General features: G+C 69.6%; 50 protein-coding genes, 1 tRNA gene and 1 pseudogene. 25 read left to right on the top strand and 27 right to left on the bottom strand.

Going from position 1 to position 55,725, the window contains the following annotated elements:
* Nucleotides 1–335 (top strand): HNH endonuclease signature motif containing protein (locus tag QM595_RS14155; protein ID WP_415172212.1); only part of this gene is annotated, 335 nt, incomplete at its 5' end.
* A 480-nt stretch (nt 336–815) separates the two neighbouring features.
* On the opposite strand, the gene QM595_RS14150 is transcribed toward QM595_RS14155, so the two are convergent.
* Together QM595_RS14150 and QM595_RS14145 are read right to left on the bottom strand one after the other, a co-directional pair.
* Nucleotides 816–3,407, bottom strand: coding sequence for a LuxR C-terminal-related transcriptional regulator (locus QM595_RS14150; protein WP_415172211.1), 2,592 nt, complete (start codon nt 3,405–3,407; stop codon nt 816–818).
* Nucleotides 3,408–4,377: 970 nt separating this feature from the next.
* Nucleotides 4,378–5,127, bottom strand: a complete 750-nt coding sequence (locus QM595_RS14145) for an SDR family NAD(P)-dependent oxidoreductase (RefSeq protein WP_415172210.1) — start codon at nt 5,125–5,127, stop codon at nt 4,378–4,380.
* Nucleotides 5,128–5,360: 233 nt separating this feature from the next.
* On the opposite strand from QM595_RS14145, the gene QM595_RS14140 reads away from it, so the two are divergent.
* Nucleotides 5,361–6,248 carry a sulfite exporter TauE/SafE family protein gene (locus QM595_RS14140; protein ID WP_415172209.1) on the top strand — a complete coding sequence of 296 codons (888 nt, stop codon included), beginning with the start codon at nt 5,361–5,363 and terminating at the stop codon, nt 6,246–6,248.
* 588 nt (nt 6,249–6,836) lie between these two features.
* On the top strand, nt 6,837–8,606 hold the full coding sequence (locus QM595_RS14135) for an ATP-binding protein (RefSeq protein WP_415172208.1): 1,770 nt from the start codon (nt 6,837–6,839) through the stop codon (nt 8,604–8,606).
* A gap of 195 nt (nt 8,607–8,801) precedes the next feature.
* On the opposite strand, the gene QM595_RS14130 is transcribed toward QM595_RS14135, so the two are convergent.
* Nucleotides 8,802–9,191, bottom strand: a complete 390-nt coding sequence (locus tag QM595_RS14130; RefSeq protein WP_415172207.1) for a hypothetical protein — start codon at nt 9,189–9,191, stop codon at nt 8,802–8,804.
* A 719-nt stretch (nt 9,192–9,910) separates the two neighbouring features.
* Between QM595_RS14130 and QM595_RS14125 the strand changes: the two are divergent.
* Nucleotides 9,911–10,360: pseudogene (locus QM595_RS14125) on the top strand (recombinase family protein); the annotation flags it as partial.
* A 138-nt stretch (nt 10,361–10,498) separates the two neighbouring features.
* On the opposite strand, the gene QM595_RS14120 reads toward QM595_RS14125, so the two are convergent.
* Nucleotides 10,499–10,732: a hypothetical protein gene (locus QM595_RS14120; RefSeq protein WP_415172206.1), complete on the bottom strand. Its 234-nt coding sequence runs from the start codon at nt 10,730–10,732 to the stop codon at nt 10,499–10,501.
* A gap of 235 nt (nt 10,733–10,967) precedes the next feature.
* Nucleotides 10,968–11,054 (bottom strand) — tRNA-Leu (locus tag QM595_RS14115).
* Nucleotides 11,055–11,260: 206 nt separating this feature from the next.
* Between QM595_RS14115 and QM595_RS14110 the strand changes: the two genes are divergently transcribed.
* The 7 genes from QM595_RS14110 to pknB are packed head-to-tail and all read left to right on the top strand — an operon-like array spanning nt 11,261 to nt 19,982.
* The gene (locus QM595_RS14110) at nt 11,261–11,968 is read left to right on the top strand and encodes an FhaA domain-containing protein (RefSeq protein WP_415172205.1); all 708 of its coding nucleotides are present in this window, start codon (nt 11,261–11,263) and stop codon (nt 11,966–11,968) included.
* Nucleotides 11,961–12,422 carry an FHA domain-containing protein gene (locus QM595_RS14105; RefSeq protein WP_415172204.1) on the top strand — a complete coding sequence of 154 codons (462 nt, stop codon included), beginning with the start codon at nt 11,961–11,963 and terminating at the stop codon, nt 12,420–12,422. Before QM595_RS14110 ends, QM595_RS14105 begins: the two co-directional genes overlap by 8 nt.
* The gene (locus QM595_RS14100; RefSeq protein ID WP_415172203.1) at nt 12,419–13,666 is read left to right on the top strand and encodes a PP2C family protein-serine/threonine phosphatase; all 1,248 of its coding nucleotides are present in this window, start codon (nt 12,419–12,421) and stop codon (nt 13,664–13,666) included. Before QM595_RS14105 ends, QM595_RS14100 begins: the two co-directional genes overlap by 4 nt.
* 2 nt (nt 13,667–13,668) lie before the next feature.
* The gene (locus QM595_RS14095; protein ID WP_415172202.1) at nt 13,669–15,066 is read left to right on the top strand and encodes an FtsW/RodA/SpoVE family cell cycle protein; all 1,398 of its coding nucleotides are present in this window, start codon (nt 13,669–13,671) and stop codon (nt 15,064–15,066) included.
* Nucleotides 15,063–16,553, top strand: coding sequence for a peptidoglycan D,D-transpeptidase FtsI family protein (locus QM595_RS14090; RefSeq protein ID WP_415172201.1), 1,491 nt, complete (start codon nt 15,063–15,065; stop codon nt 16,551–16,553). The genes QM595_RS14095 and QM595_RS14090 overlap by 4 nt, the downstream gene beginning before the upstream one ends.
* Nucleotides 16,550–18,139 carry a protein kinase domain-containing protein gene (locus tag QM595_RS14085; protein ID WP_415172200.1) on the top strand — a complete coding sequence of 530 codons (1,590 nt, stop codon included), beginning with the start codon at nt 16,550–16,552 and terminating at the stop codon, nt 18,137–18,139. The genes QM595_RS14090 and QM595_RS14085 overlap by 4 nt, the downstream gene beginning before the upstream one ends.
* Nucleotides 18,132–19,982, top strand: coding sequence for a Stk1 family PASTA domain-containing Ser/Thr kinase (gene pknB, locus QM595_RS14080; protein ID WP_415172199.1), 1,851 nt, complete (start codon nt 18,132–18,134; stop codon nt 19,980–19,982). The genes QM595_RS14085 and pknB overlap by 8 nt, the downstream gene beginning before the upstream one ends.
* Before the next feature lie 59 nt (nt 19,983–20,041).
* Here the strand turns inward: pknB and QM595_RS14075 are convergent, their stop codons facing one another.
* Nucleotides 20,042–20,791, bottom strand: coding sequence for a DUF881 domain-containing protein (locus QM595_RS14075; protein WP_415172198.1), 750 nt, complete (start codon nt 20,789–20,791; stop codon nt 20,042–20,044).
* Nucleotides 20,792–20,843: 52 nt separating this feature from the next.
* Between QM595_RS14075 and QM595_RS14070 the strand changes: the two genes are divergently transcribed.
* The gene (locus QM595_RS14070) at nt 20,844–21,293 is read left to right on the top strand and encodes a cell division protein CrgA (protein WP_415172197.1); all 450 of its coding nucleotides are present in this window, start codon (nt 20,844–20,846) and stop codon (nt 21,291–21,293) included.
* Between the two features lie 304 nt (nt 21,294–21,597).
* Here the strand turns inward: QM595_RS14070 and QM595_RS14065 are convergent, their stop codons facing one another.
* From QM595_RS14065 to QM595_RS14050, 4 genes are read right to left on the bottom strand one after another with little or no spacing between them, the layout of a single operon-like run.
* Complete coding sequence (locus tag QM595_RS14065; protein WP_415172196.1) at nt 21,598–22,521, bottom strand: rhomboid family intramembrane serine protease; 924 nt, start codon at nt 22,519–22,521, stop codon at nt 21,598–21,600.
* The gene (locus tag QM595_RS14060; RefSeq protein WP_415172195.1) at nt 22,518–23,030 is read right to left on the bottom strand and encodes a peptidylprolyl isomerase; all 513 of its coding nucleotides are present in this window, start codon (nt 23,028–23,030) and stop codon (nt 22,518–22,520) included. Before QM595_RS14060 ends, QM595_RS14065 begins: the two co-directional genes overlap by 4 nt.
* Before the next feature lie 39 nt (nt 23,031–23,069).
* Nucleotides 23,070–23,405 (bottom strand): DUF3817 domain-containing protein, encoded by a 336-nt coding sequence (locus tag QM595_RS14055; protein ID WP_415172194.1) that lies wholly within the window; start codon nt 23,403–23,405, stop codon nt 23,070–23,072.
* Complete coding sequence (locus QM595_RS14050; RefSeq protein ID WP_415172193.1) at nt 23,402–24,130, bottom strand: SURF1 family protein; 729 nt, start codon at nt 24,128–24,130, stop codon at nt 23,402–23,404. Before QM595_RS14050 ends, QM595_RS14055 begins: the two co-directional genes overlap by 4 nt.
* 87 nt (nt 24,131–24,217) lie before the next feature.
* Here QM595_RS14050 and QM595_RS14045 point away from each other — a divergent pair, with 87 nt between their 5' ends.
* Nucleotides 24,218–24,988 (top strand): dienelactone hydrolase family protein, encoded by a 771-nt coding sequence (locus QM595_RS14045; RefSeq protein WP_415172192.1) that lies wholly within the window; start codon nt 24,218–24,220, stop codon nt 24,986–24,988.
* Nucleotides 24,988–25,248 (top strand): DUF6295 family protein, encoded by a 261-nt coding sequence (locus QM595_RS14040; RefSeq protein ID WP_415172191.1) that lies wholly within the window; start codon nt 24,988–24,990, stop codon nt 25,246–25,248. The genes QM595_RS14045 and QM595_RS14040 overlap by 1 nt, the downstream gene beginning before the upstream one ends.
* 86 nt (nt 25,249–25,334) lie before the next feature.
* Here the strand turns inward: QM595_RS14040 and QM595_RS14035 are convergent, their stop codons facing one another.
* The 5 genes from QM595_RS14035 to QM595_RS14015 all read right to left on the bottom strand — a co-directional run bounded on the left by QM595_RS14035 (nt 25,335) and on the right by QM595_RS14015 (nt 31,898).
* Complete coding sequence (locus QM595_RS14035; RefSeq protein ID WP_415172190.1) at nt 25,335–26,606, bottom strand: ATP-binding protein; 1,272 nt, start codon at nt 26,604–26,606, stop codon at nt 25,335–25,337.
* Nucleotides 26,607–26,822: 216 nt separating this feature from the next.
* A complete protein-coding gene (locus QM595_RS14030; RefSeq protein ID WP_415172189.1) occupies nt 26,823–27,548 on the bottom strand; it encodes a hypothetical protein in 726 nt (241 codons plus the stop codon).
* Nucleotides 27,545–29,101, bottom strand: coding sequence for a long-chain-fatty-acid--CoA ligase (locus tag QM595_RS14025; protein WP_415172188.1), 1,557 nt, complete (start codon nt 29,099–29,101; stop codon nt 27,545–27,547). The genes QM595_RS14030 and QM595_RS14025 overlap by 4 nt, the downstream gene beginning before the upstream one ends.
* A gap of 3 nt (nt 29,102–29,104) precedes the next feature.
* Nucleotides 29,105–30,619 (bottom strand): carotenoid oxygenase family protein, encoded by a 1,515-nt coding sequence (locus QM595_RS14020; protein WP_415172187.1) that lies wholly within the window; start codon nt 30,617–30,619, stop codon nt 29,105–29,107.
* 52 nt (nt 30,620–30,671) lie between these two features.
* On the bottom strand, nt 30,672–31,898 hold the full coding sequence (locus QM595_RS14015; RefSeq protein WP_415172186.1) for an acetyl-CoA acetyltransferase: 1,227 nt from the start codon (nt 31,896–31,898) through the stop codon (nt 30,672–30,674).
* Between the two features lie 123 nt (nt 31,899–32,021).
* On the opposite strand from QM595_RS14015, the gene QM595_RS14010 reads away from it, so the two are divergent.
* From QM595_RS14010 to QM595_RS14000, 3 genes are read left to right on the top strand one after another with little or no spacing between them, the layout of a single operon-like run.
* Nucleotides 32,022–32,933: an SDR family NAD(P)-dependent oxidoreductase gene (locus QM595_RS14010; RefSeq protein WP_415172185.1), complete on the top strand. Its 912-nt coding sequence runs from the start codon at nt 32,022–32,024 to the stop codon at nt 32,931–32,933.
* A 56-nt stretch (nt 32,934–32,989) separates the two neighbouring features.
* Nucleotides 32,990–33,808 (top strand): DUF1295 domain-containing protein, encoded by an 819-nt coding sequence (locus tag QM595_RS14005; protein ID WP_415172184.1) that lies wholly within the window; start codon nt 32,990–32,992, stop codon nt 33,806–33,808.
* A 2-nt stretch (nt 33,809–33,810) separates the two neighbouring features.
* Complete coding sequence (locus QM595_RS14000) at nt 33,811–34,689, top strand: acyl-CoA thioesterase (RefSeq protein WP_415172183.1); 879 nt, start codon at nt 33,811–33,813, stop codon at nt 34,687–34,689.
* A 21-nt stretch (nt 34,690–34,710) separates the two neighbouring features.
* Here the strand turns inward: QM595_RS14000 and QM595_RS13995 are convergent, their stop codons facing one another.
* Entirely contained in the window at nt 34,711–35,634 is a 924-nt protein-coding gene (locus QM595_RS13995) for an SDR family NAD(P)-dependent oxidoreductase (protein ID WP_415172182.1), read from the bottom strand.
* Nucleotides 35,631–37,199 carry an acyl-CoA synthetase gene (locus QM595_RS13990; protein ID WP_415172181.1) on the bottom strand — a complete coding sequence of 523 codons (1,569 nt, stop codon included), beginning with the start codon at nt 37,197–37,199 and terminating at the stop codon, nt 35,631–35,633. The genes QM595_RS13995 and QM595_RS13990 overlap by 4 nt, the downstream gene beginning before the upstream one ends.
* Nucleotides 37,200–37,339: 140 nt before the next feature.
* On the opposite strand from QM595_RS13990, the gene QM595_RS13985 reads away from it, so the two are divergent.
* Nucleotides 37,340–38,515, top strand: coding sequence for an acyl-CoA dehydrogenase family protein (locus tag QM595_RS13985; RefSeq protein WP_415172180.1), 1,176 nt, complete (start codon nt 37,340–37,342; stop codon nt 38,513–38,515).
* Nucleotides 38,516–38,529: 14 nt separating this feature from the next.
* Nucleotides 38,530–39,636 carry an acyl-CoA dehydrogenase family protein gene (locus QM595_RS13980; protein ID WP_415172179.1) on the top strand — a complete coding sequence of 369 codons (1,107 nt, stop codon included), beginning with the start codon at nt 38,530–38,532 and terminating at the stop codon, nt 39,634–39,636.
* 228 nt (nt 39,637–39,864) lie between these two features.
* Here the strand turns inward: QM595_RS13980 and QM595_RS13975 are convergent, their stop codons facing one another.
* Genes QM595_RS13975 through QM595_RS13955 form a run of 5 tightly spaced genes read right to left on the bottom strand, consistent with a single transcriptional unit; the run spans nt 39,865 to nt 44,696 of the window.
* On the bottom strand, nt 39,865–41,184 hold the full coding sequence (locus QM595_RS13975; protein WP_415172178.1) for an ABC transporter substrate-binding protein: 1,320 nt from the start codon (nt 41,182–41,184) through the stop codon (nt 39,865–39,867).
* Entirely contained in the window at nt 41,181–42,290 is a 1,110-nt protein-coding gene (locus tag QM595_RS13970; protein WP_415172177.1) for a branched-chain amino acid ABC transporter permease, read from the bottom strand. Before QM595_RS13970 ends, QM595_RS13975 begins: the two co-directional genes overlap by 4 nt.
* The gene (locus tag QM595_RS13965) at nt 42,287–43,186 is read right to left on the bottom strand and encodes a branched-chain amino acid ABC transporter permease (RefSeq protein WP_415172176.1); all 900 of its coding nucleotides are present in this window, start codon (nt 43,184–43,186) and stop codon (nt 42,287–42,289) included. Before QM595_RS13965 ends, QM595_RS13970 begins: the two co-directional genes overlap by 4 nt.
* Nucleotides 43,187–43,200: 14 nt before the next feature.
* Complete coding sequence (locus tag QM595_RS13960) at nt 43,201–43,941, bottom strand: ABC transporter ATP-binding protein (protein WP_415172175.1); 741 nt, start codon at nt 43,939–43,941, stop codon at nt 43,201–43,203.
* Nucleotides 43,938–44,696, bottom strand: coding sequence for an ABC transporter ATP-binding protein (locus tag QM595_RS13955; RefSeq protein ID WP_415172174.1), 759 nt, complete (start codon nt 44,694–44,696; stop codon nt 43,938–43,940). The genes QM595_RS13960 and QM595_RS13955 overlap by 4 nt, the downstream gene beginning before the upstream one ends.
* A gap of 285 nt (nt 44,697–44,981) precedes the next feature.
* Here QM595_RS13955 and QM595_RS13950 point away from each other — a divergent pair, with 285 nt between their 5' ends.
* On the top strand, nt 44,982–45,905 hold the full coding sequence (locus tag QM595_RS13950; protein WP_415172173.1) for a winged helix-turn-helix transcriptional regulator: 924 nt from the start codon (nt 44,982–44,984) through the stop codon (nt 45,903–45,905).
* A 76-nt stretch (nt 45,906–45,981) separates the two neighbouring features.
* Here QM595_RS13950 and QM595_RS13945 read toward each other — a convergent pair whose 3' ends face one another.
* Genes QM595_RS13945 through QM595_RS13935 form a run of 3 tightly spaced genes read right to left on the bottom strand, consistent with a single transcriptional unit; the run spans nt 45,982 to nt 49,172 of the window.
* Entirely contained in the window at nt 45,982–46,764 is a 783-nt protein-coding gene (locus QM595_RS13945; RefSeq protein ID WP_415172172.1) for an enoyl-CoA hydratase/isomerase family protein, read from the bottom strand.
* Nucleotides 46,765–46,767: 3 nt separating this feature from the next.
* A complete protein-coding gene (locus QM595_RS13940) occupies nt 46,768–47,466 on the bottom strand; it encodes a hypothetical protein (RefSeq protein WP_415172171.1) in 699 nt (232 codons plus the stop codon).
* Nucleotides 47,466–49,172, bottom strand: a complete 1,707-nt coding sequence (locus tag QM595_RS13935) for a class I adenylate-forming enzyme family protein (protein ID WP_415172170.1) — start codon at nt 49,170–49,172, stop codon at nt 47,466–47,468. Before QM595_RS13935 ends, QM595_RS13940 begins: the two co-directional genes overlap by 1 nt.
* A 146-nt stretch (nt 49,173–49,318) precedes the next feature.
* Here QM595_RS13935 and QM595_RS13930 point away from each other — a divergent pair, with 146 nt between their 5' ends.
* From QM595_RS13930 to QM595_RS13920, 3 genes are read left to right on the top strand one after another with little or no spacing between them, the layout of a single operon-like run.
* The gene (locus QM595_RS13930) at nt 49,319–50,107 is read left to right on the top strand and encodes an enoyl-CoA hydratase-related protein (protein WP_415172169.1); all 789 of its coding nucleotides are present in this window, start codon (nt 49,319–49,321) and stop codon (nt 50,105–50,107) included.
* Between the two features lies 1 nt (nt 50,108).
* Nucleotides 50,109–51,053: an NAD(P)H-dependent flavin oxidoreductase gene (locus QM595_RS13925; protein WP_415172168.1), complete on the top strand. Its 945-nt coding sequence runs from the start codon at nt 50,109–50,111 to the stop codon at nt 51,051–51,053.
* A gap of 37 nt (nt 51,054–51,090) precedes the next feature.
* Nucleotides 51,091–51,360, top strand: coding sequence for a ribbon-helix-helix domain-containing protein (locus tag QM595_RS13920; RefSeq protein ID WP_415172167.1), 270 nt, complete (start codon nt 51,091–51,093; stop codon nt 51,358–51,360).
* Between the two features lie 56 nt (nt 51,361–51,416).
* On the opposite strand, the gene QM595_RS13915 is transcribed toward QM595_RS13920, so the two are convergent.
* Complete coding sequence (locus QM595_RS13915) at nt 51,417–52,412, bottom strand: SDR family NAD(P)-dependent oxidoreductase (protein ID WP_415172166.1); 996 nt, start codon at nt 52,410–52,412, stop codon at nt 51,417–51,419.
* Nucleotides 52,409–54,127 (bottom strand): AMP-binding protein, encoded by a 1,719-nt coding sequence (locus QM595_RS13910; protein ID WP_415172165.1) that lies wholly within the window; start codon nt 54,125–54,127, stop codon nt 52,409–52,411. The genes QM595_RS13915 and QM595_RS13910 overlap by 4 nt, the downstream gene beginning before the upstream one ends.
* A gap of 107 nt (nt 54,128–54,234) precedes the next feature.
* Between QM595_RS13910 and QM595_RS13905 the strand changes: the two genes are divergently transcribed.
* A complete protein-coding gene (locus tag QM595_RS13905) occupies nt 54,235–54,807 on the top strand; it encodes a nuclear transport factor 2 family protein (RefSeq protein ID WP_415172164.1) in 573 nt (190 codons plus the stop codon).
* On the top strand, nt 54,804–55,574 hold the full coding sequence (locus QM595_RS13900) for an SDR family oxidoreductase (protein WP_415172163.1): 771 nt from the start codon (nt 54,804–54,806) through the stop codon (nt 55,572–55,574). The genes QM595_RS13905 and QM595_RS13900 overlap by 4 nt, the downstream gene beginning before the upstream one ends.
* Nucleotides 55,575–55,725 lie beyond the last annotated feature (151 nt).

The raw sequence follows: 55,725 nt of genomic DNA, 5'->3' as shown, positions 1-55,725 counted from the left end.
TCGTGCACTCCCTGACCGGCCAGCACCTGGGCATGGTCACCATCGACCGCCTCCACACCTGGTGCACCCACAGCCAGGTCACGGTCCGGCCCGTCCTCGACCTGACCGCCGAGGCAGTCACAGCAGGCAGGTTCGCCACCGACACCCTCCGGGAGCAGGTGGTCGAGACCGCCCGCACCTGCGTCTTCCCCTACTGCGAGCGTCCCGCCGAGGCCTGCGACCTGGACCACGCCAAGAAATGGCAAGAACACGGCCCACCCGACCAAACCAGGACCGGCAATATCGCCCCGCTATGCCGACATCACCACCGCGTGAAAACCCACAGCGCCGGGTGAATATCTGTGGACCAGCCCCCACGGCTACCGATTCCACGTCACCAAAGATGGCACCACCCAACACGACCCCGGCTGAGTGACGCCGCTGGCACACGGTCAGCGTTTGATGGTGATTTTGACGGTCTTGGAGGTGGCCGGCAGGTAGCCGCTGTCGCCGGGGTAGAACACCCGTAGCCACACGACTCCGGTCTGGACCTGGAGCTGCGCCTTCCCGGTCGCCGCCGGGGTGATCGCGCCGGTGACCTTGACCAGGCCACCGGCCCCGACCTACTCAGGTCGGGCAATGGGCACCTCGCCGACTACGACGAGTTGGAGCGAGACGACATCCTCGCCGTCTTGGAGTTCGCCGCGCTCGACGCCGCGGCTGGCCTCCGGCCGGGCGGTCGTCGTACGCCAAATGCAAGGGCGCGATCAGAGACCTCTCGCGGGGCAATCAGCGACCTCTCGGCGGGATCTCGGAGGAGTTGGCGACGCTGCGGCTCAGTGGCCGTCGAGCAGGTGGTACTCGAAGGCCGTCCTGACCGCAGCCTCCCGGCTGGTAACGCCGAGCTTGCGATAGATGCTGCGCAGTTGGGTCTTGACGGTGTTCGGCGAGACGGTCAGCACCTTGGCGATCTCCTCGCGGGAGGCGTGGTCGACCAGCGCCGCGAGCACGACCAACTCCCGCTTGCTCAGCCGCACCAGCCGGGGCAGGCCGCCGAGCGAGACCACATCGGGTACGCCGTCCAAGAGGTAGGCCGCCAGGTCCGGCTCGCCCTCCTCCCGGGCGAGCTCCGCCAACTGCCGGCGGTGCTCGGCAGGCGCCAGCAGCACCTGGGCACGCACCCCCTTCGCCAGGTACAGGTCGTAGGCCCGCCGGGCCAGCGCGGTGGCGAGCTTCTCGTCACCGTGCTCCAGCACGGCCGCGGCGCCCAGCAGCAGCGTGGCTGCCTTGGTCCGGTTGGTGTGGCCCGGCAGCCTCAGCCAGCCGGCCAGCTGCTCGGGAGCCTGGTCGGCGCGGCCGGTGAGGATGAGCTCCAACAGCCGGGCGGGCACGATCTCCGGCGCCCGTGGCGACTCGGTGGCGAGCAGCGGCTCGGCCTGTGAGGGCCGCCCGGCCAGCAGCCAGGCCATCGCGTGGAGATTGGTCAGGTAGCGGGTGGCGGTGTTGTCGCCGATCCCCGGTGGCGGCGGGGTGTCCGCCAGCCGCATCTCCAGCCAGCGTGCCGCCGACAGTGCCTCGCCCTGGCCGATCCGGGCGTGCAACTCGACCGCGGCGACGAACGGCCAGAACTCCGAGATCGGGCTGTGGCGCCGCACCCGGGCGACCCGGTCCAGCGCCGCCTCGAAGTCGAACTCGTCGAGCCTGGTGAAACCCTCCCCGGCCAACGTCATCACGTTGAGATAGGACTGCTCGTGCTCACGCGGCCAGGCGGCGGGGTCGATCGCCTGGCCGGCGTCCTCGGTCGCCTCGCGGTCGCCGAGGTAGCCGTTGGCGCCCACCAGGTAGGAGAAGGCGTAGTTGCGCGTCGCGGCCACCTTCGTCATCCCGGCCGAGCGCGCCATGGCGGTCAGGGCGGCGGGGAACCGGGAGCCCTGCAGCAGCGAGAAGCTCAGCTGGCGCAGGATCATCGCGACGAACTCCACCGACGCGTCGTCGAACTCCCCCGGCAGCGAGTCGAGCTCGGCGATCGCCTCCACCGACACCCGGGCCGACTCCTGGAAACGACCGCACAGGCGCAGGGCCACCGCCCTGACGCTGGTCAGCAGGAAGCGGTCGATCGGTCCGCCCAGCACCTCGACGCCCTCGGGGTGCTGGCGCGCCGCCATGGCGTAGGCCTCGGCCGCGGTGCCGCGCAGCACCGGGTTGAATCCCCGGACCAGCCCCAGGCCCAGTGCCAGCACCGGGTAGCGGGTCAGCACGCTGGTCGGCAGCGCGTCGAGCCGGCCGAGGAGCCGGCCGGTGAAGTAGATCTCGGGGTAGGCGCAAACCAGGTCGACGTAGACCCGTGAGGCCAGCGTGTAGTCCTCGGCCTCGACCGCGAGCTGGAAGGCCATCTCGTAGTCGCCGTACTCGAAGAGCCATCGGGCCGACTCGCGCACCGAGCCCCGGTAGCCGGTCGGGTCGTGGCGGCGCAACCGGTGGAGGAAGGCGTCGCGGACCGAGTCGACGTACTGGAAGACGGCGTGCCGGCGGGCGTAGGGAACCCAGCGGCCGAAGCCCTCGCGCTCGAGGACGGCCAGCACGGCATCGACGTCCCCGCGCCCGGAGATGGCTCCGGCCAGCTCCGCGTCGAAGTACGGCGGCGCGCTGGTCAGCAGCACGAAGCGAGCCATCGACTCGTCGGCCAGCTCCGAGGACAGGTCGGTCGCGACGAGGTCGTTCCACTCCTGGCTGCCGTCGACCGGGACGTTGCCCCGTCGTGAGAGCCCCAGCACCAGCGCCCGGACGCCGAGCGCGTAGCCGCTGGTCTCCCGGGCGGCCGCCCGGGCCAGCCCGGAGTCGTCGCTGCCCAGGTGCAGCCGGAGCAGCTCGGCGATCTCCGACTCGGTCAGCGCCAGGTCGCGGTCGTCGATGAGCCTGGTCCGGCCGCGGAGCAGCAGCTTCTCGTCGCAGAGCCGGGTACGGCCCCGCGTACCGATCACGACACGCACGCTCGGCAGTCGCTCGACCAGCCGCTGGAGGTCGTCGTCGACCTCGGCGGCGGCGTCGCCGAGCTTCTCGTAGGCGTCGAGGACGAAGGTGACCTGGTCGCGATCGCGCAGCGCGTCGATGACGACGTCGAGGACGTCGTCCACCAGTGCGATCCGGCCGACCAGTCTGGCCGCGACGTCGGCGCTCAGCTCGCCGACCCGCCTCGCGGCCTCGGCGACCTGGGCCCAGAAGGCCCGCGAGGAGTCGGCCTCGCCGCTGATGCTCAGCCACAGCACCGGGTGGCCGGCCGCCGCCTGCCCGGCCGCCCAGCCGCGCAGCAATGTCGTCTTTCCCGATCCGCTGGGCGCCTTCACCACGCAGATCTGGGCCGTCGTGGTGTCGAGGATCTGGCGCAGCCGCGGCCGATCGACCACGCCGTCGAAGAAGGTTGGCGTCATGACTCGCCTTCCGGGGAGCAGGGACCCGCGCCCCGAACGCCGGCCACAAACTTGAGTCACAGGAACTGTACGGGACGATGGTCCCACTTCTCTCGGAACCCTCGGGCTGGCACGGCCGAGCGCGACCGTGCATGAGGCGTCCCCAGATGCGGAGGTCGATGAGGACCAGGTGTGGACACTGACGGTCGTGTCCGAACTCGGTTACTACGTCGTGCTGAGCCGAGACTGCGACATCGTCCGTTCCGTCGACATCGAACCGTGCCTCTTGGTGTGCCCGGTCGAGGCCGTCAGCTCCGACCGATGGGAAGAGCTGCGACGTGGCCCGTACTCGCCACGCGAATTTCCCGTCCCAGAGTCGCAGTCAGGGAGCGCTTCGCGACGTGGCTGGCACGTCGCGCGGCCAGAGCCCCGCATTCAGATGCCCTTGAGACAGACGTTCTTGCGGAGGCCGGGGACCGGGTTCGACAGCTGGCCAAGAAGGCAGCGCGAGCACGCGCCAACGGGGGCGGCGGGCTGTCACCAGCACAGCTGCTGGTCAGCGCTACGGAGGAGTGGTTCCTAGCTCCCGGCGAGCAACTCGTGCCGATGCAGCTGATTGTCAGCGCTGCGAGCGCGAAGGCCGCCGGACTATGGGACGACAACGCGAACGCGTTCAACGTCGCTGCTGTCGACCGGGGACGTGAGCAACTCCAAACCGATCTGACGAAGCGGTGCACACCGGGGTTGGGATACGCGGTCAGGGTCGAGGTGCACTCCCTGGACACGGTGCCGGCATCGAGATACCGGTCATGGTCAGAGTGGACGTGGGACCACGAGCCCGCATGGACGGCAGGCGACCTAACCACATAAGCCTGACGCCGAACCGAAGGACCCTCTCCAGACCCGCACCGTCGGCCTGGTGACCCTGCTCCGCGCCCCTACCCAGCTTCCCGTCCCCGAGGAGCCGGGCCGGGGCCTCGGCAGAACCCGATCAGCGCGGCGTCATCCGGAGGGCGCCGTCCATCCGGATGGTCTCGCCGTTGAGGTAGTCGTGGCCGATGATCATCCGCACCAGCTGGGCGTACTCCTCGGGGCGGCACAGCCGCTGCGGGAACGGGACACCGGCGGCGAGCGCGGCGCGGAACTCCTCGCTCACGGTGGCCAGCATCGGGGTGTCGACGATGCCCGGGGCGATGGTGTTGACCCGGATGCCGTACTGCGCCAGATCACGAGCGGCGGGCAGGGTCAGACCCACCACACCGCCCTTGGAGGAGGCGTACGCCGCCTGCCCGATCTGACCCTCGAAGGCGGCCACCGAGGCGGTGTTGACCACGACGCCCCGCTGCCCGTCCTCGAGCGGCTCGGTCTGGGAAATCGCCTCGGCGCCGAGCGCGAGCACGGTGAAGGTGCCGACCAGGTTGATCTGGACGACCTTGGCGTACAGGCCGAGGTCGTGGACGCCGTTGCGTCCCAGAATCCGGGCCGAGGGACCGATGCCCGCGCAGTTGACGACGACACGCAGCGGGCCCGCCTCGGCGGCGAGCGCGACCGCGCGCCGTACCTGCTCCTCGTCGGTGACGTCGGTGGAGACATAGGTGACCCCGTCGACGACGGGCGCTCCCTCGACGTTGAGATCGAGGCCGAAGACGCGAGCGCCCTCGGCGGCAAGCCTGGCCGCAGTGGCAGCGCCGAGCCCGGAGGCGGCGCCGGTAACGATGGCGGCGGTGTCGGCGATCTGCATGGTTCTCCTGTGGTCTCGTGACGGTGGCTTCGGTGGGGCCACTGTCTCACCCGGCCAGCCGGGCCAGCGCGGCGGCGTCCTGGCTGCCCGGCTCGGCCGACCGCCCAGGCGCCTCCGGCCGGGCACCGGTACGCCGTCCCGATGGTGACGGCGGTGCCTAACCGCGGGGAATCTAAGTCAAGTTAACAACTCGTGTTAATCTTCTTCTCTTCCATCCTCGAGAGGACCCCGGCATGGACAAGTTCCTGATCTTCATCTTCGTTGGCCTGGCAGCCCAGGCCGTCGACGGCTCGTTAGGCATGGCCTACGGCGTCACGTCCAACACCTTGCTGGTCAGCACGGGGGTCTCCGTCGCGGTCGCGTCCGCCTCGGTCCACTTCGCCGAGGTCGGGACCACACTCGTCTCGGGGACGTCGCACTGGCGGTTCGGCAATGTCGACTGGACGGTCGTCGCCAAGCTCGCGATCCCCGGCGGCATCGGCGCGTTCCTGGGCGCCACCGCACTCTCGAACCTGTCCACCGAGGTCGCCAGGCCGTGGGTCGCCGGCCTGCTCATCCTCCTCGGCGTCTACATCATCGCGCGCTTCGTCTTCGGCCAGCCGCCCGTCCCGGGTGCCGGCCGGAGGCCCGGCCTGGGACTGCTCGCTCCGCTGGGCATCATCGGCGGCTTCATCGACTCCACGGGCGGCGGCGGCTGGGGACCGGTCACGACGCCGACGCTCATCTCCACCGGCACCCTCCACCCGCGTAAGGTCATCGGATCGGTCTCCACCTCCGAGTTCGTGGTAGCGGTGTCGGCCAGTATCGGCTTCCTTGTCGGGCTCGCCGACGAGGCGATCGACTGGCGCATCGTCGGCGGTCTGCTGGTCGGTGGCGTGATCGCCGCGCCCTTCGCCGCCTACCTCGTCAAGCACCTGTCGCTGCCTGTCCTGGGGGCGCTCGTCGGCAGCCTGATCCTGGTCACCAACTACCGCACGCTCATCCGCGACTGGAACGTGGAGTCCCTCCCCGCCTATGTGCCTGTGATCGTGGTCGCTGCCGTCGTACTGGTCGTCGCCGTCCGCAAAGTTGGCGGGCGCATCACCGACGCCGCGCCGGAGCCGGAGACCACCGGAGTCTGACTTGCCGGTCCCACGGTGGGCGCTGACCAGACGATCCGGTCCTCCCTCGGCCACTTCCTCGCCTATCCCCCGTGCTCGCGGATCACGACCCTGGTCGCTTTCGCATCGGCCCGTTCCAGCGTGTCTTCCGCACAACGACGATCGGGAAGGCCCCCTGTTCGCCAGGGGTGATCAGTTCCTCCAAGTGCTCGACGCGGAAGCGCCCGAAATAGATTCGGGCCCCAACTAGCGTTTCCGCTGGTCAGGGCCACAATCCTCAACGTGCGCGAGGGGGAGTTGAACCGGCGGGCATCCACGCTCAGAACAGCGTCACCCGCTCCCTGAGCGTGGATTTCAGGTCCCGTTGGCTCCCGTTACCTACGGTTGAGCCAAGTCCGTGCTACCCGGGGCAGCACCAGCGATGTTGAGTTGTGGCCGGCGGCCGATCCACCGGCACCTCGAGAGTACTCCGACCTAACGGCTCATACTGTCGGCGTTGGGAGCGTCGCGCCCAAGGCAACATCCAAGCCTTTCCTACATCCTAAACGGTAGGATCTCATCCTAATGATTGTGCTAACCTCCTAACTACCGAGAGTTGGGAGGAGGCACGTGAGCAACGGCACAGAGCTGGTCGCCGCACTCAGGAAGTTCGGTGCTGAAGCGACCGGCGTAGAAGCGAAGCGGTCAGAGAAGAAGCTGCCCCGAGACGTGCTCGAGACGCTGTCCAGCTTCTCGAACACGCCCGGAGGTGGTTCGCTCATCCTTGGTCTCGCCGAGCCCGGGAACTTCACCGCGATCGGCGTCGTCGACCCGAAGAAGATCATGGCGGACCTCGCCTCCTGGTGCAGGGACGAGGTCGTGCCTCCCCTCCAACCTGAGATCGAGATCGTCGAGGTCGACGGCAAGAAACTCGTCATCGCCGAGGTCCCAGAGCTCCCGCGGAGTCAGAAGCCCTGCTACGTCAAGTCGCTGGGCATGAACCGGGGCTCGTACCTTCGCGTTGGCGAGAGCGACCGTCGGCTGACCTCGGAGGAGGTCCACCAGCTCGTGGCAGACCGTGGCCAGCCGCAGTTCGATCACGAGCCGGTGATCGATTCCACAATCGATGACCTGGACCCATCGGCCGTCGATTCCTACGTCCGTCGTATCCGAGGCGGCAACAACGCCCGGATCTTCCGGGACGAGCCCGACGATGTGATCTTGAGGATGACCAAGGCGGTCGCGAAGGGGTCCGACGGAGTCGAGCACCCGACGCTCGCCGGACTGCTCGCGCTGGGCCGATACCCACAGCAGTTCTTCCCGCAGCTCAACATCACCTTCGTCTACTACCCCACCCCCACGGGCGAGAGCACCAAAGCAGGCATCCGGTTTCTCGACAACGCCAGCATCGACGGCCCGATCCCCCTCATGGCGGCTGAGGCGCTCGCCGCCGTCCAACGAAACATGAAGAAACGGGCGCTGATAACCGGGGAAGGCCGGCGTGACATGTGGGAGTACCCGCCGGAAGCGCTACGCGAAGCAATCGTCAACGCGCTCGTCCACCGCGACCTGAGCCCAGGCTCCCGCGGCAACCAGGTTCAGATCGAGATGTACCCGGACCGACTCCGCGTCATGAACCCCGGCGGGCTCTTCGGTGCCGTCGACATCGAACACCTCGGAGAGGAAGGCCGATCGTCGGCACGAAACGGCTCGCTGCTGAAGATCCTCGAAGATGTGGTCATCCCCGGCGAGGACCGCGTCGTCTGCGAGAACCGCGGGTCCGGCATCCGAGCAATGCTGAGTGCACTGCGCGACGCCGGCATGAGTCCACCACTGTTCAAAGACCGCACCACGTCCTTCGAAGTGGTCTTCCCGAACCACTCACTCCTCGATGACGAAACCCTCGAGTGGCTTCAGCACCTTGGGCGCGAGGGCCTCACCGATGCCCAGTGCGTCGCGCTCGCGCTCATGCGTAGGGGCCAGGTCATGGACAACACGCGGTACCGCGCTGCCAGCGGGATCACCGACAGCCGGGTTGCCACCACCGAGCTCCAGGACCTTGTCGCCAGGGAACTGGTCGCACAGACCGGCACCAAGCGCGGGGCTCGATACTCGCTCTCCAACTACGCGACAAGCGTCGGCGCAGGCGAGAAGCGACCCCGCCCCAACCGACGACGCCAGATCCTTCGCCTCCTCGCAGTCCACGCCGACCTCTCCAAAGCCGAGATCAGCGAGATCCTCGACCTCAATCCGAAGACAGCCGAGCATTGGCTCAGAGCACTCAAGGGAGAGGGATTCGTCGAACCGAACACCCCAGGTCGCGGCAGCCGGAACACGCGCTACCGCCTGACTGCTGCCGCACTCCAAGGCTCCCTCCTCGACGACGACACCCTGTCCTGACCTTCACCTCCTAACTCTCCTCCTAACTGCCACGACTTAGGAGGACAGCCCGCGTCTCCCTCGCTGGAGCTCGCCCTGACCGGGTGGATCGTGCCGCGGTAGCTGGACTCTCAGCAGGAAGCCAAGGGGCGCGAGCGCTCGACAGAAGGGGGCTCGATCCGCCACGTCCGTGCCGGTGCTTCAACGAGCGCGAGATCAGCCACCGGCGACGTATGCGCGCGCGGCGGCCATGACAGACCGAGTGGCGCCAGCGTCTTGCGCCAAGACCTCGGCCGGCGAGTTGTCGTCGAGCTGGGGGTTCATACCCATGAACCAGGCACGAGCGACCTGCGGGGTGTCAACTGTGGTGATCACGTCAAAGACCTGGGCAACATCGCGCAGCAGCTTCTCGGTAGCAGCAGACGGTGTGCTCTCTCCCGAGATCCACCGCGCGATAGTCCGGGGCTGTGCGTTCACGATCACTGCAAGCAACGCCTGCCCCAGATGACTCTGCAGAGTCTTGGTCACCGTCGCGACATCAGTGCCGATCGCTCGACGGTGTGAATCCGTACGACGCTCACGAACCGCGTGGATCTGGCCCATCATCACTCCTCTCAACTTCTGTCAGTCTATCTGTCAGGTGATCTGTCATCAACTTCGGTAGACGGGGCTACGAGCTCCACGACCTGGTGAGCACGCTGCCTCACCGGCCACGCCCGATTCCAAGCGACCAAGTTCGGGCCGAAGCACGACGCTCTCGTAGATCCGCTGCACTTCGCGAACCAGTTGCTCCAAGTTCGCAATGCCCGCCAACGGCCCGGCATGGCCGCGGCCGCCCTTCGGATCGTCGATGTATACCGCGGACAACCTAGCCGCGACCATGAGCCGAAAGCCCACGCACGTAACCAAGCTCAGAAGGCACAGTGGGAGCGGGACCCGCGCGTCACCGTGACGCTGCGCCCACTCAAGTACCGATACATACGCGACTCGTTGGGCGCGGCTGTGTGCGATCCGATGACGGGCATCAAGATCCCGAGTGGGCCACCGTCCGAGAAAGGCGTCGACGTCATGTGCGCATTGGCACTCGTACGCCACGCACTTCGCCCGGACATCGACCTCGTGATCCTTGCCTCGCTCGACAGCGACTTGGTCCCGGCACTCGACGAGGTCCTGACACTGGGCACCGCGAAGGTCGAGACCTTCTCATGGTGGGTACCCGGAGAGAGTGCGTATGAGTTGCGGCCAAGCGCGGGGGAACCAACGGCGTCGCCCCGCTCGGCTACCTCAACGAGACCAAGCGAATCGAGGGCATCGAAGTCCGCACCGTGGTCATCGACCACGAGCGAGCAGGACACGTCCAGTGGGGGTTCGAGCAGTACGCCAGCGGCGACTGGTCGATCTCATCACTACGAGACGAGCTGGAGGAGCGAGGCTTCAAGAGCCGCACCACAAGGAAGATCGTCGGGAAACCGCTCAACGGCTCCCAAGTCCACCGGATGCTGACCAACCCGTACTACAAAGGCCAGATCCTGTTCAAAGGGGTGATCTACCCGGGAGCACACGAACCGCTGGTCGATGAGGTGCTCTGGCAGCGCGCCCAAGACGTCCTCGCCAGCCGACGCATCGCCGGAGACCGCTCCTGGCGGCACACGCACTACCTCAAAGGCAGTCTGAAGTGTGGCCGTTGTGGCGCCGGACTCGGCTACATGACCGCAGCAGGCAACGGCGGAACGTATGAATATTTCTACTGCCTCGCCCAGTACGGGAGGCGCAACGACTGCGACCTCCCGCACCTGCCGGTGCATGAGGTCGAGGAAGTAATCGAGGGGGAGTGGAAGGCTGTTCGCTTCACCGACGAGCAGATCACGGAGTTCAGCCAGAGAGCACGAGATGACCTGCACCGCAGTGCCGAGTCAGGGAGTCGGCTCATCGCCGACCAACGCCGGCGTCTGGCTGAACTTGAACGACAGCGTCAGAAGCTGCTCGATGCCTACATGGCGGACGCCCTGCCCGTGGAGGTACTCAAGGAACGCCAAGATGGCCTTGCTGCCGAGATCGCCAACGCGAAGCGGCTCATGCAGAACGCCCAAACGGCCAATGACGAGGTCTTCGCCCGGCTGGAGCAAGTCATCTCGCTCCTGACCCACGCCGAACGGCTCTACGCCACCGTGGGCGACGAAGCCCGGCAGATCCTGAACAGCGCTGTGTTCGAGCCGTTCGTGCTCGACAGGCGTGAGGATGATGGCTTCACCGCAGTCGTCACAGAAGCATCGCTCAGCCCGCTCGCAGGAGCCGTACTGGCTCCTGCGGAGCCGACAGGGAGCGGCATGAAAAGAACCCTCACCGGGGTTAAACCCGGCGAGGGTTCCATTCTGAATCAGATGGTGCGCGAGGGGGGAGTTGAACCCCCACGCCCTTTCGGGCACACGGACCTGAACCGTGCGCGTCTGCCTATTCCGCCACTCGCGCCCTGCTCTGACTGCGTTTCAGGGCAGGTGAAGACTAGCCGAGCGGCCGGGTCAGCCCCAAACCGGCGGGCACCGGAGCGGGGCGGGCGGTCCGACACGCCCTGCCGGGGACTCGCGTCGGGGCCGTGGGATGTGGAGCCACCGATACGATCGAGCGAGCCCGGCGCCGGCCCGGGTGTCGTGGTGCGCGCCAGAGAGGAGGGTCGCGTGGGTGTCCTGCAGCGGTTCGAGCAGCGGCTGGAGTCATTGGTCTCCGGCATCTTCGCGCGCGCCTTCAGGAGCGCGGTGCAGCCGGTGGAGATCGCCGCCGCGCTGCAGCGGGAGTGCGACAACAACGCCCAGGTGCTGAGCAGGCAGCGGCGGCTGGTGCCCAACGACTTCCACGTGGAGCTGAGCGACAGCGACCTGGACCGGCTCAAGCCCTACGACTCGGCGCTGGTCGACGATCTCACCAAGCAATTGAAGGAGCACGCCGAGGCGCAGGGCTATGTCTTCCCCGGGCCGATCAGCATCGACGTCGAGCCGGCCGGCGACCTGACCACCGGTCGGTTCCGGATCAGGAGCGACGCGAAGGCGCAGGTCGAGGGCCATGCCACCCACACCCAGCTCACCCGCGCCAAGGCAGTGCTGGAGGTCAACGGCACGTTGCACCCGCTCGACGCCGACGTGGTCGTCGGCCGGGGCACCGACGCCGACCTGCGCATCAACGACCCCGGGGTGAGCCGACGGCACGTGGAGTTCCGGGTGCGCCACGACGGCGCCATCCCCACCATCGAGGTGCGCGACCTCGGCTCCACCAACGGCATCCTCGTCAACGGCCAGCGGATGGCCAGCGCGATCGCCGACGACGGCACCGAGGTGAAGATCGGGCATACGACCATGACCGTGCGTATCACGGAGGAGCCGGGTGTCTGAGCTCACCCTCTTCCTGATCCGGATCGCCTACCTGGCCATCCTCTGGATCTTCGTCCTCAGCGCCGTCTCGGTGATCCGCTCCGACATGTTCGGCGCCCGGGCTCCCGAGTCGGGCAAGGAGCGCAAGCCCCGCAAGCAGCCGAAGATCCGATCGCCCAAGAGCCAGCCGACCCATGTGGTGGTGGTCGAGGGCACCAACACCGGCGCCCGCGCCGAGCTCGCCGACGCGCCGCTCCTCATCGGCCGGGGCAGCGACGCCGCCATCCGGCTCGACGACGACTACGCCTCGACACGGCACGCCCGGATCGCTGCCAGCGGCGACCAGTGGTTCGTCGAGGACCTCGGCTCCACCAACGGCACCTATGTCGGCGCCGTCCGGCTCACCCAGCCGACCACGCTGACCGTCGGGTCCCGCATCCGCATCGGCAAGACGATCCTGGAGCTGCGCAAGTGAAGCTCCAGTTCGCCGCCATCTCCGACGTGGGCCGGGTCCGCAAGGACAACCAGGACAGCGGGTACGCCGGCCCGTGGCTGCTCACCGTCTGCGACGGTGTCGGCGGCGCGGCCCGGGGCGACCTCGCCTCCAGCACCGCGGTGCAGCAGCTGCGCAATCTCGACAGCGAGCCGGCCGCGGAGGCCACCGAGGAGGAGCTGCTGGCGCTCGTCGACGGCGCCCTGGACCAGGCCCACGACAAGATCGCCGACCTGGTCGCCCACGACCCGGCGTTGAGCAGCACCAGCACCACCGCCACCGTCGGCCTCTTCGACGGCGAGCGGCTCGCGATCGGCCACGTCGGCGACAGCCGCGCCTATCTCTTCCGCGGTCAGGGCCTCACCCAGCTCACCCATGACCACACCTTCGTGCAGACCCTCATCGACGAGGGCCGGATCACCGAGGAGGAGGCGCGTTACCACCCGCACCGCAACCTGATCCTGCGGGCCATCGACGGGCAGCGTGACGCCGAGGCCGACCTGTTCGTGGTGCCGCTGCAGGTCGGCGACCGGCTGATGATGTGCAGCGACGGCGTCTGCGGCGTCCTCGACGCCGGTCGGATCGCCGACGTGCTCTCCGGCGGCTCCGCGGACTTCGCGGCGGTGGAGCTGGTCCGGGCCAGTCTGGAGGCCGGCAGCAGCGACAACGTCACCTGCATCGTCGCCGACGTGGTCGAGCACCTCGACGACCAGCACGACGACGAGCCACAGCTGGTCGGCGCCGCCGCCGAGCTCAGGCGTCGTACCCGCCTCTTCCGGGGCCACCGCGGCGGCGACACCGGCGAGCTCGAGCCGGTCCCCGCCGACGACGAGGAGCTGCCCGCCGGCGCGATCCTCGACGACCCCATCGACACCGAGGCGCTCCGCTACGCCCCTCGTCCCCCGCGCCGCTTCACCTGGCTGCGACGGCTGCTCGCTCTGGCCATCGTCGCCGGGGTGCTGTGGGCCGGCGGTGCCGCGGCGTGGGCGTGGAGCCAGCGGCAGTTCTACGTCGGCGTCGACAACGGCAATGTCACCATCTTCCGCGGCATCAACACCTCCTTCGCCGGCTTCGACCTGTCCTCGCCCTACGAGAGCACCGACCTCGACATCGACACCCTCGCCAGCTACGACGCGCGGCAGGTCACCGGCGGCGTCACCCAGAACAACCTGACCGCTGCCCACCGCTATATCGAGCAGCTCGCGACCCGCGTCGGGACCGAGTAGCCATGTCGACCCCCCTGTCATCCGGCCAGGCCTTCGTCCACCGCAGCCGCCGCGGCGCCGAGCTCGTCCTGGTGGTGCTCGCGCTGGCCGTCGGCATCGGCGCGTACGCCGCCGTCGGCCTCGGCGTCGAGGGCGCGGTCCCGACCGACATCTACTCCTACGGCGGCTGGCTGGCCGGCCTCGCCCTGGCCACCCACGTCACGATCCGGCTGGTGGCGCCGTACGCCGACCCGGTGCTGCTCCCCGTCGTGATGGCGCTCAACGGCCTCGGCCTGGCGGTGATCAAGCGGCTCGACCTGGCCCACGAGACCTCGCTGGCCCAGAAGCAGCTGTTCTGGATGACCGTCGGCGTGGGCCTGTTCGTCGCCACCCTGGTGCTGCTCGGCGACCACCGGGTCCTGCAACGGTTCACCTACACCGCCGGGCTGGCCGCGGTGATCCTGCTGCTGCTGCCGCTGGCCCCCGGCCTGGGCTCGGCCAAGGGCGGCGCCCGCATCTGGATCCAGGTCGGTGGGCTGTCCTTCCAGCCCGGCGAGGTCGCCAAGGTGCTGCTGGTGCTCTCGTTCGCGGGCTACCTGGTGCTCCACCGCGACGCGCTGGCGCTGGCCGGCCGCCGGGTCGCCGGACTCGACCTGCCCCGGGGCCGCGACCTCGGCCCGATCCTGGTGATGTGGCTGATCAGCCTGCTGGTGCTGGTGGCACAGCGCGACCTGGGCTCCGGGCTGCTCTTCTTCGGCCTGTTCATCGTGATGCTCTTCGTGGCGACCGAACGGCCGGGCTGGCTGGTGGTCGGCGGGCTGCTCTTCCTCGGCGGCGTGGCCGCGACGTACGTCCTCTCCGGCCGGATCGGCTTCCTGGCCCACGTCCGCAACCGGTTCGACATCTGGCTCGACCCGATGGCCTACTACGACCGCTCGCCCGGCAGCGGGCAGCTCGTCGAGGGGCTGTTCGGGATGAGCTGGGGCGGGCTGATCGGCCGCGGCTTCGGCGAAGGCCGCCCGGAGCGGATCCCGATCGCCTCCTCCGACTTCATCATGGCCGCGATCGGCGAGGAGCTCGGCCTGACCGCCGTAATGGCGATCATCGTGCTCTACGGCCTGATCGTGGAGCGCGGCCTGCGCACCGCGCTGATCTCCCGTGACGACTTCGGCAAGCTGATGGCGGTCGGTCTCGCCGCGCTGGTCGCGCTGCAGGTGTTCATCGTCGTCGGCGGCGTCACCCGGCTGATCCCGCTGACCGGCCTCACCACGCCGTTCCTGTCCTATGGCGGCTCCAGCCTGGTCGCCAACTGGGTGATCGTCGCGCTGCTGCTGCGCATCTCCGACCACTCCCGCCAGCCGTTACCGGACCTGTCGGCCGACAACGCCGACGACGTCCAGACTCAGGTCGTCAAGATATGAACCGCCCCATCCGCGTCGTCTCCATCGGCTGCCTGCTGCTCTTCGCGGCGCTGCTGCTCAACGCCACCTATCTGCAGTACTACGCGGCCAGCGGCTACAACGACGACGCCCGCAACCGCCGGGTCGTCGACGCCGAATACTCCCGTGAGCGCGGCGCGCTGCTGGTCGGCCGCACCCCGATCGCCGAGAGCGTCCCCTCCGACGACCTCTACAAGTTCCAGCGCACCTATCCCGACGCCAAGCTGTACGCCGGCATCACCGGCTACTTCGGCTATGGCGGCACCATCACCGGCCTGGAGAAGTCGCAGAACGACGTGCTCTCCGGCGACGACTCGCGGCTGTTCGTCGACCGGCTCAGCGACCTGCTCGGCGATGCCGGCACCCGGGGCGGCGACGTCGAGCTGACCATCAGCGCCGCCGCCCAGCAGGCCGCCTACGACGGCCTCACCGCGCTGCCGGGTGACGTCCAGGGCGCCGTCGTCGCGCTCGAGCCGCGCACCGGCAAGATCCTGGCGATGGTGACCACGCCGACGTTCGACCCGAACAAGCTCGCCTCCCACGACTTCGGCGCCAACCAGAAGGCCTACGAGGCGCTGGAGGCCAACGCCTCGCAGCCGCTGCTCAACCGCGCCGTGCAGACCGCGCTGCCGCCGGGCTCGACCTTCAAGCTGGTGACCGCCGCAGCAGCCATCGAGTCCGGGAAGTACGACGCCTCCTCGATGGTGCCGGGCGGGGCGACGTACCAGCTGCCGCAGACCTCCGGCGAGTCCGGCCTGATCGACAACGAGGGCCGCGACTGCGGCACCGACACGGTCGCCTTCACCCAGGCGATGGAGAACTCCTGCAACACCGTGTTCGCCCAGCTCGCGGTCGAGGTCGGCGGCCAGGCGCTGCGCAAGCAGGCCGAGGCGTTCGGCTTCAACTCCTCCTGGTTCGACGAGCTGCAGGGCACCAACGGCCGCTCCACGCTGGCGACCTCGACCTTCCCCGAGGACCCCAACCCGCCGCAGACCGGGCAGAGCGGCATCGGCCAGTTCGAGGTGCGCGCCACCCCGCTGCAGATGGCGATGGTGGCCGCCGGCATCGCCAACCAGGGCAAGGTGATGAAGCCCTATCTGGTCGACGAGGTGCAGTCGGCCGACGCCGACATCGTCGACACCACCAAGCCCGAGCAGCTCTCGCAGGCGGTCTCCGCGCACACCGCCGACGAGCTGACCGAGCTGCTGGTCGCCACCGTCAACGACGGCACCGCCTCCCCGGCGGCGATCACCGGCATCCAGGTCGCCGGCAAGACCGGCACCGCACAGAGCGGCCAGTCCGACGTGCCGCCGTACGCCTGGTTCGTGTCGTTCGCGCCGGCCGACGACGCCAAGGTCGCGGTCGCGGTGATGATCCAGAGCGCCGACATCGACCGCGACGAGATCGCCGGCGGCACCTACGGCGGCCCGATCGCCAAGAAGGTCATGGAGGCGGTGTTGAAGCAATGACGCCAAGCGAGTACGTCGACGACGCCAACCGCTATCAGCTCGAGGAGCTCATCGCCACCGGCGGCATGGGCGAGGTGTGGCGCGGCCGCGACACCACGCTGGGCCGGGAGGTGGCCATCAAGGTGCTTCGGCCGGAGTACGCCGGCGACCCGGTCTTCCGCACCCGTTTCGAGACCGAGGCCCGCAACGCCGCGCTGCTGCACCACCCGGGCATCGCCGCGGTCTTCGACGTCGGGGAGTCGATCCGCCCCGACGGCTCGCTGCGGCCCTTCCTCGTCATGGAGCTGGTCGGGGGCCAGCCGCTCTCGGCGCTGCTGCGGCCGGGCACCGGGATGGATCCGGGGGTGGTGCGCGACCTGCTGGCGCAGACCGGCGACGCGCTCGGCGCGGCTCACGCGGCGGGCATCGTGCACCGTGACATCAAGCCGGCCAACCTCATCATCACCGGCAACCGGAACGTCAAGATCACCGACTTCGGGATCTCCCGGGCACTCTCCGGGGCGGCCATCACCGGCACCGGCGCGGTGATGGGCACCCCGCAGTACCTCTCCCCCGAGCAGGCCCGTGGCGACGCCGTCACGCCGGCCTCCGACGTCTACGGTCTCGGGGTGGTGGCCTTCGAGTGCCTGGCCGGCCGGCGCCCGTTCGAGAAGGAGACGCCGGTCGCGACGGCGCTGGCGCACCTGCACGACCCGGTGCCGGGGCTGCCCGCGACGGTCCCGGCCGACCTCGCCGCCGTGGTCACCCGGGCGCTGGCCAAGAAGCCCGCCGACCGCTACCCCGACGGGGCCGCCTTCGCCGCCGCGCTGCGCGGCCTGCCCACCAGCTCCGGTCCGGTCGTCGAACCGGACCCGGTCCCGACCCCGCTGCCGAGCTCGCTCGATGACGGCACCCGGCTGCTGCCCGGCGTCGTACCCGCTGCCGTGGCACCGCCGACCGGCCCCACTACCGGGGTCACCGAGACCGCCGAGGACGAGGAGGAGCGGCGCGTCAACGGCTGGGTGATCGCGCTGGTCACCGCCGTAGTGCTCGCCATCGTGGTGGTCGGCTGGCTGCTGCTGCGCAGCGGGGACGACGACACCTCCACGACCACCACGCCGACGATCTCCAGCACACCGACGACCAGCACCCCGACCGCGACCACCTCGACGCCGACGGCGACAGCGACGCCGTTCGACCTCGACCCCGACGACTATGTCGGTCGCGACGTCGACGACGTCAAGGCCGAGCTGGAGGCGAAGGACCTCGTCGCAGTGGTGCACGTCGTCGACAATCCCGGTGACGAGGAGCCCGACGCGGTCGTCAAGCTCACCCCGACCAAGGACCTGCTGCCCGGCGACACCGTCGACGTCTCCTACTACGGGCCGCTGGAGCAGACCACCTCGGCCGCGCCGACCACGGCGACCACGAGCACGACGCCGACCAGCAGCACGCCCACCACCACCAGCAGCACGCCCACCACCACCTCGGCGACCCCGACGACCGAGACGGCGACCTCCTCGCCGGCCACGTCGGATACTTCGACTGCATCACCCGCGGGAGCGCAGGAAGCGCCCGCAGCCCGGAAGGACAACGCAGATGGCTGACCACCAGCCGACGATCGTCGGTGGCCGCTACGAGCTCGGCGAGCTGCTCGGCCGCGGCGGCATGGCAGAGGTGCGCAAGGGCACCGACACCCGGCTCGGCCGAGTCGTCGCCGTCAAGCGGCTGCGCACCGACCTCGCCTCGGACGCCACCTTCCAGGCCCGGTTCCGCCGCGAGGCGCAGTCCTCGGCCTCGCTGAACCATCCCGCGATCGTCGCGGTCTACGACACCGGCGAGGAGGTCGTCGACGACGGCGGCACCGTGGTCCGGCAGCCCTACATCGTGATGGAGTACGTCGCCGGGCGCACCCTGCGCGACATCCTCCGGGAGGGCCGCAAGATCCTCCCCGAGCGGGCCTTGGAGATCACCTCCGGCGTGCTGTCGGCGCTCGACTACAGCCACCGGGCCGGGATCATCCACCGCGACATCAAGCCCGGCAACGTCATGCTCACCCCGTCCGGCGACGTGAAGGTGATGGACTTCGGCATCGCCCGGGCGATCTCCGACGCCTCCTCGACGATGACCCAGACGGCCGCCGTGGTCGGCACCGCGCAGTACCTCTCCCCCGAGCAGGCGCGCGGCGAGACCGTCGACTCCCGCTCCGACGTCTACTCCGCCGGCTGCCTGCTCTACGAGCTGCTCACCGGCCGGCCGCCGTTCGTCGGCGACTCCCCGGTCGCGGTCGCCTACCAGCACGTCCGCGAACAGCCGCAGCCGCCGAGCGACTTCGACGCCGACCTGCCGCCGGAGGTCGACGCGATCGTGCTCAAGGCGCTGGCCAAGCGGGTCGAGGACCGCTACCAGTCCGCCGCCGCGATGCGCAACGACATCGAGCGCTACCTGGACGGCCGGCCGATCTCGGTGGTGGCGCCGTCACCGGCGGTGCCGACGGCCACCGCCGCGGCACAGCCGATTGCCGTCGTACCTTCCACGACAGAGGCGTCCGGCCCGATCGCGCTGGAGGAGGAGTACGACGACTACGAGCGCGGCTCGCGGATGGGCTGGATCATCGGCACCGGCGTCATCGTCATCGCGCTGATCGCGGTCGGCATCTGGGGCTGGGGCAAGCTCTTCCCCGGCGCGCCCGAGCAGGTGCAGGTGCCGTCGCTGACCAAGCTGACCGAGGACCAGGCCCGCGAGACCCTCACCCAGCTCGGGCTGGTGACACACGTCTCCAGCTGGGAGGCGAGCGAGGACGTCGACCAGGGCGCGGTGATCAGCCAGACCCCCGACCCCGACTCCTATGTCGACCCGGGCAGCACCGTCGAGCTGGTGCTGTCCTCCGGCAAGCCGCAGGTGGAGCTGACCGACCTGACCAGGATGCAGTTCAAGGAGGCCAAGACCTGGCTCCAGAACAACAACCTATTGGTCAAGCGGGAGGACCAGGAGAGCGACGAGCAGAAGGGGCTCGTCCTCGAGATGAACCCGACTGCGGGCACCTCGGTCGCGGAGAACACCACGGTCACGCTCTACGTCTCGCTGGGCCCGAAGACCGTTCCCGACGTCCTGGGCATGTCCCAGGCGGACGCCGAGGCGGCCATTCGCAATGCCGGCTTCACTCCGGAGCGGCGCGACGAGCCGAACACCACCGAGGATGCCGGCACCGTGGTCGACCAGTTCCCGGCAGCGGACACGCCACAGGACAAGGGCACGACGGTGCTGATCTTCGTCTCGACCTACGAGCCGCCGGTGTGTGAGTACGACTCCTCGATCCTGGCCAGCGACCCGGACTGTGTCGCACCGCCGACCGCCTGCGTCACTCCCACGCCCGGCACACCGTTCGACTCGACCGACCCGACGATCTGCGCCGGCTACGACCCGAACACCGGAAACCCGCTGAGCTGACCGGCAACGTCATCCGAGCTGGTCGCTCCGGCAGCCGGCTCGGATGACGTCCCGCCAGCTCACTCGAGGGGCTTGGCGTAGCTGAAGTCGCGCAGGCCGTCGTAGGCCGGCGCCTCGATGTGGGACGAGGTCTCCAGCGACCAGCCGAGCTGGTAGTCGGGGTCGTCGGCATAGTCGCGGTAGTTGCTGACCCAGCGATCGGTCTCGATCGAGGTCACCAGGTCGGGTACGTCGCCGACAGCCTCGATCACGAACGGCTGCGGGTAGGGCACGCCCTGGAGCTGGATGGTGCTGCCGGAGCACTTGATGCCCGTCGTGCTGACGACCCGCTGACCCTGGATGGTGACCGCGCTGGCGCCGCCGGCCCAGAGCGCGTTGACCACGGCCTGGACGTCTTGCTGGTGGACGATATAGGGCTGCAGCTTGTCGGTGTCGACGCCGTCGGTGATCGACGTCGGCGCGTCGCTGAGGGTGATGGTGACGCCCGGGCCGGTGCGCGGCGTCAGCCCCGCCGGTTCGCGCAGCTGGTCGGCCTCCCGCTGCAGCTTCCTGACGGTGGTGTCGTTGACCTGCTTGCCGAGCGTGTCGACCTCGTCGGTCAGGTCGGCGACGCGTGCCTGGAGCCGCTGCAGCCGGGCCGCGTCCTCGCTCGCCAGCGACGCCAGATCGGTGTAGCGGCCGGGTCGCAGATCGGTGCCCTGACTGCTCATCGCGCTCACCACGAACAGCACCCCGCTCGCCAGCGCGACCAACGGCGTACCGACGCGCCACCCCAAGTGATGGGCGCCTTTGTGCGTCGGCGAGGTCATGCCTCTAGGCTACGGGCGGTTTGTTTTGTTGACAGGGAGCAGGAGCAGGACCGTGGCCAAGCTGAAGTTGCGATCGCTGGATCTCGGGGATCGCGAGCCCATCTTCACGATCCGCTTCCTCCTCAGCCTGTTGCTGATGGCGGTGGGCATCGCCTGGATCGTCTACTACTACACGGGTGTCCGCACCGGGCTCCACCTCGCCGCCAAGGGCCCCAGCTTCCTGCAGGACCTGGTCGGCTGGAACTACCTCATCGGCTTCGTGGTGTTCTTCCTCGGCCTGATCCTCGCCGCCCACCCCTCGACCCCGCTGGGCCGCGGCCGCGGCGTCGTGGTCGGGATGCTCGGCTGCTTCCTGCTCGGCCTGGCCTGGATCTGCGTCTTCTACATCTTCTCCGACGACCTCTCCCCCATCTGGGTCTTCAACGACCTCGGCCAGAAGAACCTCCTGGTCGGCATCGCCTTCATGGCGGTGGGGTTCGTCTACGCCACCCGCTGGGAGTAGGCCGAGAGGTCCCTGATTGCCCCTCGAGAGGTCTCTATCTGCCCCTCGAGAAGTCCCTGACTGACCGCTCGGCGGCAGCATCGACCGTCGTCTCGCGCGCCGAGGCGGCGGTTCTTCACATCTGGGGATAGCCCTGTGGACGAATCACATCGATGTGATTAACCACAGGAATGTCCACAGCTTGTGGACGCGATGCCTTGTCGTACGACGAGGAGAGCGCCTGTCGCGAGGCGAAACGGGACGCTTCGAGGGGCCATGAGGGACCTCTCGAGGGGCAGATAGGGACCTCTCGGCGAGCTCTGGGTCAGGTGAGCGCCAGGGTTCGGAGTACGGCGACCACGGCGACCACCGCGAACAGCAGCCCGAGGCCGGCGGACTGGACCGCGGTGCGGCTGCGCGGTGGCGCGTAGGCCAGGACCCCGGTAGCCAGCAGGCCCCCGACGAAGCCGCCGACGTGGCCCTGCCAGGAGATGCCCGGGACGAGGATCGTGATGACGGCGTTGAGCACGACCAGCACCAGGATCGGGCGCAGCGGCGCGTTGATCCGCCGGCTGATCACCAATGCCGCGCCCATCAGGCCGAAGATCGCCCCCGAGGCGCCGACCGTGGACGAGGCGGGATCGGCGGCGACGTAGACGAAGGCCGAGCCAGCGAGCGCGGAGAGCAGATAGACCGCCAGGAACCGGACCCGGCCCAGGATCGGCTCCAGCATCGGGCCGAGGATCCACAGCGCGTACATGTTGGTGAGGATGTGCCAGATCTCGACATGCGTGAATGCGCTGGTCAGCAGCTGCCAGTAGGAGCCGTCGGCGACGCCGGGGACCCAGGTGGTGGTGCCCACGGTGTCGCACACCTGCTCGGCGCCGACCTGCGGGTAGTAGGACCCGTCGGACAGCTGACAGCGACCCAGTGGCGTCAGCGCGAGCAGGTCGACCAGCTTGCTGGTGCTGCGGCCGGTGACGTTGATCAGCAGCCAGACGACCGCGTTGATCGCGATCAGCACGAACGACGTCGCGGTCGCGCTGGACACCCGGGCGCCGCCGTACGCCGCCTGCGGGCTGCGCGTCGTACGCCGCCCCTCCGCCACGCACTCGGGGCACTGGAACCCCACAGCCGCGGTGGTCATGCAGTCGGGGCAGATGGTGCGCCCGCACCGCTGGCACTTGATGTGTGCCTCCCGGCCGGGGTGCCGGTAGCAGACCGGCACCCCGGGGTCGGGCGAACTCACCCGACGATCTCCACCGAGTCGATGACCACGTCGTCGACCGGCCGATCCCCCGGCCGGGTCGGCAGGGTGGCGATCTCGTCGACGACCTGGCGGGAGCGGCCGTCGTCGACGACCTCACCGAAGATGGTGTGCTTGAAGTTGAGCCAGGTGGTCGGGCCTACGGTGATGAAGAACTGCGAGCCGTTGGTGCCGGAGCCGTCGAACTTCTTGCCGGCGTTGGCCATGGCGAGCAGGTAGGGACGGTCGAAGACCTTCTCGGGGTGGGGCTCGTCGTCGAAGGTGTAGCCCGGGCCGCCGCGGCCGGTGCCCTCCGGGTCGCCGCCCTGGATCATGAAGCCCTCGATGACGCGGTGGAAGATGACGCCGTCGTAGAACGGACCCTTCTTCACGTCCTGGCCGAGCTCGCCCTGGGCGAGGCCGATGAAGTTCTGGACCGTCTTCGGGGCGTAGTCCGGGAAGAGGTCGATGGTGATGTCACCACGGTTGGTGTGCAGGATCGCCTGAACCATGTCAGTTCCGTTCGTTGCTCGGTGAATGCCGAGACGATCCTACGAGAGAGCCAGCTCCGGGTTCTCCGCGCGCAGTCGCGCGGCGGCGCGGCGCTCCACCCAGAAGATCAGGCCGGGGATCAGTCCGGCGATCAGCAGCAGCAGAAACTGCGGGATCGTCCACTTCGCCTGCTGCGTGAGCACGAAGGCCACCACCACGTAGACGATGTAGACCCAGCCGTGGGCCAGCCAGATCGGGGTGAGGTCGTCACCGAGGCGCTGCAGGTCCGAGCCTTCGGAGAGGGCGTACTTGAGGATGAAGCCGACGCTGCCGATCAGCAGCAGCGTGCCGACGATATAGGCCAGAATCCGGTAGGCGCCGAAGAGCTTCTTCACACAGGCGAGGGTACGTCGTCCTCCTCGGCGTCCTGTGCGGGGGCCGAACGCAGCTCCTGGACGTAGCGCCACCACAGGAAGATCGCGAAGCCGCCGAAGACCCACCACTCCAGGCCGTAGAGGAAGTTGCGCAGCCCGGTGAAGCTGCCCGCCTTCGGCAGCTGCGCCAGGGTGGCCGGCTCGAGGCCCGACTCGGGCTGCTGGCTGATCACGTAGCCGCCGTACAGGTCCTGGTCCACGTGCTGGATCACGTCGGCGATGCGCAGTTGCGGCAACACGTCGTCGCTGGGATCGGGGTCTGCCTCGCGGGTGCCCTCGCCGGGCTGCAGCCAGCCGGTCAGGGTGACCTCGCCCTGCGGGACCGCCGCCGACGGGGCGGTGGCGGTGCCGCGTACGACCGGGATCGCCGGCTCCCCCGGCCCGCCCACCGCGAGCGGCGTGACGACCCAGTAGCCGCTCTCCCGAGCGACGTACACAGTGCCCTCCGGCACCCAGCTGCCGGTCACCGTGACGGGCCGGCCGACGTCGAGGCCGGGGAACGGGTCGTCGGGGCCGAACACGTCCTGCAGCGGCACCGGCGCGGCGTTGGTGATGTCGCGCGCCCGGGCGGCGCGATGGTCCTGCCAGGTCTGGAACTGCCACACGCCCAGCCCGACCGCCGCCAGCGCCAGCAGCAATCCGACGGCGTGCGCTCCCCACAGGCGAGGGGACCACAGCGGCAGCACCCGACCAGCGTACGGCGGCGGCCCGGCGCCTCGCCGTGCGGCCGGCTCCCGTTGCAGAAGCGACTCGCGTTCCGATAGGACAAAGGCATGTGGAACTCGCACTCGACGGCCGGGCCGCTGTCACTCACCGCCCAGATCCAGACCTATCCCGGCGGCGGCGGTGACGAGATCGGCGGCTACGTCGCGCGGCCCGGCGGCGACGGCCCGCGACCCGGCCTGGTGCTGGTGATCCACATGCCCGGCTTCGACGAGTTCTACTTCGAGTTCGCCGAGCGCCTGGCCCGGCACGGGTACGACGTCATCTGCCCCGACCTCTACTCCCGGTTTGGTCACGGCCTGCCCGACGACGTCTTCGCCAAGGTCCGCGCCGAGGGCCACGTCCACGACGACTCGGCGGTCGCCGACCTGGCCGCGGCCCGCGAGTGGCTGCTCGCGCTGCCGACCTCCAACGGCAAGGTCGGCATCCTGGGCAGCTGCTCCGGCGGCCGGCACGCGCTGCTCACCGCCTCGCTGGTGCCCGGCTTCGACGCCGTCGTCGACCTGTGGGGCGGCGGCGTGGTGGCCGCCCCCGAGGACGCCACGCCGGCGCGTCCGGTCGCCCCGATCGACTACACCGAGCGGCTCGACGCGCCGCTGCTGGGGCTGTTCGGCAACGAGGACCAGAGCCCCACGCCTGCGCAGGTCGACCTCCACGAGGCCCGGCTGAAGGCGGCCGGCAAGGACTACGAGTTCCACCGCTACGACGGCGCCGGCCACGGCTTCACCTACTACCACACCCCGCTCTACCGGCAGGAGCAGGCGATGGACGCCTGGGAGAAGATGTTCGCCTTCCTTTCCGAGAAGCTGGGAGCGCGCTGATGTGCACGATGATCACCCGCACCGAGCCGGTGCGCGGCATGGCCAAGGGGGCCGACGGCTGGTTCCCGGTCACCGCCGCCACCGTCGGCTACGACCACACCACCCACAGCGCCGAGGAGCACGCGCTGCTGCTCGACTTCACCAACTACGCCATCGGTCTGGACGCCCGGGTCGCCCTGGAGCTCGACCTCGACTCCGGCCGGGCGCTCCTCGCCCAGCTCACTGAGGCCATCGAGCAGGCCGAGCGCAGCGGGGTCTGAGACCCAGAACGGCCTCCTCGCTGCGGCCCAGCGCGCGAACCCGGCCGCAAGCAAGCGGCCCCGCTTGACGGCAGCCGATACGCGGATCACGGACCTAGCAACGCCAGCGGCACCACCGCGACGCCGTCGGGCCGCCGGTAGGCCTGAGGTCCGGTGGTGATGACTATCTTGTCCGCAAGGCGGTCGCCGAGCTCACGGTCGAGCCAGTTGAGATGGCGTACATCGCGGTCGCTGACGGTGCCGGCGAGCTTCACCTCGATGCCAACCACCCGGAGTCCGCGGTCTTCGACGATCAAGTCGACCTCGCGGCTGGTGTCGGCCGACCGCAAATGGCCCACATCGGCATCGGCGGCGGCCGCATAGACCCTAACGGATTGAGTCGCCAGCGACTCGAAGAGCGCTCCAAGCCAGGTACCCGTCGAGGCTCCGACTCGGGTTCCCAGGCCACGCAGAAGACCCTCGGCATCGACCCCGGCCAGTCGCGCAGCGATCGCAGGATCCACAAGATGGTGCTTGGGAGTCTTGGTCAGCCGCCGCAATGGCGCGAACGCCGGAGTCCATGCCTGCACGGGATCGAGCACGAAGATGCGCTGCAGGTGCTCGCGATACCCGTCGACCGTCTGCCGCGCCGGCTTGTCGTCGTCACCGGCTGTCGCCGCATCGACGATCCTGCTATACGCGGCGTCGGTGGCGGTTGCCGCACCGTACGCCGCCAGCCATGCCCGCAGCGCCCGCGGTCGGCGGATCGTCATACCGTTCTCGGGCAGCTCATGCTCCACGATCCGATCGACGTAGCTGTCGATCTGGAGCCCCCGCACGCGCCCGCTCATGCCGCGGATGCCAGGGAACCCCGATCGGACGATCTCTTCGACGTAGTCCGGCACGGTGAGTGGAGAGCTGCCGCCGATCTCCGGCCGACCGCCGGCCAGGAGTTCCCGCAGCGAGACGGTCGGCTCGACCAAGCTCCTCTCGCTCATCGCCAGCGGACGCATCACCATGCGGACGATCCGGCCAGCACCCGAGTGGACGCGTGCGCCGGGGGCGACGCGGGCGGAGCCGGCGAGCAGGAACCGCGCCCGGTCTGGAGCAGCATCGACGGCGCGGCGGATCCGGTCCCATACCGGAGGATGGAGCTGCCACTCATCAACGAACACCGGAGGCTCCACTTGAACAACGAGGTCAAGATTGGCTGCTAGGGCTTCGAGCTGGAGCGGATCGTCCAGCGCGAGCACCGTGGTCACCCGCTGGCTCGCCGTGGCCGTCTTTCCGACACCCTTCGCGCCTTCGAGTGCGATGGCAGGCAGGCCCGGGAAGACCTCGTCGAGGACCCCGTCAATCACCCGCCGCTGATACGCCACAGGTGCGAACCTAACAGATACTGGGATTTCTATCAGGCATTTCTAGGTCAGTCTAACTGGCGAATCTAGGCCCACTTGGCCTCCGGTGGTCGAGCAGCTGGTCGACGATCCCGGCTAACGTCTCGGCCGCGTCCGACCAGGTAGCCAACGGCCTCATCGCGACGGTGCTCGGGCTGGGAGTCGCCGTGCTCCTGCTCGCGAGCACCGCGGCCTGGACTAGAGGACCCGGAACTCGACGCCGCCGATGGTGGTCGTCATGGGCTCGCCGGCCGGGGTGGCGGCCAGGTCGACGGCGCTGAGCATCCGGCGCGGGCCCTCGACGAACCGGACGACCCGGGAGCCGATCCGCATCTCGGGGCCGGCGGAGCCGGCCTGGAGCGGGAAGCCCCACACCGTCGACCACAGCTCGGCCTGGGCGTGGGGGTCGGGCGAGGCGATCTCGACGGCGAGCACGTCGTCGACGAGCGGGTGGTCCGGCTCGGCGGTGACGACGTCGTCCCAGAACCAGACGTCGGGGTCGGGGATCTCGTCGAACTCGACGAGCAGGCCCATGTCGCCGGGCTTGAGCTGGATGACGTGGCGTCCCATCGCCATCACGTCGGCCGCCAGGCCGACACCGGCTGCCTCGGCGGCAGCGATGCGCGCGGCGACGTCGGGCACCTGAACCGAGAGGCAGTAGCCACCCGGGCCGCCGCCGCGCTCGATCCAGCGCTGCAGCGAGACGTCGGGCCGCAACGGCGAGACCACCTCCAGGTGGGCCTGCCGGCCGACCCGGATGGTCTCGTCGGCGAGCCCGATGTCGGCGAGCTCCGGGTCGGGGAAGCCGTCCGGGAGACCGAAGGTCTCGCAGAGCTCCTTGGCCGTCGCGGCGCCGTCCTCGGCCCCGATGACGACCTGGCGAATGATCGCCCAGTGCTGGTTCGAACCCTGCTCGCCGCTCATCCCACGCTCCTGTCTCGACCCTCCCAGTAGGGCTTGCGCAGCTCACGCTTGAGCACCTTGCCCGACGGGTTGCGGGGCAGCAGCTCGAGCACCTCGACCTGGGTCGGGCACTTGTAGTGGGCCAGCCGCTCCCGGGTGTAGGCGATCAGCTCGGCGGCGTCGATCGAGGCGCCCGGCTTGGCGACTACGATCGCCAGCGGCGTCTCGCCCCACTTCTCGTGCGGTACGCCGATCACGGCGACCTCGAGGACGCCGGGGAAGCCCATGATGACGTTCTCGACCTCGGCGGGATAGACGTTCTCGCCGCCGGTGACCAGCAGGTCCTTGATCCGGTCCTTGATGAAGACGTAACCGTCCTCGTCCTGGTAGCCGGCGTCGCCGGTGCGGAACCAGCCGCCTGGCCAGAACGCCTCCTCGGTCTCCTTCGGGCGACGCCAGTAGCCCTGGGTCACCGAGGGCGCGCGTACGACGATCTCTCCCACCACGCCGGGCTCGACGTCGGCACCGGTCTCCGGGTCGACGATCTTCACCTCGACGCCGGGCACCGCCCGGCCGGCGGAGCGCAGCTTGCTGTCGGGCCCGACGACGTGGTCCTCGGGTCGCAGGATGGTGGTGGTGCCGATGGTCTCGGTCAGGCCGTAGCTCTGCGAGAGCTCGGCGCCGAAGACCCGCTGGGCGCCCACCATCACGGTCTCGGAGATGGGCGAGCCGCCGTAGACGACGTACTTCACGCTGGAGTAGTCCGCCGAGGACGCCTCCGGGCTGTTGATGAACATCTGCATCAGCGTCGGCACCATGATCACGTGGGTGGCGCGGTGCTCGACCATCAGCTCGAGCATGTTCTGCGGCGTGACCTCCTGGAACTGGATGATCCGGCCGCCGGCGTTGAGGGCCAGCAGCGACCAGCCCCCGGCCGTGACGTGGTAGTACGGCGTGGGCACCAGGCTCACGGACTCCTCGGTGGTGTCGAACTGGCTGCCGAACGCCTCGACCGACCACAGCATCGAGCCCACCGTCGTGGTGACGCCCTTGGGGCGGCCGGTGGTGCCGGAGGAGTACATGATCGACAGCAGCCCGTCGCCCTCGACCTCGCGATGCGGGTCCTGCGGCGGCTGCTCGGCCAGCCAGTCCTCGTAGCTGGTCCAACCCTCGCGCGGGGCCGGCGGCTCGCCGGAGAGCGAGATCAGCAGCCGCCGGCCCGGGTAGCTGTCCGGCACCAGGTCGGCGAGCTGGTCCTCGACCGCGACGACCGCCGGATCGGCGTCGCCGAGGATCCAGCCGATCTCGTCGGCGGAGAGCCGGAAGTTGAGCGGCACGATGGCCAGTCCGGCCTTGGTGGCGCCGAAGAGCAGCTCCCAGTACTCGGTGCCGTTGCGGGACAGGTAGGCGACCCGGTCGCCCTGCTCCAGGCCCCACGACACCAGCCCGGCGGCGACTCGGCTGGACCGCTCGTCCAGCTCTCCGAAGGTGGCCTCCCGGCCCTCGCCGACCACGGCGAGGGCGTCGGGACGGACCTTGGCGTTGCGGCGGATGATCTCCGCGACGGACCCCACGTCCTAGAGTCCGATCGCGCTGGCGGCGGAGTCCTCGGTGTGCCAGCGGCGCAGCTCCGAGCCGTCGACCCAGGTGGAGTGGGTGCCGGAGGAGATCCGTTCGGGCAGCCGCAGCTTGCAGACCGGGCCGTCGCCGAGGCGGGCGGCGTCGAAGACCAGGCAGTAGGACTCGTCGGCGTTCATATCGCTGGTGAAGGTGACCAGGTAGCCGTCGTCCTCCGAGGTGCTGCCGACCCGTGGGGCCATCGCGGTCTCGCTGCCGTAGACGCCGTCACCGAAGTCGAAGTGCTCCTCGGCGCCGGTCTTCATGTCATGGCGGGTGAGGCCGTTGAAGAGGAACCAGTTCGGTTTGCCGGTGGCCGCGTAGGCGTAGCGGTAGTCACGACCCGTGTAGCTGCCGTTCATCATGCCGAACTCGGTGATGGTGTCGGTGAGCGACTCCTCCGTGGCCTGGCCGGTGACCAGGTTGAGCCGCCAGCGGTGCAGCCGCGACTTGATGTTGTCCAGGGCCAAGAAGCGGAAGGCCCGCTCCCAGCGGTTGCCGCCCACGTCCTTCGGCTCCGGGTCGTGCTGGTAGAAGCCGTCGAGCACGATCTCGTCGCCGTCCTCGTAGGCGTTGACGAAGTGGAGCACATAGGTCGGCGAGGCCTCGAACCACTTGATGTCCGCGGTCGTGCCGCGGCGCGGGATGACGCCGAAGCGCGAGGGGATGTCGCGGTGGAACGTGGGCTTGTGCACGCCCTCCTTGAGGAGCTCGGCGTCCCAGAAGAGCGGGAAGTCGTTCATGATGGCGTAGTTCTCGGTGAACGCCATGTCGTGCGGCAGCCGCGGCCCGGGCAGCGGCACGTCGATGTAGTGCACCAGGTCGTTGTTCTCGTCCACGACGCCGTACTTCATGTACGGCGCGTCCTTGCTGTAGTTGAAGAACAGCAGCTCGCCGGTGTGCTCGTCGACCTTCGGGTGCGCGGAGACGCCCCAGTCGAAGGGGAACTTGCCCTTCCAGGTCTCCTTGCCGAGGGTGTCGGCGGTGTAGGGGTCGAGCTTGTAGAGGTCACCGCACTGGTAGAAGCTGGTCAGCGCGTAGCCGCGGTGCACGACCACGTCGGTGCTGGAGGCGTCCTTGAGCTGGCGCCGGGCGCCCCAGCCGTCCTCGCGCAGCGACCAGTCGGGCATCTCCGAGATGCCGGCCCACAGGCTGCGGCCCGCCTCGACCTCGGCAGCCAGGCCGTCGGTCTTGACGAAGCGGTTGCGGTAGAAGGCCTTGCCGTCGCGGAAGCCGATCAGGTGGATCATGCCGTCGCCGTCGAACGGGTGGTAGGCCTTCAGCGCCGGGTGGAGCGGGTTCTCCGTGTTGCGCAGGTAGATACCGTCGAGGTCCGTCGGCACCTCGCCCGCGACGACCTCGACGTCGTCGACGTTGCGCTCGACGGTCTGCGGCCGCCACGGACCCGTGCGGTAGGGGTGGTCGTCGTCCTCGGGGAGCGTCGACAGCATCCGGCCAACGATCTCAACGTCCATGTTCTTCGCTGCTTTCTCGAAAAGTGCGGGCTGAGGGTGGGATGAGCGGCGCTCAGCTGTCGGCGGCACCGACCACGAAGCTGACCGCGGTGGCGGTGCTGCCCCCGAAGTTCAAGGTGGCGAAGGTGCGGGCGCCCTCGACCTGGTAGTCACCGGCGGTGCCGCTGACCTGCTTGGCCGCGTCGAGGACCATCCGGACGCCGCTGGCGCCGACCGGGTGGCCACCGCCGATGAGGCCGCCGGAGGGGTTGATCGGCAGCGAGCCGCCGAGCTCGATGTCACCGTTCTCGATGGCCTTCCACGACTCGCCCGGGCCGGTCAGGCCGAGGTGGTCGATGGCGACGTACTCGCTCATGGTGAAGCAGTCGTGGGTCTCCAGGCCGTCGAGACCGTCGAGGGTGATCTTGGCCCGGCCGAAGGCGTCGTCGATGGTCTGCTTCAGGTGCGGCAGGACGTACGGCGAGTCGGCGGCCCGGCGCAGCTTCTGCTCCAGTCCCAGGCCGACCGCGCGGTGGCCCCAGCCGAGCAGCCGCGCCTTCGGACGGGCGGTGGGGTGCTCGCGCAGCCAGCCGTCGGTGACGATCACGACGCCGGCGCCACCGTCGGTGACCTGGCTGCAGTCGAAGCGGCGGGTGCGGCCGTCGATGACCGGGTTGACACTGTCGTCGCTGCCGAAGGCCACCAGGTCGGGGACGTCCCAGCCGCGGGTCTGCGCGTTGGGGTTGCGGCGGCCGTTGCCGAAGTTGACCTGGGCGATGCGGTGGAGGTTGACCTCGTCGAGGCCGTAGCGACGGTCGTACTCCTCGGCGATCTCGCTGAACATGAACGGCCACATGAACGTCGCCGTCTCGCCCTCGTGCCCGATCCAGGCGGCCGCGCCGAGGTAGCCGGCGGCCTGGTCGCCCGAGACGGTCTTCTCCAGCTCGATGCCCAGCACCAGCGCGACGTCGTAGTTGCCGGCCCGCAGGTCGGCCGCCGCCGAGAGCATCGCGATGCCGCCGGAGGCGCAGGCAGCCTCATGCCGCGAGGCGGGCAGGTTCCACAGCTCGTCGTGGACGGTGGCGGGCATGGAGCCGAGCTGTCCCTGACCCGTGAAGAGCTCGCCGAAGGCGTTGCCGACGTGGATCACGTCGACCTCGGTGGCGGGGATGCCGGCATCGGCGAGGGTGCCCTCGACCACCTCGGAGGTGAGGTCGGAGAACTCCTTGCCCTCGCGCGTGAAGTTGCGCGCGAAGTCGGTCTGGAATCCGCCAAGGATCCACAGGTTCGTGTCGCTCATCGGTTCCTCCGAAGGGTGCGGGCTTGTCAGGTTGCTTCGAACCGTACTACAACTACCAGAGTATCTCCAGGGTGCGCCAGCCCCAGAAGGCCACCGATCGGCACCGAACAGAAGGAGTCCGGCATGACCCAGCCCCCCCCGAGCGAGCGACCACTCGACGGGCACGTCGCCATCGTCACCGGAGGTGGCAAGGGACTCGGTCGGGCCTTCGCCCTCCATCTGGCCGGGCTCGGCGCTGCGGTGGTCGTCAACAACCGCAACCGCGAGGTGGACGCCGACGGCCTGGGCCCCGCCGACCACGTCGTCCGCGAGATCGAGCAGGCGGGCGGGCGGGCCGTCGCCGACCACGGCGACGTCTCCGACCCAGCCACCGCCGAGGCAATGGTGCGCACCGCCCTGGCCACCTACGGACGGCTCGACATCTGCGTCACCAGCGCCGCGGTGAGCTCGCCCCAACTCTTCCACAAGACCACCCCCGAGAACTTCGGCGCCGTGCTCGGGATCAACGTCACCGGCACCGCGCTCGTCTGCGCGGCCGCCCTGGCAGTCATGCGCGAGGCCGGCTACGGCCGGATCGTGATGGTCTCCTCCACTGCCGGCCTGCACGGCGAGCCCACCGTCTCGGCGTACGCCGCCAGCAAGGGCGCCGTCATCGCACTCGGCAAGACTGTGGCCGTCGAGGGCTCGCGCAAGGGCGTGCTGACCAACGTGCTGCTGCCGTACGCGACTACCCAGATGACCGGGCAGGGCATGGATCCACGCCACGCCGACCAGATGCGAGCCGACCTGGTCGCGCCGGTCGTGGGCGCGCTCGCCTCCCCCGACTGCACGCTCAACGGCGAGGTGATCGTGACCGGCGGCGGTGGCCTGCGCGCCGCCGACGACGTCGAGTGGGAGACCGTGCTGCTGCCGGAGTCGGCTCCGCTGACCGGCCCCGAGCTGTCCCGCCTGCTCGACAACAGCCGGGCCGGGCAGCCGCACACCTTCCCCGAGGCGCAGGCCGCCTTCCAGTCCCTCGCCGCCGACCTGGCCTAGCAGCGTCCTCGCAACATCCGCCCACCCCAGCCGAATCCTCAGACAAGGAACGACCAGTGCCCGACTATCCCTGGGGCGACTTCGCCCTCAATGTCGTCGTGAGCATCGCCGCCTTGGTGGTCTTCATGGCCGCGATCATGGCCACCGCGACAGCGATCAAGAACCAGTCCATCATCGACATCTTCTGGGGACCGGGCTTCGTCGTGGTCGCGGTCGTCTCCTACCTGATGTCGAGCTCGTCACAGGGCGATGACACCCGGCGGCTGGTCGTCCTCGTGCTGACCGCAGTCTGGGGGCTGCGGCTGGGCGCCTACATCGCCCGGCGCAATCTCGGGCACGGCGAGGACAAGCGCTACACCGCCCTGATGCGGCACCAGAAGGGCACCCTGGTCGGCTACCTGATCAGGAAGATCTACGGCCTGCAGGGCCTCTTGATGCTGCTGGTCTCGCTGTCGGTCCAGTTCGCGATGTACGAGCGGCAGTCGCTGGGCGTCATCGGCGTGATCGGCATCGTGGTCTGGGTGATCGGCTTCGCCTTCGAGGCGATCGGCGACTGGCAGCTTGCCCGGTTCAAGGCCGACCCGGCCAACGCCGGCAAGATCATGGACCGGGGGCTGTGGGCCTGGACCCGGCACCCCAACTACTTCGGCGACACCTGCGTCTGGATCGGGCTCTTCGTGCTGGCCCTCGGCAACGCGTGGGGGCTGCTCACCGTCGTCTCGCCCCTCGTCATGACGAAGCTGCTCGTCAGCTACAGCGGCAAGGCGCTGCTGGAGAAGGGGATGCGGCGCAGCAAGGGCGAGGCCTACGAGCGCTACGTCGCCCAGACCAGCGGCTTCTTCCCGCTGCCACCCCGTCGTACCCAGAAGGCCTGAGCATGAGCGACCTCCTCACCCTGACCGACCTCTTCGACCTCCGGCCCGAGAGCCCGACCACCTGGATCGGCCGCGCCGACGGCCAAGGGCTCCCCCACCTGTTCGGCGGGCAGCTGGTCGCCCAGTCGGTCGTGGCCGCCGGGCTCAGCGCGCCGCGCGAGCGCAGCGTCCACTCGCTGCACACCATCTTCATGCGGGCCGGCCAGGTCGACACCCCGGTGACCTACGAGGTGCACTCGCTGCGCGACGGCGCCTCGGTCTCCTCCCGCCAGGTGGACGCCTGGCAGGGCAGCCGGCTGATCTGCCGGTCGATGCTCTCCCTGACCGAGCTCGAGGGCGGCATCTCGCACAGCCGTGGCAACCCCAGCGGCGCTACCCCCGAGGAGAGCATCAGCCTCCAGGACCTCGCCGAGCCGCATGGCGGCCTCGGCCAGTACTGGGACGGGCTCTCCGCCGTCGAGATCCGGGTGGAGCCGGTCGGCGACCCCGACCCCGTGACCTCCCCTGGGCGCTCCCCCTCGGCCGCGGCGCCGCGCAACGTCTGGATGCGCGCCATCCACGACCTCGGCGACGACCCGCTCTACCACCGGGCGGCGATGGCCTATGCCAGCGACCTGATGCTCATCTCCGCGGCGGTGATCCCGCACGGCTACGACCTCGGCCACGAGAAGCAGCTCGCCCAGGACTGGAACGCGGTCTCGCTCGACCACACCGTCTGGTTCCACCGCGACACCAGGGCCGACGAGTGGCTGCTCTTCGAGCACGCCAGTCCCGGCGCGCACGCCTCCCGGGCGCTGGTGATGGCCTCGATCTTCGACCGCGAGGGCACCACCGTCGGGCACGTGGCGCAGGAGGCGCTGGTACGCCGCCGCGAGGGCTGAGAACGTGTTTGAGCGAGCCCGCTAGGGAGCCTCGGAGGAGAGGCCCAGCTCCGCCAGGATCGACGGCTGGGGATTTGCCTCGTGGGCCGGGCACAGCACGGCCTCGATCCGGTCGGGCAGGGTGTCCAGGTCCCAGGGGCCGTCGGTGTCGATCTGGCCGATCGAGTCGATCCAGCCGAGCACCTTGAACCGGGACAGGCCGGCGTCGTAGATCCGGCCGTTGCTCCAGCCGGACCGCTCGCTGGCCAGGTAGGCCACGATCGGTGCGACATAGTCGACGTCCATGTCGGCGCGGTCGCGCAGCGGGTTCTTCTCGTCGGGGACGCTGGCCGCCATCCGGGTGGCGGCCAGCGGCGCGACGCAGTTGGCCGTGGCGCCGTACCTCGGCAGCGACGCAGCCAGCGAGTAGGTCAGGCCGACGATGCCCATCTTGGCGGCGCTGTAGTTGGGCTGGGCGAAGGCGCCGTAGAGCCCGGCGGCGGAGACGAAGTTGACGAGCCGGAAGCCGCCGGCCGGGTCGTTCAGGTCGTGCCAGTGCCGGGCCGCGGTGGAGCAGGTGTTGAAGGTGCCCTTGAGATGGACCCGGATGACCGAGTCCCACTCCTCCTCGGTCATATTCCAGATCGTCCGGTCGCGCAGGTTCCCCGCGACGTTGACGACCACGTCCACTCCCCCGAACTCCGCCAGGGTGGCGGCGAACATGTCCTGGACGCTGGCCAGGTCGCCGACATCGCAGACGGAGTACGACGCCCGGCCGCCGTCCCGCCGGATCGCCTCGACCGTCTGCTCGGCCGGGGCGGCGTCGCTGCCCGAGCCGTCCAGCGCCGCGCCGAGGTCGGCGACCATGACGTTGCCACCGCACCGGGCCAGCAGCCTGGCCACCGCCGCCCCGATGCCACGCCCGCCGCCGGTGACGATCGCGGTCCGGCCGCTCAGATCGATCATGCTCCCTGCTTCTGCCCGCTGTCGGCGTCGAGATAGCGCTCGCGCAGCTGGCGCTTGTAGAGCTTCCCGGCCGGCGAGCGGGGCAGCGCCTCGACGATGTCCACCGTCCGGGGCACCTTGTGGCGGGCCAGCCGGTCCCTGACGTACTCCCGGATCTCCTCGCCGATCCCCGGCCCGGTCGCGCTCGGATCGGCCAGCTGGACGACCGCCTTGACCTCCTCGCCGAACTCCGGGTTGGGGATGCCGAACACGGCGACGTCGAGGACCGCCGGGTGGCCGATGATGACGTCCTCGATCTCCTGCGGGGAGATGTTCACCCCGCCCGAGATGATCATGTAGTCGGTGCGGTCGGTGAGGAACAGGTAGCCGTCCTCGTCGAGGTAGCCGATGTCGCCGAGCGTGGTCCAGTCCGAGTGCACGGGGTGCCGGGTGGCGTCGGTCTTCGCCGGCTCGCCGTGGTACTCGAAGGTGCGCGATCCCGGCGACTCGAAGTAGACGACACCGCGCTCCCCCACCGGCAGGTCGGCGCCAGCCTCGTCGCAGACGTGCAGGACGCAGCCGCCGAAGGCCTTGCCCACCGAGCCCGGCTTGGCGAGCCACTCCTGGGAGGTGATGACGGTCGAGCCGTTGTCCTCGCTGCCCGCGTAGTACTCCATCAGCACCGGGCCCCACCACTCGATCATCGCCCGCTTGACCGGCACCGGACACGGGCTGGCGCCGTGCATGGCGAAGCGAAGCGAGCTCAGGTCGGCCGCCTCGCGGACCGAGTCGTCGAGCCGCAGCAGCCGCACCATCATGGTGGGCACGACGAGGGTGTGGGTGACGCCGTACCTCTCGATCGCGGCGAGGAAGCCCTCCGGGTCGAACCGCTCCATCAGCACCACGGTGCCGCCCCAGCCCTCGACCGCGGTCGTGAAGGAGAGCGGTGCCGCGTGGTAGAGCGGGGCGGGGCTGAGACAGACCGCGCGCTCGTCGACGTCGTAGGCGCTCTTGACGTAGCCGAGCAAGGCGGCGTTGCCCTCGGCGTACGACGCCCCGGACAGTGGCCGCCGGATCCCCTTCGGCCGGCCGGTGCTGCCGGAGCTGTAGACCATGGTGAGGCCGAGCGGCTGCTCGGCCAGCGGCTCGGCGGGGTAGCGGGCGAGCACCGCGTCGAGCTCCTCGAAGCCGGGCAGCGACTGGCCGATGCTCAGCCGGAGCGCGAGCGGCAACGCGTCGTCGACCAGGCCCGCGGCAAGGTCGCCCAGCCGGCCGTCGACGACGACCGCCTTCGCCTCGCAGTTCTCGACGACGTACCTCGCCTCGGCGGCGCGCAGGTAGGTGTTGACCGGGGTGAAGTAGAGCCCGGAGCGCATCGCGGCCCAGTAGACGACCGGGCTCATCAGGTGGTTGGCCACCGCCGAGGCGACATGGTCGCCGGGCCGCAGCCCGGCGGCGTGGAGCGCCTGCGCCAACCGCGCGGAGGCGGCGTCGAGCTCGCGATAGGTGAGGGTCGCGCCAGTCTCCGCCATGATCACCGCGGCCTTGTCGGGGAACCTCTCGGCCTGCACTGTGGGGTTGCTCACAATGTCCTTCTTACTACAGTTACGACATTCAGACCAGATCTTGAATCCACGCTCCCTACAAGGCAAGCGTCTCGCACAAATCTCTCATAACTGCTATTCAGACAGTTGCCCGCACGGCCTCGAACTGCTATTCAAGGAGGGTGCAACTCGCGCTTCCTCCCGACCTCGCCGCCTTCCAGCTCCAGCTGCGTGACTTCTTCGAGAACCAGGTGCCGATGCGGCTGCGCGAGCCGTTCCTGTCCGGCGCCCGGCTGGAGCGCGACTGGGTCGTGGGCACCCACCAGGTGCTCTTCGAGGCCGGGATCGCGGTGCCGCACTGGCCGGTGGAGTGGGGCGGCAAGCCGTGGACCCCGCTGCAACGGCACATCTGGTCCGAGGAGCTCTACCGGGCCGGTGTCTTCCCGCCGCTGAGCTCCAACACCCATCTGGTGGGACCGGTGCTGCTGGCCTTCGGCACCGAGGAGCAGAAGCGCCGCTTCCTGCCCCCCACCGCCTCCTGCGACATCTTCTGGGCGCAGGGCTTCTCTGAGCCGGAGGCCGGCTCGGACCTGGCCTCGGTGCGCACGACCGCGGTGCTCGACGGCGACGAGTGGGTGGTCAACGGGCAGAAGACCTGGACCAGCCTGGCGCACATGTCGGACTGGATCTTCTGCCTGGTCCGCACCGACCCCGACGCGCCCAAGCGACAGCAGGGCATCTCCTTCCTCCTCGTGGACCTCAAGTCGCCGGGCATCACGGTGCGGCCGATCCGGCTCATCGACGGCGACGCCGAGGTCAACGAGGTCTTCTTCGACAACGTCCGGGTGCCGGCCGATCAGCTCGTGGGCGAGGTCAACAAGGGCTGGGACTACGCGAAGTACCTCCTCGGCAACGAGCGGGTCAGCGTCGCCCAGATCGGGCACACCAAGCTGCGGCTCACCCAGGCGAAGCGGTTCGCGCAGGAGCGGCTGGCCGACGGCAGCGCCCTCATCGACGACCGCGCGGTCGCGATGCGGCTCGCCGAGCTGGAGGTGCAGCTGGCCGCCCTGGAGGTGACCGCGCTGCGGGTCGTCGGCGAGTCCGCCGACGGCAAGCCGGACCCTGCCTCGTCGGTCCTCAAGCTGCGCGGCACCCAGCTGTTGCAGGACGTCGTGGCGTTCGTGCTCGACCTGGCCGGCGGGGATGCCCTCGCCGCCGAGGCCGACGACGGCTCCGGCATCACCGCCTGGGCGCGGCGGGCGGCGGCGTTCCACCTCAACACCCGCAAGGTGTCGATCTACGGCGGCTCGAACGAGATCCAGCGGGGCATCATCGCCTCCTCGGTCCTGGGCCTCTGACTCTAGGGACAGACATGGACGTGACCTTCGAACCCGAACAGCTCGCCCTCCGCGAGTCCGTGGCCCGGCTGCTCGCCGGCCGCGCCGGCACTGACATCGAGGCCTGGCGCGAGACCTGGTCGGCGCTCGCCGAGCTCGGCGTCCTCGCGATGGCACTCCCCGAGCGCGTCGGCGGCGCCGACGCCGGCGCCATCGAGGTGATGATCGTCGCCCAGGAGATCGGCCGGGCCGGGCTGCGGCAGCCGTTCGTCGAGGCGGTCGTGGTCGCCGGCCAGCTGCTCGCTGAGCTGCCGGACCAGGCCACCGTCACGGCCGTCCTCGACGGCATCGCCGACGGCAGCCGGCTGGCGGTCCTGGCCCACGACGAGCCGCGCAGCCGGTGGTCCACCTCCGCCTGGGGCGTCACCGCCTCGGAGACCGAGGACGGCTGGCGGCTGACCGGCACCAAGGAGCCGGTGCTCTACGGCGCCGATGCGGACACGCTGCTGGTCTCGGCGGTCGCGGCCGACGGCACCCGGCTCTTCCTCGTCGACGCCGGCCAGGACGGCGTCAGCACCCACGCCGGCACCAGCTTCGACGACACCCCGGTCGCCCGGATCGAGCTCGCCGACGCACGCGCCGTGCCGCTGGCCGACGCCGAGCTGACCCACACCCTGCTGATGGCCGCCTCGGTGCGTGCCCTGACGGCGTACGGCGCGGAGGCGCTCGGCGCCATGGAGGCCGCGGTCGCCATGACGGTGTCCTATCTCGGCACCCGCAAGCAGTTCGGCGTCCCGCTCAAGGCGTTCCAGGCGCTCACCCACCGCGCGGCAGACCTGTACGTCGCCCAGGAGCTCGCCCGGAGCCTGACCCTGCACGCCTCGCTGGCGCTGGCCGAGGGCGTCCTCGACCCCGACATCGCCTCGCGGCTCGCCGTCCAGCTCAGCGAGTCCGGCCGGCTGATCGGCCGCGACGCGATCCAGCTCCACGGCGGTGTCGGCATGACCGCCGAGCTGGCCGTCGGCCACTACACCGCCCGCCTCGAGGCCATCGAGCGGCTGTGGGGCGACGGCCGCTTCCACCTGGGCCGACTCGCCGACACCCTCCTCGACCACGAGTCGCTGGAGTTCCTCAAGGGCTGAGGGCACCCACCGCCTGTCGAAAGGTCCCGGATGGCCCCCCGAAAGGTCCCGGATGGCCCCCCGAGAAGTCCCGGATCGCCCCCCGAAAGGTCCCGGATAGCCCCCCGAGAAGTCCCGGATAGCCCACGAAGAACCACAAAACCCGAGAGGTCCCGGACCGCGCCCTCGATCGGTCATCTTGCGACCTCTCGAGGGGCCATCCGGGACCTCTCGGCGGTTAGTGGTCGGTCAGTCGACGCTGATCACGTCGCCATCCGCCACGAACTTCTGCTGGTCGGCGTCCCAGCTGACAGCCTGGAAGCCGCTGACGCCGGCCGGGCGGGTCGCCGAGCTGACCCAGTTGATACCCGGCATCAGCAGCGGCGCCGCGTAGTCCTGGTCACGGGCGGCCTCGATGATGGACTTTCGGGTCAGCCCCTCGTCGGAGTCCGCAGCCTGCTGGAGCGTGGTCTTCAGCAGCATGGCGACCATCCAACCGGACTGGGTGATGGTGTCGTTCGGGTCGCCGTCGGAGCCGATCGCCGCGACGTACTCCTTGACGTCCTCGTCGTTCGCGTAGGTCGCGTCCCCGGTGTCCTTGAGGTACTTCGCCAGGGTCACACCGTCGGCGCCCGGGCCGGCAGCGATGTACTCCTCGGCGCTCACGCAGTTGCTCGCCTTGAGCTCGAGGTCGGGGTGGTAGTCGATCCGCTCGCGGGCGGTGTCGAAGGCGCCGCAGGTGCCCACCACGCCCGCGTGGTAGATCACGTTGACGCCGGCCTCCTTCATCGTGGTCGCCGCGGCGGCCGGGTCGGTGTCCTCGACCTCCTTGACGATCGTCAGCCCGGCGTCCTCGGCTGCCGCCTTGAACGCCTCCGCGGCCGCCTTGCCGCTGGCCGCGGCGTTCTCGACGATGCCGATGGTCGGGTCGCTGACCTTGCTCTGGAGATACTTCACCAGGAACTTGGTCTCGACGGCAGCCGAGGGCAGGTACTGCACCGTCCAGGGGTAGGTCTCGATGTCGCTGTACTGCGGGTCGCTCGAGCTCGGGTAGAGCATCGGGACGCAGGCGGCGTTCTGGTCGTCGACCATGCCGCTCAGCGCGCCGGCGCCGAAGGTGTCGAGGGTGTCGACGTCCTCCTTCTCGATGAACTCGGTGCCGTTGGCCTTCGCCTTGTCCGGCGCGAACTGGTCGTCCTTGTAGATGGCCTCGACCTTGACGCCGTTGATGCCGCCGGCGTCGTTGATCGCCTTCAGGCCGGCGCGGAAGCCGATCAGGGCCTCCTCGACGACGCCGGCGACCGGGCCGGAGAGCGGCGCGCTGTAGCCGATCTTGAGGGTGCCCTCGATCGTCTCGGTGGCGGCCTCGGGGTCCTCGCAGTCATCGACATTGACCGAGAAGGCGCTGTCGGAGCCGGTGCTCGAGGAGCTGCTGTCGTCATTGCTGCCGCTGGCCTCGTCGTCGCTGCTGGAGCCGCCGCAGGCGGTGATCACCAGGCTGGTGGTGACGGCCAGCACCGGGAGCGCGAGTCCGCGGCGCCACCTGGCCGTGTTGCGGTATGCGGTCATGAGTCCTGCCTTTCCTTGACAGTGAGTGAGCCATCGGGCACGGGCGGTGCTCGATGCGCATCGGGTGGATTTGCGGACCGACCGGCGACGGGCGCCGGACGTGCGGGGCGGAACACGACGAACCGGCGTCCCAGCCGGCCGAGGCCTCCCGCGATTCCCGAGGGGGCGAGGAAGATCACCAGGATCAAGACCACGGCGAAGAGCACCGCGGAGGCCTGGCCTTGTCCGAGGTCGGAGGTGTAGTAGGGCACGTAGACGGTGATGACGCCGCCGATGAGCGGGCCCAGCAGGGTGCGCTCACCGCCGATCACCAGGCCGATCAGCAGGGTGATGCCGGCCAGCAGGGTGAAGGAGCCCTCGGCGTAGAGGCTGCCGAGGTACATCGCGAACAGTCCGCCGGCGGCACCGGTGATGGCGCCCGAGATCCCGAACATCGCGACCTTGACCACCGCGATGTTCATGCCGGAAGAGGCGGCCGCGATCTCGTTCTGCCGGACGGCGGTCATGGCCAGCCCGTACCTGCTGCGGATCAGCGACCGGATCAGGTACATGGTGACCAGCAGGACCACGATCGCGACCCAGTAGAGCCACACATCCTTCTGGCCGAGCGCGTAGCCGGACCACTCCGGCGGCCGCAGCAGGGCGCGCGGGATGGACATGCCGCTCGAGCCGCCGGTCAGGCCGTCGAAGCGGGCGACCATCTCCGGGAAGGCGACCGCGAAGGCGAGCGTCACCATCGCGAGGTAGAGGCCCCGGATCCGCAGCGCCGGCAATCCGACCAGGAGCCCGACGATCAGGCAGACGAAGGCGGACACCGGGATGGTCGCCCAGGCGGCCCAGTCGTGCTTCACCACCAAGATGCCGGTGGTGTAGGCGCCGATGCCGAAGAACGCCGAGTGGCCGACCGAGAGCAGGCCGGTGTAGCCGGTCGCGATATTGAGCCCCGCGATCGCGATGGCGAAGATCATCACGCGGGTGACCTGGCCCATCTCGAAGCGCTCGAGGGTGCTTCCCCAGAAGACCAGGACGGCGATCGCGATCAGGGCAGCGACATACAGACCGCGGTACGCCGCAGAGTCGCGCTTGACGACGACAGGGAGTTTCACACTCGCTCCAGACGACGAGCCCCGAACAGACCGGTGGGGCGTACCAGAAGGATCACGACGATGACGACCAGCGCGGTGGTCAGCGAGAGCTGACCACCGAGGAACTCCACGTAGCCGTTGAGCAGCGAGAGCCCGATGCCCAGGCCGAGACCGCCCACGACGGCGCCCTTGACGCTGTCGAGGCCGCCGAGCAGCGCTGCCGCGGTGGCGAAGATGAGGACGTTGAACATGCCGCTGAGTCCGAGTTGCTGCGGGGGCACCAGCGGGATCAGCAGGGCGCCAGCCAGCGCGCTGATCGCGCCGGAGAGGCCCCACGAGATGGTGAGCACCCGTCCCACGCTGACGCCGCACAGCGCGGCGGACGCGGGGTTGTTGGCGACCGCCCGCATCTGCAGGCCCATGCTGGTGCGGTTGAAGAAGACGGTGAGCGCGACGACGACGGCGACCATGATCAGGAAGATCGCGATGGTGTCGTAGTAGAGGCGAGCCTCGCCGATGCTGAGGTAGGAGTCGGTGCCCGAGGGCAGCATCTTCGGGAAGACCTTGTCGTCGGAGCCCCAGATCCAGCCGTCGAGGCCGTTGAGGCCCGTGAACAGGGCCAGCCCGATGATCAGCACCGCTGTCTCGTCGTGCTTGCGCACCGGACGCACCAGCCAGCGCTCGGCGAGGGCGCCGAGCAGGAAGCCGACGAGCATGCCCGGGATCACGGCGAGCCAGATGTTCCAGCCCTGCTCGGTGAGCCACCAGGAGACGTAGCAGGTGAACAGGGCGAACTCGCCCTGCGCGAAGTTGATGGTCGAGGCGCTGCGGAAGACGATCACCAGGCAGAGGGCGATCATCACCCACACCGAGCCGTTGGTGACGCCCGAGAAGAGCCGCGCGAGCAGGATGTCCATGCGAATCTCCCTTGTCAGTAGCCGAGGTAGGCGGCGCGAATGGTGTCGTCGGCGCGGAAGGCCTCCGCAGATCCGCTGGCGGTGACCTCGCCGACCTCCAGCAGATAGACCCGGGAGGCGATCTCCAACGCGAGCTCGGCGTTCTGCTCGACCAGCAACAGCGCCGTACCCGAGTCACGGTTGATGTCACGCAGCGTGGCGAAGATGCCCTGCACGATCACCGGTGCGAGCCCGAGGCTGACCTCGTCGCACATCAACAGCCGCGGCCGGCTCATCAGGGCCCGGGCGATGGCCAGCATCTGCTGCTCGCCGCCGGAGAGCAGGCCCGCGGTCTGCGCACGGCGGTCCGCGAGCCGCGGGAAGACGTCGAACCAGCGGTCGAGATCCTCCTCGACGGCCCGCTTGTCCTTGCGGGTGACCGCGCCGAGCCGCAGGTTGTCCAGCACCGAGAGGGCGGTCATGGTGCCACGGCCCTGGGGCACCAGGCTGACGCCACGACCGAGCATGACGTCGGGGCGCGTCCGGCTTACGGCCCGGCCGTCCACCTTGAGCGTGCCCTTGAAAGGCAGCTGGCCGGACAGCGTCGCCAGCAGCGTCGACTTCCCGGCGCCGTTCGCCCCGAGCACCACCACGACCTCGTGAGGGTCGACGGCCAGGGAGATGCCGTGGAGCACCGCGGCGCCGCCGTACCCGGTGACGATGTTCTCGGCCTCGAGCAGGTGGTTCGTGCTCGTCGGCGCGGTCGGCTCGCTCATGCGGACTTCCCCAGGTAGGCGGCGATGACTTCCGGATTGCGCTGGACCTCCGCCGGCAAGCCGTCGGCGATCGTGCGGCCGAAGTCCATCGCGACGACGTGGTCGCAGATGCCGATGACCAGGCCCATGTGGTGCTCGACCAGCAGCACGCTGAAGCCGCGCTCGTCGCGCAGCGACCGGATCAGCTCGCCCAGTTCGGCCACCTCGCTGTGGGTGAGGCCGCCGGCCGGCTCGTCGAGCAGCAGCATCGTGGGCCGGCTGATCAGCGCGCGCGCCAACTCGACCCGCTTCAGCGTGCCGAAGGGCAGGCCGGCGGCCGGCTGGTGGGCCACCTGGAGCAGGTCGAGCCGTTCGAGCAGGTCCCAGGCGTCCCGCTCGACCTGTCTGGTCGCCTTGCGCGCGCCCGGCCAGCCGACGAGGGAGGGGATCAGGTGCGGGGTCGACACGCCGTGCGCCCCCGCGATCGCGTTCTCCAGGACGGTCAGGGCCGGCCACAGCGCGAGGTTCTGGAAGGTACGGGCGACGCCGGCACGGATGATCTGGTGGCGGCGCAGCGCCAGCAGGTCGACGTCGCCGTAGGTGATCGACCCGGAGTCGGGGCGGTAGACCCGGGTGACGCAATTGAAGAGCGACGTCTTGCCGGCACCGTTCGGGCCGATCAGGCCGCAGATCTCACCGTCATCGACCTCGAAGCCCACGTGATCGAGTGCCGTCACTCCGCCGAAGCGAAGGGCAACGTCTACGACCTTGAGCATCAGGCACCTTCTCTTAAAGAAGTTCGTTTGATTTCAGAGTGGCTCATCAAGGTGACCTGTGTCACTGTTGGCCTGTGACTGCAGTCACTCGACAAGCGCTGCCTCGCTTTATATCTGCGTAACAGAGGGTGAGTCAACCTCTGACTCTGCTTCTTGTAGTGACTTTCTCAATAGTTGCTAACCTGTGACCAGCCGACGCGGAGCTGGTGGTGTCGGGGCGGCTCTCGACGCCGCGAGCCGGGCGCTGGCCGGCGCCGCCTAGACTGCGCGGCACGAAGGGATGAGATGGCTGAGAAGAACGGCGATCCAGAGAGCCACAGGTCCGCCCTGGGGCAGGCCCTGGCGCTGCTCGGCGACATGTGGACCCTGCGCATCGTCATGTGGGTCTTCATCGGCAAGCGCCGCTTCCAGGACGTGCGCAAGACGCTGTCCATCTCCGACCCGGTGCTGTCGCGGCGCCTCAACGCGCTCGTCGACGCCGAGATCCTGCAGACCCACCGCTACCAGACCAATCCGCCGCGCTACGACTACCTGCTCACCGACCGCGGCCTCGAGCTCTGGCAGGTGCTGGTCGCGATGTGGGCCTGGGATCGCCGATGGGCGGGCCGCCACCACCGCGACGCACGGACCCAGCTGCGCCATCTGCCCTGCGACAACGTGGTCCGGCCGGTCTTCGGCTGCGGCTGCTGTGGCGCGATCGGGGTCACCGCTCGCGACGTACGGGGCAAGGTCGACGACCAGTTGCTCGCGGACTTCTCCTATCGGCGCGGTCGCCGCTCCCCCTCGTTGACCGCGGACATCGATGCCACCGGCGTGCTCGGCGACCGGTGGTCGACATTCCTGCTCTCCGACGCGTTCACCGGGACGCATCGCTTCAACGACTTCCAGGCCAACCTCGGCATCTCCCCGGTCACGCTGGCCCAGCGGCTCAACCTCTTCGTCGAGGCGGGGCTGATGACCCGCGACGAGCCGGCGAGCGCCCGGCGGCCGGAGTACCGGCTGACCCCCAAGGCGCTCGACTTCTTCGACGTCACCACGACGATCAACGGCTGGGCGCAGCGCTGGCTCTCCGAGGACGGCCACTCCGGTCTCTCGCTGACCCACGTCCCGTGCGGCCAGGAGCTGGTCCCCCAGCACACCTGCAACGCCTGCAACCAGCCGCTTCGCCGGACCGAGATCCGCTTCGAGGGCAAGATCGGGTCCCTGTAGGGCGATCCGGGACCTCTCGGGGGGCCATGAGAGACCTCTCGGGGGGCCATGGGAGACCTCTCGGCGGGGGAGGGGGTCAGCGGCCGGTGAAGACCGCCGGCCGCTTGGCGAGGAAGGCGGCGACGCCCTCGCGGTGGTCCTCGGACTGCTGGCACTCGGTGAGCGCGGTGACATGCTCGACCAGGTGCTCGTCGCGGGTGCGCGAGGAGGACCAGTTGAGCAGGCTCTTGGCCCGGGCGATCGCGAACGGCGATCCCGACGAGACGGACTTGGCCAGCGCGCGGGCCGCGTCGAGGAGCCCCTCGGCCGGTACGACGTCGAGCAGGAACCCGATGCGCCTGGCCTCCTCGGCGTCGATGAAGTCGCCACTGAGCACCAGCCGCTTGGCCTGCTGCAGTCCCACGATCTGCGGCAGCAGCCAGGTGCCCATCCCGGCGTCGGGGATCAGGCCGCGCTGCACGAAGATCCAGGAGAACCGCGCGTTCTCCGAGGCGATCCGGAAGTCGGCCTGCGTGGAGAGCTCGACGCCGAGGCCGGCTGCGGGGCCGTCGATGGCGGCGATCACCGGGGTGGTGGCATTCCAGAAGAACCAGTGCGAGCCGTCCCGGTGGCTGAGCCGGTCCTCCGGCTTCTCCTCCAGGCCCACCTCGCGCAGCTCGCTCAGGTCGGTGCCGGCGCAGTACTGACCCGGCACGCCGGTCAGGATGATCGCGCCGATCTGCGGGTCGGCGTCGGCCTCCAGGGTGTGCTCGCGAATGGCGCCGTACATCGAGTAGGTCAGCGCATTGCGCTTCTCCGGCCGGTCGATGGTGATCGTGGCGATGCCGTCGGAGACGTCGTACTTGATCCGCTCGTCCACGACTCAGCCCGCCACGAAGTGGAAGTCGACGCCGCACAGGGTGAGCGTGTCCCCGGCTCGCGCGGGGTCCGCCGCGAGCACGTCGACCGAACGCAGCCCCCGCCTGCCCCCGCCGGTCTCGACGAAGTCCAGCTGCTCGGAACCGAGCCGGACCCGGGTGCCGGCGGCCTCCAGCCCGAGCAGGTCGGCCCAGCGGCGTGCCATCGCGGTCGGGTCGTCGACCGCGATGGCGGCACCCACGATGTCCGTGGCGACGCCGGTCGAGCGGTGCTCGAAGATCTCCGGAGCGAAGTGCCAGGTCTCCGGCGGGTCGATCTCGTCGATCTCCGCCAGTGTGCCCAGCGCCTTCGGGTGCCATTGCGAGATCGGGTGGCCGCCGTAGTCCTGGTGCAGCACCGGCTCGATGCCCTGCTCGGCGGCGCGCCCCACCACGCCGGCGAGGTCGCCGACCTGGACCACTGCCATATAGCCGAGGTCGCCCTCCGCGACGAGCCGGCCGTGCGGTGAGTCGGCCGACAGCGGCGCGCAGATCTCCAGGAAGGTGTCGCCGAAGGTGTAGACCTCGTGCGCGAAACCGAGCTCGGCCATGCCCGGCTCGTCCCGGACGCCGCCGGTGAAGCCGAACGCCGCCCTGGCCGCGGCCAGGGAGCCGGTCAGATCCCCGGTGAGCAGCACCACCTGACGCAAGCGGAGGTTCCCCATCACACGCTTCCTTCCTTGACTTCGCTGCGGAGTCGTTCGCGCAGCTCCCGTTTGAGTACCTTGCCGATGGCGTTGCGGGGCAGCGCGTCGACGATTTCGAGCCGCTCGGGCCACTTGAACTTCGCGACGTCGGCCTCCCGCACGATCCCGATGACGTCGTCCAGGCTCGGCGGTCGCGCCGGATCGGCCGGTACGACGAAGAGGCAGAGTCGCTCGCCGAGTCGCTGGTCCGGCTCGGCGACGGCGGCAACCTCGCCCACCCGCCGATCGGCACCGACGATGGCCTCGATCTCCGCGGCGGAGATCTTGAAGCCGCCGCGCACGATCAGGTCCTTGGCCCGGTCGACATGGACCAGCAGCCGGGGGTCCTCGGCGCTGACCTCGAAGACGTCGCCGGTGCAGAACCAGCCGTCGTCGTCGAAGCCGGACCGGCCCAGACCCAGATAGCCGGAGAAGATCGCCGGGCCCTTGAGCCGCAGCTCCCCCGGCACGCCGGGGCCGGTGACCTCCGCGCCGGTCTCCAGGTCGACCAGCCGCAGGCTCATCGCCCGGGCGACGCTGGTGCGGTAGGGCATCTCCGCGATGCCGTAGCGCGGGAACAGCCGGCCGCGCTGGGACGGGTCGGGCAGCGTCTCCGGCTCGGAGAAGAGCATCCCGCCCTCGTTGGAGCCGAACAGGTTGAGCACCTCCACGCCCCGGCCACGCTCCCAGGCCTCGATCATCCAGCCGGCGAGCGGGGCCGAGCCGGAGGAGACGGCGCGCAGCGAGGACAGGTCGTAGTCGACGCCGTCACCGGAGACGACCGCGTTGAGCACCGGCGGCGGCGCACAGGTGTAGGTCACCTGGTGCTCGTCGATCTGACCGCAGAAGACGTCGAGGTCGAAGGGCTGGTGCTGCACCAGGGTGGCGCCGTACAGCAGCCAGGCCATGAACATCGCGGCCAGGCCGCCACCGTTCACCATCGGGAACGGGTTGAGCAGGATGTCCGCGGCGGTGACCCGCGCCGACTCGCCGCAGGCGGTGCCGAGCACCTCCCACTCGCCGTAGGCCCGCGGCACGCCCTTGGGGAAGCCCTCGGTGCCCGAGGTCCACACGATGGTGACCGGGTCCTTCGACCGCAGCGTCAGCCCGGCGACGTAGGCCTCGGCCTGCGCGGCATCGGCGACCCAGCCGGTGTCGTCCAGGTCGACGATCCGGTCGTCCGTCGGCTCGCCGCCGAAGGCCGCGACGGCGCGCAGCGACGGCACCTGGGCCAGCAGCGGCAGCGCCTCGGCGGCGAGGTCGCGGCCGGCGACCAGCCGGGTGGTCACGAAGACCTCCACCTCGGCGAGCTCGCACATCCGGGCCAGTTCGTGGGAGCGGTACTGCACCGGCAGCGGTACGACGACGGCGCCGAGCCCGGCAGCGGCGACCAGCGCGATGGGCAGCTCGACGACATTCGGCAGCTGCACGGCGGCCACGCCGCCCTGCCGCACGCCGAGCTCGTGCAGGGCAGTCCTGAGCCGCCGTACCTCGGTGTCGACCTCGGCCCAGGTGAGCGACCTGGGCTCGCCGCGGGTGAACGCCGACCGGTTCGGCGCGTCGACCAGCGAGGTCCGGTCCGGATGCGCGGCCACCGCCGCCGCCAGGCAGTCGGACCAGGTGATGTCGCTCCACCAGCCCTGCTCGACCAGCTGCCGGCTCTGCTCCTCAGTGAACAGCTCCATGTCTCGCACTGTAGTGCGATTCGCCATTTACTACTAGATAGCAAGTCACGAATCGGTGGGATATGCTCGCGAACGACCTGCCGTGAGCGATCAAAGGTCAGTTATCGACAGCCACCAGGACAGAGGAGGGCCGAACGATGTCAGACGTGCTGGTGACCCGAGACGCGCCCGGGACGGCGACTGTCACGCTCAACCGTCCACATCGTCACAATGCCTGGACCGTGCCGCTGCAGGCCGCCTACTTCGGCGCGCTGGCGGAGCTCGCTGTCGCGGACGACGTCGCGGTGATCGTGGTGACCGGGGCCGAGGGCACCTTCTGCCCCGGCGCCGACACCGAGGCGCTGCAGGGCTATAGCGACACCGGCGCCACCAACCCGGACATGGCCCTGATCGAGCAGCCGGAGTGGTTCGCCATGACGCTGCCGAAGCCGGTGATCGCCGCCGTCGAGGGCGCCTGCGCCGGAGTGGGTCTGGCGCAGGCGCTGCTGTGCGACCTCCGGATCGCCGCGCCCACCACCCGGTTCACCACCGCGTTCGCCCGCCGCGCGCTGCCGCCGATGCACGGGATGGGAGCGTTGCTCTCCCGGGCGGCCGGCGACGCGGCCGCGGCCGACCTGCTGCTCACCGGCCGCACCTTCGACGGCACCGAGGCGCACCGGCTCGGGGTGGTCCACGAGCTCTCCCCGACGCCGTACGATCGCGCTCTGGAGCTGGCCGCCGAGATGGCCGCCAAGTGCGCGCCGTCCTCGATGGCGATGCTCAAGCACCACCTCAACGAGCCCTGGCTGCCCCGGGTGCGCGACGCGGTCGAGTCGGTCGACGCGATCCTGCCCGACGTGCTCGGCTCCGCAGACTTCCGAGAAGGGGTGGCGAGCTTCCTCGAGCGCAGACCACCACAGTTCGCGCCGTACTCCGGCGCTGGTGAGGAGAGATGACGTGACCTTCCCAGGATTCGAGCGGGTGCGACTCCCTGTCGTGGCCGCGCCGATGTTCCTCGTCTCCGGGCCGGAGCTCGTGGTCGCCGCCGCCAAGTCGGGTGTCATCGGCTCCTTCCCCAGCCCCAACTGCCGCACCGCGGCGGACCTCGACCGGTGGCTGGGCACCATCACCGACCAGCTCGACCCGCAGACCGACGCGCCCTGGGCGATCAACCTGGTGACCCACCGCAGCAACACCCGGCTGGCCGAGGACCTGGCGCTCGTCGCGGAGTATCAGCCGGAGATCGTCATCACCGCGCTCGGCTCGCCGAAGCCGGTGATGGAGGTCGTGAAGGGGTACGGCGGCACGGTCATCGCCGACGTGGTCTCCATCGCGCTGGCCAGGAAGGCCGTGGAGGCCGGCGTGGACGGGCTGGCCGCGGTCTCGGCCGGCGCCGGTGGACACACCGGTCACCTCTCGCCGTTCGCATTCGTCTCCGCCATCCGCGAGTTCTTCGACGGCATCGTCACGATCGGCGGCGGCATCGCCGACGGTCACGGCATCGCCGGCGCCATCGCGGCCGGGGCGGACCTGGTCTACATGGGCACCCGGTTCCTCGCCGCCAAGGAGAGCATGGCGCCGGAGGCCTACAAGCAGATGATCGTCGACCACGGTCCCGACGACCTGATCGTGAGCGACGGCATCACCGGCACCGACGCCTCCTGGCTGCGGCCGAGCCTGCTCGCCAACGGCCTCGACCCCGACAACCTCGTCAAGCCCGGCCAGCGCGACTACGACTCCGCGAACGCCTCCGCCACCCGCTGGAAGGACCTCTGGGCCGCCGGCCAGGGCCTCCAGGTCATCCGCTCGATCGAGCCGGTGGCGACCATCGTCGACCAACTCGAGCAGGAGTACGCCGCCGCCGCCGCCCGCTTCGCCGAGGTCACCGCCGCCACGCCCTGACCGTTCCACCCGCTCGACCGGCAGCTCACCGGTCAGTATGGTGATCGGTATAGCTAACACCCAGAAGGTCACCGTCACGCTGCCTAAGGCAACCGTCGAGGCGGTCCGTGAGCTGGTCGAGGCAGGCAAGGCCGACAGCGTGTCGGGTTTCGTCCTACACGCCGTGCGGACCTCGCTGGAGGACATCACGGGCTGGGGCCCGATGCTTGCCAAGGCATTGGAGGAGACCGGCGGCCCGATGACTGCTGAGGAGCGCGTCTGGGCCGACGAAGTCCTCGGTCGCTCAGGCACCCAGGGCGCGGCGTGACGTGGGCATCACTGGATCCGGGTCTCGACCTCGTGGTCGTCTGACAGCTCCCGCGCTCAGCCCTCGAGGCCGGTGACCCGGCGCAGGGTGGCGATCAGCTCGTCGCGCTCGGCCTGGGTCTCCCGGGTCGCCTCGACCCGGTGGGTCTCGCGCGGTCGGCGGTCGTGCCAGAACAGACCGCTGCTGCGTGCGGGCTCGTCGGCCGAGGCCAGCCAGACGGCGGTGTCGGCGCCCTGCGAGGCGGTGCGCAGCACGTCGCCGAACCGGTTGACGAAGGTCGCCATCGAGGCGCTGTTCATCAGGCCGGGCGTGACCGCCCAGCCGGGGTGGGTGACATGGCAGACGACGCCCCGGTCGGCCAGCTGCTCGGCGCGGACCTCGGTGACGATGATCTGGGCGCGCTTGGTGCGGGAGTAGACCGCCTTCGGCTCGTACTCCTCGCGGGTGCCGTCGAGGTCGCCGAGGTCGATCCGCTGGCTGTAGGCGCCGCCGGAGGTCATCTCGATCAGCCGGGCCGGCGCCGACTCGGCGAGCCGGTCGAGAAGCAGCTCGGTGAGCAGGTAGGGGCCGATCATGTTGGTGGCCCAGGTCAGCTCGTAGCCGTCGACCGACTCCTGCCGGTCGTCGACCATGTGCCCGGCGATGTTGAGCAGCACGTCGATGCGCGGGAGCCGCGTCAGCAGCTCGGCCGCCGCGGCGCGCACCGAGGCCAGCGAGGCGAGGTCGCACAGCACCCACTCGACCTGGTCGTTGCCGGTCTCCGCCGCGATCCGGTCGGCCACCGCGGGAGTGCGCTCGGGGTCGCGTCCGACGATGACGACGTGGGCGCCGAGCGCGGCCAGGTCGGTGGCGGCGGCCAGGCCGAGGCCGTTGGTCGCGCCGGTGACGACCACGGTCTTGCCGGCGACGTGGCTCATGTCGGAGTCGTCCCAGGTCGGCCGGCGACGCTCGTAGCCCTCCCGGCTGAAGCTCACCGTGTCGTCGGCGGCAACCTCCGCGTCGATCCGGTCGGCCTCCGCCGATGCCGCGTCGGTCACTGTCGTGTCGCTCATCGGCTCCCGCTCTCGGCCGGCAGCTTGCGCAGCTCTCGCTTGAGGATCTTGCCCACCGGGTTGCGGGGCAGCGCGGTCAGGATCTCGAGCCGCTCGGGCAGCTTGTACGACGCGATCTTGCGATCCCGCAAGAACTGGACCAGCTCCTCGAAGGTGAGCGTGTGGCCCGGCGTCAGCACCACGATCGCCGCGACCCGCTCGCCGAGCACCTCGTCGGGATCGCCGACCACGGCCACCTCGGCGACGGCCGGATGCTCGGCGATCAGCGCCTCCAGCTCGACCGGCGCGATGTTCATGCCGCCGCGGATCACCAGGTCCTTGGCCCGGTCGACGTACTTGAGGAATTGGTTGCGATCGCCGGCGATCTCGAAGATGTCACCGGTCTTGAGATAGCCGTCCTCGTCGAACGGGTCGCCGGTGCCGCCGAGATAGCCGGGGAAGACCGTGGGACCGCCGAGGCGCAGCTCACCGGGCCGACCCGGCTCGGTGATCTCCTCGCCGGTCGTCAGGTCGACGAGCTTGAGCTGGATCCACTCCGAGACCCGCGAGGACCAGTGCACGCCCTCGGCGCCGTAGCGCGGGAAGTAGCGCGCCCGGTCGTCGGGGTCGGGGAAGTCCTCGACGCTGGAGAGCAGCGCGATGCCCTCGTTGGAGCCGAAGAAGTTGATCACGCCGACACCGTGCTTCTCCTGCCAGCCGCGCACCATCGCCGGCTGCAGCGGGACCGAGCCGGAGCCGAGCCGGGTCAGGCTGCTCAGGTCGTACTTCGCCATCAGGCCCTCGTTGTGGAGCAGCATCATCAGCAGCGCCGGGGGCGCGCAGGTATAGCTGACCCGCTCGTCCTGGATCTGCTGGAGGAAGACGCCGAGGTCGAACGGGTGGTGCTGGACCACGGTGCAGCCCGAGCGCAGCCAGGCCAGCAGCACGCCGTTGATGCCCGCCATGTTGACCATCGGGAACGGGTTGAGGACGACATCGTCCTTGGTCAGGCGAGGCGCCTCGGTGGTCGCCCACGACATCGCCATCCACTCGTAGTGCGCCCGCGGCACCCCCTTCGGGACGCCCTCGGTGCCCGAGGTCCAGCAGATGGTCATGCAGTCGTTGGGATCGACCGGGTGCTCCGCGCGGTAGGCGTCGACTCGGGCACGATCCTCCTCGGTGGCGGCCGCCGGCACCAGGTGGGGGATGCCGTCGGTGGCCTCGCTCGGGTCGCCGAAGGTGACGATGGTGCGCAACGACGGGATCCGGTCCTGGATCGAGGTCCACTCCTGCAGCGGCGTACGGTCCCCGAACCTCGAGGCCACGATGGCCACCGCGAACTCGGCCCGGTTGCCCATGTCGAGCACCTCGTGCTCGCGGTACTGCACCGGCATCGGCGAGACCGTCACGCCGATGAGCCAGGCGGCCCAGTAGACCTCGGCGAGCTCGATGGTGTTGGGCAGCTGTACGGCGAGCACCTGGCCTTGACCGAGGCCGAGGTCGAGCAGCCGGGCGGCGAGGCCGTAGACCTCGTCACCGAGCTCGGCCCAGGTCACTCGCCGGGGCTCGGAGCCCAGCAGGGCCGGGCGATTGGCCGGGTCGATGATCGCTATCCGATCGCCGCCCTCGGCGACCCGCTCCAGGAAGAGCCGGTCGACCGTCTCGTCGGTCCACCAGCCTCGCTCCTGGTAGCGGGCGATCCGGTCGGCGGGATGCAAACCGCGCAGTGCAGTCATCGGGCAAATCTCCACATCTCGTTCATGCGGGCACAGGGGGTGTGAGGTCCATTACTATCACAAACAGAGCGAGTAGGTTCGCTCGGACCCGTCCCGGAAGGAACGACATGACCTCATCCACCCCTGCTCAGCCCGCCGACGCCTTGCGCGGGCTCCTGGACAAGCAGGAGATCCACGAGTTGCTGGTGCGCTACATGCGCGGCATCGACCGCGGCGACCTCGACCTCATCGCCGGGTGCTACCTGCCCGGCGCCACCGAGGACCACGGCGGCCTCTTCGTCGGGCCGGCCGCCGACTACCTCGCTTCGATCGGCGCCAACCTCACCCATCCGCGCGCGCTCACCAGCCACCTGACCACCAACATCCTCATCGACCTGGACGGCGACAGCGCCCGGGCCGAGTCCTACATCCTGGCCTTCGCGCGGGTACGACGCCCCGACGGCGTGGTCGCCGACACCCTCACCTGCGCGCGCATCGTCGATGAGCTGGCTCGCGTTGAGGACCGCTGGGGCATCAAGCACCGGGTGTTGCGCTGGGACTGGAACCACGACATGGACAAGAGCGAGACCTGGGCGTTCGGCCTCATCGCCGGCCCCGACAGCCCGCTGCGGCGCAGCGAGAAGTACCCCCACGACGTGCTCTACGCCGACTCGCTGGCTCCCACCGGAGACGAGGCATGACCACGCTGCGCGGCGCGCGGGTGCAGGGAGCCCGGCTGCTGGTCACCGGCGCCAACCGGGGCATCGGCCTGGCCTTCGTCGAGGAGGCGCTGGCTCGCGGCGCCGCCAAGGTCTACGCCGGCCTGCGCGACCCCGACACCGCCACCGACGAGCTGCTGGCCACCGGTGCGGAGATCGTCCGGCTGGAGGTCACCGACGCCGACGACGTCTCGGCCGCGGCTGCCGAGTGCACCGACGTCAATGTGGTGGTCAACAACGCGGGCTACTTCGGCAACGACCGGCTGATCGAGACCACCGACGAGGCGATCGCCCGGCGGGAGATGGAGGTCAACTACTTCGCTCCGCTGGCCATGATCCGGGCCTTCGCGCCCGTGCTCGCGGCCCAGGGCGGCGGCTCGATCGTCAACGTGCTCTCGGTCGCCGCGATCGCACCGACCGCCTTCATGGGTGGCTACTCCACCTCGAAGGCGGCGACCCTGTGCCTGGGCGGCATCGCCCGGGCCGAGCTGGAGCCCAAGGCCATCACGGTGACCTCGCTGATCGTCGGGTCGGTCGACACCCGGATGGCTGCCCATGTCCAGGGCAGCAAGGAGCAGCCGCGCACCATCGCCGCCGCCGGGCTGCGGGCCATGGAGCGCGGTGAGTGGACCTGTGACACCGACCGGATGGCCGTCGAGTCCCGGGCCCGGCTCGCGCTGGACCCGGTCCGCTACGAGCGCGGCCTCGGCAGGCTGTTGGCCGCGGCCGAACTGTCGACCAAGCACTGACCCGGTGGTGCAGCTGAGCGTGGCCGATGGGCCGCGCTCAGCTGCACAAGGCGAGGAGCTACGCCCGGTACGGCGTGGCGACCGGGTGCACCACGATCCCCGGCGGTGCGGCCACCAGGTCCGGGATGGCGTGGATGACCTGGGCCCCGAC

It is taken from the genome of Nocardioides sp. (assembly GCF_047607185.1).
GTDB lineage: Bacteria > Actinomycetota > Actinomycetes > Propionibacteriales > Nocardioidaceae > Nocardioides.
Note: the sequence above shows the minus strand (reverse complement) of the source record. Positions and strands in the feature narration are given on the sequence as shown.

Bases quoted from the DNA above. Each gene is read 5' to 3' on its own strand.
- QM595_RS14090 (WP_415172201.1), top strand. From the start codon at position 15,063: ATGAACCGCCCCATCCGCGTCGTCTCCATCGGCTGCCTGCTGCTCTTC.
- QM595_RS14010 (WP_415172185.1), top strand. From the start codon at position 32,022: ATGACCCAGCCCCCCCCGAGCGAGCGACCACTCGACGGGCACGTCGCC.
- QM595_RS14020 (WP_415172187.1), bottom strand. From the start codon at position 30,619: ATGGACGTTGAGATCGTTGGCCGGATGCTGTCGACGCTCCCCGAGGAC.
- QM595_RS14145 (WP_415172210.1), bottom strand. From the start codon at position 5,127: ATGCAGATCGCCGACACCGCCGCCATCGTTACCGGCGCCGCCTCCGGG.
- QM595_RS13960 (WP_415172175.1), bottom strand. From the start codon at position 43,941: ATGAGCGAGCCGACCGCGCCGACGAGCACGAACCACCTGCTCGAGGCC.
- QM595_RS14045 (WP_415172192.1), top strand. From the start codon at position 24,218: ATGTGGAACTCGCACTCGACGGCCGGGCCGCTGTCACTCACCGCCCAG.
- QM595_RS13950 (WP_415172173.1), top strand. From the start codon at position 44,982: ATGGCTGAGAAGAACGGCGATCCAGAGAGCCACAGGTCCGCCCTGGGG.
- QM595_RS14075 (WP_415172198.1), bottom strand. From the start codon at position 20,791: ATGACCTCGCCGACGCACAAAGGCGCCCATCACTTGGGGTGGCGCGTC.
- QM595_RS14140 (WP_415172209.1), top strand. From the start codon at position 5,361: ATGGACAAGTTCCTGATCTTCATCTTCGTTGGCCTGGCAGCCCAGGCC.
- QM595_RS14040 (WP_415172191.1), top strand. From the start codon at position 24,988: ATGTGCACGATGATCACCCGCACCGAGCCGGTGCGCGGCATGGCCAAG.
- QM595_RS14085 (WP_415172200.1), top strand. From the start codon at position 16,550: ATGACGCCAAGCGAGTACGTCGACGACGCCAACCGCTATCAGCTCGAG.
- QM595_RS14000 (WP_415172183.1), top strand. From the start codon at position 33,811: ATGAGCGACCTCCTCACCCTGACCGACCTCTTCGACCTCCGGCCCGAG.
- QM595_RS13935 (WP_415172170.1), bottom strand. From the start codon at position 49,172: ATGGAGCTGTTCACTGAGGAGCAGAGCCGGCAGCTGGTCGAGCAGGGC.
- QM595_RS13975 (WP_415172178.1), bottom strand. From the start codon at position 41,184: ATGACCGCATACCGCAACACGGCCAGGTGGCGCCGCGGACTCGCGCTC.
- QM595_RS14095 (WP_415172202.1), top strand. From the start codon at position 13,669: ATGTCGACCCCCCTGTCATCCGGCCAGGCCTTCGTCCACCGCAGCCGC.
- QM595_RS13900 (WP_415172163.1), top strand. From the start codon at position 54,804: ATGACCACGCTGCGCGGCGCGCGGGTGCAGGGAGCCCGGCTGCTGGTC.
- QM595_RS13955 (WP_415172174.1), bottom strand. From the start codon at position 44,696: ATGCTCAAGGTCGTAGACGTTGCCCTTCGCTTCGGCGGAGTGACGGCA.
- QM595_RS13995 (WP_415172182.1), bottom strand. From the start codon at position 35,634: ATGATCGATCTGAGCGGCCGGACCGCGATCGTCACCGGCGGCGGGCGT.
- QM595_RS13910 (WP_415172165.1), bottom strand. From the start codon at position 54,127: ATGACTGCACTGCGCGGTTTGCATCCCGCCGACCGGATCGCCCGCTAC.
- QM595_RS13920 (WP_415172167.1), top strand. From the start codon at position 51,091: ATGGTGATCGGTATAGCTAACACCCAGAAGGTCACCGTCACGCTGCCT.
- QM595_RS14015 (WP_415172186.1), bottom strand. From the start codon at position 31,898: ATGAGCGACACGAACCTGTGGATCCTTGGCGGATTCCAGACCGACTTC.
- pknB (WP_415172199.1), top strand. From the start codon at position 18,132: ATGGCTGACCACCAGCCGACGATCGTCGGTGGCCGCTACGAGCTCGGC.
- QM595_RS14130 (WP_415172207.1), bottom strand. From the start codon at position 9,191: ATGATGGGCCAGATCCACGCGGTTCGTGAGCGTCGTACGGATTCACAC.
- QM595_RS14060 (WP_415172195.1), bottom strand. From the start codon at position 23,030: ATGGTTCAGGCGATCCTGCACACCAACCGTGGTGACATCACCATCGAC.
- QM595_RS14030 (WP_415172189.1), bottom strand. From the start codon at position 27,548: ATGAGCGGCGAGCAGGGTTCGAACCAGCACTGGGCGATCATTCGCCAG.
- QM595_RS14150 (WP_415172211.1), bottom strand. From the start codon at position 3,407: ATGACGCCAACCTTCTTCGACGGCGTGGTCGATCGGCCGCGGCTGCGC.
- QM595_RS13980 (WP_415172179.1), top strand. From the start codon at position 38,530: ATGGACGTGACCTTCGAACCCGAACAGCTCGCCCTCCGCGAGTCCGTG.
- QM595_RS13905 (WP_415172164.1), top strand. From the start codon at position 54,235: ATGACCTCATCCACCCCTGCTCAGCCCGCCGACGCCTTGCGCGGGCTC.
- QM595_RS13965 (WP_415172176.1), bottom strand. From the start codon at position 43,186: ATGGACATCCTGCTCGCGCGGCTCTTCTCGGGCGTCACCAACGGCTCG.
- QM595_RS13915 (WP_415172166.1), bottom strand. From the start codon at position 52,412: ATGAGCGACACGACAGTGACCGACGCGGCATCGGCGGAGGCCGACCGG.
- QM595_RS13940 (WP_415172171.1), bottom strand. From the start codon at position 47,466: ATGGGGAACCTCCGCTTGCGTCAGGTGGTGCTGCTCACCGGGGATCTG.